Below are 57,671 nucleotides of genomic sequence, written 5' to 3'. Positions count from 1 at the left end.
CGTACGCGAAGGAACGGGAACAGTTCGGCCGGAAGATCGCCGAGCACCAACTCGTGCAGGACCTGCTCGCAAAATGCCTGGGCAACATCACCGCGTCGATGGCCATGTGCGTGCGGGTCTCCCAGATGCTCGATGAAGGCACCCAGCGAGACGAACACTCGGCGCTGGCGAAAGGGTTCTGCACGTCACGGATGCGGGAGACCGTGGCGTGGGCCCGCGAGGCGATGGGCGGGAACGGCATCGTCCTCGACTATGAAGCCGCACGGTTCTTCGCCGACGCCGAAGCACTGTACTCATACGAGGGCACCCGGGAAATGAATTCGCTGATCGTCGGACGGGCCATCACCGGCAAAGCTGCGTTCGTCTAGTCCGAGAAACGCGCCCCGCGCACCGGATGATCACTCCGGTACACCGGCTGCAGCGGAACAGCAAGTCGATCCCAAGCGGATACTGGAGGTGCGAGGATCGTTCCCGTGCCGGCCGGTTGGCCGGCCGTTACCCGGAGGAGGATCACATGCCGCCTGTGCGCCTGCGGCCAGGATGCCACCTCGCCGTGACCTGGGGAATCGACGACAAGTTCGGGGGAATGACCGGGGCGCTTCTGCATCGTTCCCGCGCCTTCGTCCGGCTTGGTGAGGTGCAGGTCGACGTCGTCACCTTCGATTTGCGGCCGGACTACCCGGCCCTCGAGCAGCGGCTGCGCGCATCCGGCGAGCTCACCGACGGCATGACGCTGTTAAACATCTGGGACTGGCTCAGGGAGAAAACGCCGCCGGACGATCCCGATGAGGCGCATGCCGCCAGGAGAGCGACCTTCACGCCGCTTTCCGTGGACCAGGCAGACACGTCGGTGCGACGGGACGGGCGTGAGCTGATGCGCATCCGCCGCGCCGGCGACGGAGGGACCGATCTTCAGGTCGACCATTACCGAAGTGACGGAACACTGGCCGTGTCCGATCGCCGTGACGTGCACGAGCGAGGCACGCCGGGCGGGCGCGTGATCGTCTGGTGCGATGCGGAGGGACAACCACGTCGACGATGGACGAGCGCCAGGTCGCTTTACCGGTGGTGGCTCGACCAGCTGAGGGACGGCCGGCCGACGACCCTCATCGTCGACAGCAAAACGAGTGCGAGGTTCCTCGCCGGCTACCGAAGGCGAGGGCTTCTGACGTTTCATGTCGTCCATGCCTCGCATCGCCAGAGCTCTTCCGACCCGCTTCAGGTTCGCGCGTCGCGCGCCGATGTCTTCCGGTCGCCCGAAGGATTCGACCGATTCGTGTTCCTCACCGAACGTCAACTCGCAGACGCCCGGCTCGTCCTGGGCACGCACGCACGCCTGACGGTGATTCCCAACGGCAGGGATGTCTCCCGTGACGCGCTCGATTCGCTGGCATCGGACCGGGACCCGTATCGCGGCATCGTCCTGGCGTCGCTTGATTCGCGGAAACGCGTGGAACACGCTGTGCAGGCGGTATCTTCCGTCCCCCACGCGATCCGCCTCGATGTTTTCGGCGAGGGGCCAGGCCGTCCGAAAGTGGAACGCGCCGTCGCGAAAGCGGCGGGCAGCCAGGCGAGAATCACCCTCCACGGTTACCGGGCGGGCGCAAGCCGGGAACTTGCCGAAGCGTCATTCCTGCTGCTCACGTCGAAGAGCGAGGGTCTGCCGCTCGTGCTCGTCGAGGCCATGGCGAACGGATGCGTGCCGATCGCGTACGACGTCCCCTACGGCCCCGCCGACATCATCCGGTCAGGGCACAACGGATTCCTCGTTCCCGCGGGAGACGTCCCCGCCCTGACCGCGGCCATCGAAAATCTTCTCGCCCTTCCGGCCGAGCGGGTGGCAACCCTCAGGAGGAACGCGGTGCGCACCGCTGAGCAGTACTCAGACGACGCCGTCACACGGATGTGGGCACGGGAGATCGAACGGGCTGCGACCGAACGCGGACTCCCACCGACCGCGCCAGCGCGTGCGCTGGTCTTTCGACTGCGGCGTGGAATAGCACGGCGATGGCGAAACTTGCCGGGACTGCGACGGCTGAAACCAGCCACCACCGGTCGTCACCGATGAGAAACGCTGCGGCGGCCAGCACCGGGACGTGCACCAGGTAGAGGCTGAACGACATCCGTCCCAGCCAGCGCGGCACCGACGACTCCAGCAGACGCTTGGCCAGCGGAGAGAGCAGAGCAACGACGATCAGGCCGCCGGCGCCGAGGCCGGCAAGACCCCACAGCACTGCGCTTCCAGTTGAGCTGGCGGGTACCACGGGTCGCGCCAGCCAGCCGAGGATGAGCAGGCAGGCGGAGGCGACTCCGATGCCGAACCAGACTCCACCCCCGCTGCGGGTATTGACCATCCGGCCCCAGGCGTGCAGCCGGTCCAGGTTCGCCGCCATCAGCGTTCCGAGGAAGAACGTCGGCAGGTAGACGAGGGCATCCACTCCGACGACGCGGCCGAGAACCATGGCGAGGGAACTGACCACGACGGCCGGCCAGACGTGGGATGCCACAGCGCGGGCGACGACGACGAAAAGAGGGAGCAGCAGGGAGAAGAGCACTTCCCAGCGCAGCGACCAGAGCACGTTGTTGAGTGTGTACGTCGCAGGCAGGAGCGTTGCTTCATCCAACAGGAGCGACAGCGGCGCGCTGTCTGCGTTTCGCTCGATCAACCAGCTACCGGCGGCGGCCTTCCCGCCCGAGTGAGGAACAAGCGCGACAAAGACCGCGGCGAGGAGAAGGGAAGCCCCAACAGGCAGATACAGGCGCAGCAGCCGGCTGGGGTAGTACGACAGCCAGTGCAGCCGTCCCTGCAGTGCCGGGAGAGCGACGACGAGACCGCTCAGCACGAAAAAGACGAGCACGGCTTCCGAGCCTGCGATGAGCAGTTTTGCGGGCGACTGCGTCAGCCACTCCCAGACGCCAGACTGCTGTTCGAGGGCGGGGCGAGCCACGAGCGAATGGTGGTAGAGAACGACGACAACCGCCGCGATTCCCCGAACGCCGTCGAGCGACGGGATCCGCCCTCGCGGTCGGGGAACAACAGGCACTGAGGAACGCATCGGTCCACTCTAGGCAGACCATATTGAGCAAAAGCTGGGTCGCTGTCGTTGCTTTCTCGGCGCAATCGGCGGAGCGTCGAGCGCCTGAAGGCACGGCGCGATAGCCTGACTGCATGACCTCGTCGACCGTCGCGCCGCCCACCGCGCTCTCGACGCCGAGGCTGTGGGCATCGGGCATCGCGACACTCGCCTTGTTCATCGCGCTTGCCGGCGACGGCATCCGCCACCTCCTCGGGCTGTGGGGCTTCGTGGCGGTCAGCATCCTGACAGCGGCGACTTGCCTGGTCCTCCTGATCGTTCTCCGACCGGCATACAACCGTCGCAGGACGCCGAAGGCGCTCCTCGCCTTCACGGCGTTCGCCGTGCTGTCGGTGGCCTGGTCCGCGTACCCGGGTGCGAGCCTGTTCACCCTTACCGGGATGCTGCTCTGCATCATCGTTGGAGTCTTCCTCGCCCTCTGCTTCGAGTGGGCGGAGGTCGTGCGGTTGTTCGCGAACGCGATCAAATGGGTGCTCGCACTCTCGATCCTGTTCGAACTCTGGGTCGCTGTCGTCGTACGCGACAGGGTGCTGCCGTTATGGGTGGACTTCGGCAGCGAACCTCCCCTCCTCGCATACTGGTCGCGGAATCTCCTCTTCGAGGGAGGGAAGATCCAGGGCATCCTCGGAAACTCCAACCTGCTGGGCATCATCGCCCTCTTCGGCCTGATCGTGTTCGCGCTGCAATGGGCTGCGGGGACCGTCCGCCGGGTGTCGGCGATCACCTGGCTGTCGCTCGCCGCGGCCGAGTTCCTTCTCACCCGCTCGAGCACGATGATCGTCGCCGCCGTGGTCGTCGCGGTGGTGCTCGCTGGCGCGCTGCTCGTGCGAAATGCCCCGAGCCCCGCGCGCCGGACACCGGTGTACCTCGGTGGGCTCGGACTGTTTCTCGCTGCATTTGCCGCGGTCTCGCTCTTCAATCAACATTTGCTGGCGCTGCTGGGCAAGAGCGAAGACCTGACCGGGCGGCTCGACATCTGGGACACCGTCATCGGGACCGCAAGCCAGCGGCCCTGGTTCGGCTGGGGTTATGCGAGCCCGTGGGTGCCGTGGGTCGAGCCCTTTGACGACCTCGTCGTCCGTCGCGGGGTGCTCCAGTTGCACGCCCACAACGCCTGGCTCGACGTCTGGCTGCAGCTCGGCGTGATCGGCGTTGTCCTCTTCGCCGCCGTGATCGCCTCCACGCTGTGGCGCAGTTGGTTCGCGGCCGTCGACCGGCCACGGTTCGACCTCCGCGACGACCGGCAGTACTCGGTGCTGTCGTTGTTTCCTGTCCTCGTCATGGTGGTGCTCCTTGTGCAGTCGGTCGCCGAGAGCAGGATCCTCATCGAGTCGGGCTGGGTTCTCGTCGTGCTCCTGTGCCTCAAGACGAAACAGCATCCGACGATCGGTGCCGGTGCGCCAGACGCGTCCCCTCGGCTCACCGAACCGGGCCGATGACGGCTCCCCGGCCCGCCCAGAACCATCCTGCGCTGGCGGCGTTGTTCCGCGGGCTGGGCAGCCCACACGCCGCTGCGGCGCTGAGCCTCACCATCTTCGGTGTCGCGTTCGCCACGCCGCTGATCCGTTCGGTCCTCGGTTGGAGTGGACTGATCGGGGTGGTCGCCGCTCTCGTGCCGTTGGCTGCGCTCGTCGTGATTGCCCGGTGGGACACCATCGAATGGCACGGCCTCCTGCCGATCTCCATCCTGGTGTTCGTCGGCTGGTGCCTCCTCTCGACGTTCTGGACCGATCACCAGTGGATCACGCTCTCCAGTGCGCTGTACCAGATCGCCTTCGCGTTCCTGGGGCTCACGATCGCCCTGACCAGGGACATGATCCAGATCGTGCGCTCCGTAGGATCAGTGTTGCGTGCCCTCCTGACTCTGTCGCTCGCCGTCGAAGTCCTGTCCGGGCTGATCCTCGACGTGCCATTCGGTTTCATGGGGGTCGAGGGCAACATCGCTTTGGGCGGGCCGATCCAGGGGATCTTCGAAACACGCAACACCCTCGGCTTCATGGCGCTCCTCGGTATTCTCACTTTCGTCATCGAGTGGCGAACCCGCTCGGCGACCAGAGGCGTCGTGGTGTATTCGCTCACGATCGGCGCGGCGTCCCTCGCGCTCAGCCAGTCCCCGGTCGTTCTCCTTGTCGCCATCGTCCTCGGCCTCGCTGCGCTGGCCCTCTACGGCCTGCGCCAGGCGCCAGCAGACTTGCGGAGGGCGTTGCAGTGGGCACTGGCCGCCCTCACGGCCATTGCACTGTTCTCGACCTGGCTCGCACGGACGAGGGTCATCGCGCTGCTCAACGCGGGCAGCGAGTTCGAGTACCGTTATCTGCTCTGGTTCCAGGCCTTGACCCTTGCGCCGATCCGCGGCTTGGAAGGATGGGGCTGGTCGGGATTGTGGCAGGACGTCCCGCCGTACACCTACATCAACAATGTCCTTGTCCGTTCGCACGAGTCGAGCCTGAACGCGTTCATCGATGTCTACCTGCAGGTCGGAATCGTGGGGCTCGTCGCCTTCATCGTGTTGCTCGTCCTGGCGTTCGTGCGCTCATGGCTGCTTGCCTCGAATCGCCGAACCGTCACATACACCTGGCCGGCTCTTGTTCTCGTCGCCCTGATCGCGACGAGTGCTGCCGAAAGCTCGATCCTTGTCGAGGGCGGCTGGCTCCTTCTCGTCGTATGCGCGGTAAAAGCATCGCAGAACATGAGCTGGCGTACCCGGTTGCGCAGCGGCAGCGAGCCGGTTCCGCCGGTTCCCGTCGAGTAGCCCAGCGACTCGCTATCGGGGCTGGAAGAGATCGCGAAGAATCTCCGTGCTGCCCTGGCTGGTGAAGCGCGCATAGTCTCCGCTGCGTGCTTCGCTGAGGACAGGCAGGATTCTGGCCATCCGGTTCGCCGGCAGGTCTGCGCGCATCCGTTCGATCCGAAGCTTGCCGCGGGCAGCGGTGAGATCAGCAGGTTTAACCGCTCCGCCTAGCGACGCAAGCTTCTCAACGAGGATGCCGGTGCGCACGGCGAGATCCCGGTTGCGGTTCCCGCGCGGTTCGAGAACCCGGCGAATCTTGTGGCCGAGGCTCGGCTCGCGGGCGCCGATCTGGTTTGCCCCGTGCTGCCGGTAGTCGATGAGCGGCTCCTCGAGGAGGTCGATCTGCCCGACCGCCGCTGCGAGGATCGCCAGCCATTCGTCGTGCACCCACTCGACGGGGAATGGAGCCGCGACCTCGAGCAGAGAGCGTCGAAAAGCCATCGTCGCTCCGGTGGCGACGTTGCGGCGCAGAAGAGTTGGGAACCCGCTCCCCGCGTGAATGGCCTTGCGGTCCGCCGCACTGATCTCCAGGGCGTCGAACAGAACGTAGCCGAGCGAAGCCCCCGTGGCGTCCACCATCCTGGCGTCGGAGAAGAGCACGGTCAGGTCCGGGCGGGCGTCGAACTCGGCGCACGCCCGCTCGAGCCGCTGCGGATGCCAGATGTCGTCCTGGTCAGACAACACTACGATGTCGCCTGTTGTCGCGAGCACGGCGTGCTCGAAGTTCTTGCTCACGCCGAGCGCTGTCGCGTTCTCAAGGATGCGGTGGCGGACGCCCGAGTTCTCGAGCAGTCCGGTGACCAGCGCCACAGTGTTGTCGGTCGAGCCGTCGTCCGAGACCACGATTTCGGTCGGCTGGCGCGACTGGCTGAGAATGGTGCGCAACTGCTCTTCGACGTATGCGGCGCCGTTATAGGTGCAGATCGCGACCGACAGGTCGAGCAATTAACGAATCCCCGCTCGATGCAGCTCGTGGGCCTGCCAGGCAGATTCGACGATCTCCTGCAGGCCGAGTCGCGATGTCCACCCGACGGCGGATGCTATGCGGTCGGGCGACGCGACTACCCAGGCCGGGTCCCCCTCGCGCCGTGGCGAAATCTGCGGTTCGAGAGATGAGTTCGACACCGAAAGGATGGCCGACACCATGTCTTTGACGCTCGTTCCCTTTCCGGTTCCCACGTTGAACACCTGATGTCCGGTGTCGGCGTTCTTTGCGAGGTGATCGAGGACAGCGATGTGTGCCTCGGCGAGGTCTTGAACGTGAATGTAGTCCCGAATGCAGGTTCCGTCTGGCGTCGAGTAGTCGTCGCCGAAGATGATGGGTCGTTCGCCCTGGTCGATCTTCTCGAAAACCATCGGCACGAGGTTGAGCACCGCGCGGTCTCCGAGTTCGGGGGTACCGGCCCCCGCGACGTTGAAGTACCGCAGGCTGACCGCGTCGAGCGGAAAGGCGGCGGCGGCCCTGGCGATCAGCTGCTCGCCGATGAGCTTGGTTTCACCGTACGGGTTGATGGGAGCAGCGCGGTCGTCCTCGGTGATCGCTTCGCCCTCTGTCGCCCCGTACACCGCGGCGGAGGAGGAGAAGACCAGGCGCTTGACCTTGGCCGTTTCCATCGCGATCAGGAGGTTGGCCAGCCCGCCGACGTTCTGCTGGTAGTACCAGGCGGGCCGGTGTACGGATTCGAGTACTTGTTTGCGTCCCGCGAAGTGGATGACGGAGTCGATTTCATGCGACTCGAGCAACGCAGCCACTTTCGAAACAGACGAGGGGTCATGCAAATCAAGTTCTTCGACCGGCGTTCCTGGTACGCGGTTGCGGTCCCCGGTCAGGACGTCATCCACGATGACGACATCGTCACCGCGGTCTGAGAGGAGCTTGACGACGTGCGACCCGATGTAACCGGTACCGCCTGTAACAAGTGTTTTCACCCTCCGAGTGTACGAGAAGCGGGTCGGATCGGGCGCGCACGAGCGCGCTGGCCTCGCGTGGCGGGCAACTCCCGTAATCTGGAAGGGTTGTCCGCCCAGGCGAGAGGCCTCTATACGTGTCCACTACACAGCAGACCATGCGGGCTGCCCGCCTTTCGAGTGCTGCGTCGATCCTTCGACGTATCTGGGTACCGCTCCTTCTCGTCTTTGCGTCCTTCGCCATGTCATGGACGGTCACGGGGCTTCACACTGACGCCATGTCTCCCGTCGACGAGTGGGTGTACGTCGACTACCTCGAGAAGATTCCGGAACAGGGGATCGTCCACCAGGGTGAGGAGATCGGCGAAGAGGCTCTCGAGCGGATGGCGTGCGACGGCGTCAAACCGTATGGACCGATGGGGGCACCGTGCGGGGGGAACTACGACGACGTCGAGAACTTCCCGTTCGAGGGAATCACCTCGGCGGATGCCTACACACCGATGTACTTCGCGCTCACGCGAATCGTTGGCGATGCCATCCACGAGGTGACCGGGATAGACCAGCTGGATGGCTGGCGGATAACCGGCTCGCTCTGGCTCGGCGCAACCATGATTCTCTTCTACTGGCTCTTCCGGCTCTGGTCCGTGCCCAGACTCCTGACCCTGGCCCTCGGGCTCACGGTGATTGGATCGCCGTTCGCGTGGTGGACATACACGTACGTGAGCACGGATGCTCCATCGATGGCGTTCGGCATCCTCATACTCATTGCTGCAATGAAACTGGTGCGAGGGCAGTGGTCCGGGTGGTGGCTGGTCGCGATCTCGGCGATCGCTGTTCTCGTAAAGATCACCAACATCCTCGGAGTGTGCCTCGCCGCCCTCTATCTGCTCATCACCTGGATCGCTGAATGGAGGCGAACCGATTGGGCGGGGGTTCGAACGATGCGCCCAGACCTCGCATCACGTTCATCGTTGGCGCTCCCAGGATTCGGCGTCGCCGCGCTCGTGGGCGCCGGGCTCGCCGAGGGGATCTGGCTCGTCATCCGGAGCCTTCAGTCGACAGGCGAAGTGGCTGAGCAGGGCGTCTCCATCCCGCTGACCAAGATCGAGTTGATCTCTCAGGTCGCCAACTTCCTTCCTGGCACGTTGACGTCAAACGTGAACATCGCCGGCTCGGATGCATACGCTTACGACATCCCGTCGTTTATCATCGCCCCGCTGAGCTGGATCTGCGTCGCCGGAGTCATCGGCGCGTTCTGGAGCATGTGGAAGCGGGAGGATCGCAGCAACCTGATACTTGCGGTCTCACTGGCGGCGTTCTTCTTTGCGCCGATGCTCGCGTTTGTGCTGTATCTCGCCACGGGAAGTTACTTCCCGCTCCCCCCTCGCTACGGAGCGCCCATCCTTGCTGGGATATTGCTCGTCGCTGCCCTCAGCATCCGGAACCGATGGGCCACGTGGATCATCCTCGCCTACTCTGTCGTCCTGATCGGGACAGTCTTCAGCCTCGCGCCAGCCATGGCGCCATAGCAGCCGCGCGCCCATCGGATTCCTGATCCGGCCGAGCTCAGTCCTGGTGAGAACCCGGCTTGGGCGCTTCTGCAAGCGCGAGAGCTCGGGCGAGGTTTGTTACTTCACGCTCCGTGTGCCGGTATCTCCGCGAAGCCGCGAGCGAATTACCGATGAAGACCACAATGAGACCGTAGAGCAGCAGATCAGTACCGCGGCCAACCCCGACGGCATTGGCGACGTCGTTGATGAGTTGCGGGAACACGACGGCGACGACGGCGATCGCGAAAAGGCCGATCATCGACAGCCGCCGGAGGGCCAGGTGGCGAGCGCCGCTGCCCGGCAGCATCAGGAAGACCGCGAACACCGCGAGCGCCGCGATCAGTACGATCTTGATGATTATCTGATTGTCCATGACGTGGCCCTACTTGAAAATGAGATCGTTGAGGATGTTGACGAGGTTCCATACCGACTGGCCCTTGGCGCGCGAGTAGTCGGTGTAGATGATGTGGACAGGGTGTTCGGCATAGCGAAGCTTGTTCTGGCCGATTTTTGCCACGATCTCCGACGCATGTGCCATCCGGTTCTGTTCGATCCGGATCACGCTCACCGCCCTCCGGTTCAATGCGCGAAGACCGTTGTGAGCGTCTGTCAACCGCACGCCCGTGCTGACGTTCTCGAAGATGACGGCCAGTTTGAGGACGACTTTCTTGATTCTTCCCGGCTTCGTGCGCCCATCGAGAAAACGGGAGCCGATGATCACGTCCACCGGTTCTTCGGACAGTCGCGTCACCATGGCGAGGGCGTCGTCGAGGCCATGTTGTCCGTCGGAGTCGAAGGTCACAAAGAACTCCGCAGACGGATCGCTCATTGCGTAGTCGAGACCGGTCTGGAGTGCAGCGCCTTGACCGAGGTTGATCGGATGCTTCACGACGACAGCCCCGGCTGCGGCTGCCTCGTCGGCGGAGTTGTCGCTGCTTCCGTCATCGACGCAGACGATGTTAGGAAAAACCGCTCTCGCTTGAAGAATGACCTCCCGCACCACCTGGCCCTCGTTGTACAGCGGCACCACCAGCCACGTTCGACGAGCAATTGATCCTTGAATGGTGCACTCCTGGGGTTGGAAAGGGCGGGGCTCTGGCCAGTTTACGCGAGCCCCGTCATCGGTTCCCGGATCTGAGGCCAGCGACGACGCGGAGATACTCACGGCCTCGCTCGTCCCACGACCACTTGGTGAGGATGGATGGATCGAGAACGGGCCGGGGTCGAAGGGCTACCGCCTCCATGGCGATGGCCAGAGCAGCCGTGTCTCCTGCCCGAACTTTCCGCACGGGCACGCCGTCCGCGATGAGCTGATCAATTCCCGGCACCGGGTAGGAGACAATCTGTCCTCCAACGGCGATGGCCTCAAGCAGTGTTGTCTGAAATCCTTCAGACAGGACTGTCGGGTTGACAAGGACTCCACCGGACAAAAGATCCCTCACCTCCTGTGGCGGTACTTGGCCGTGGACCCGTACGACGTCGTCCAGCCCGAGTGACGCCACCCTGCTCTCGAGCCGTAACCGATCGGGGCCATCCCCCATAATGTCGATCCGGAACCTGTCAAGATTTTTCCGTTGACGGATCTGAGTGGCAGCTTCAAGCAGGTCGTCCCATCCTTTCCCGGCGACCAGCCGGCCAAGAAAACAGAAGCGAGGCACCTCGTTCGTCGTTGGATCGACCGTGACGTTCGACCATTTAGTGATGTCGATGGCGTTGTAGAACACCTTCGCGCGAACGCCGGCAAGCTTTCCGACGAAAGCGACGACCTGTTCGGAGACGCCGAGAACCACATCTGCGTTTCGAAGGACCCAGCGCCCGACCGTGAGGTCGACGAAGCGGCTGGCGATGCTCACCATCGGGGAAGACGACCGCACGAAGTCCGAGCCATGCTCCGTGTGGATCACCGGTGCGGCGATCCGCTTGGCAACCCGGGCACCGACCGCAGACATGGGGAAAAACCTGGTGTGTGTGGATACCGTGGTGACCTGATCGTTCCCGAAGGCCTTGGCGATTCTCTTCGACGCGCCGGGAGCGGGAAACGAAATGACGCCCGCCACAGGGAAGTGCCGTCGCAGCCGGACCACCCGGACGTTCCCCTCCACACGATCACTGGCCGCCTCGGCCAACGTCACAATCGTCGCGCGAGAACCTGAGGCTGCTATCTCACTGGCGAGGTGAAGCACGTGGGTCTCCACACCGCCGACGCTTGGCGGGTAGTTGTTCACGACGAAGAGCACGTGGGCAGGCGTGACAACCTGATCGTTCGGGTTCATCGGAATACCGACCTATCTTGGGTTGGACAGAAACACAGCGCGATTGGCGCCGTTTCGGCGGACCGTCGATTCTATCCGGTTCACCCGCGCCAGCCGGATCAGGAAGCCTTGGTAAGATCACCCGTTGGACGTCGCTGGCACTCGGGCGCGGCACGTAGACCATCCAGGGAGCAAACGACAGATGTCCGGCGTCAGCGTTATCATTCCGACCGCGCAGGTGAACGGCTGGCTCGACGATGCAGTTCACTCCGTGCTGACCGGCGACGAGTTCTCGGTCCAGGTGATCGTCGTGCACGACGGAGTGCTGCCCGATGCCACAAGGGACTGGATGAGCGATTCGCGGGTGACGGTCGCGCACCACGCAGACAGGATGGGTCCGTCGGCTGGGATGAAGACGGGAGTCGGACTCGCGAACTACCCGTACATTGCCCGGCTGGACGCAGACGATCTGGCGGCCGGCGACAGGCTGTCGAAGCAAGCCCGATTTCTCGACGAGCATCCGGACACTGTCGCGGTGGGGGCGAGGGTGCGACGCATCGATGAGACCGGCGCACCGACCGGTGACGTCAGGGGGCCAGCCGGCGATGACATCCGCCGACACTTCCTCCTGAGCAACGTCCTCGCCCATTCGTCACTGATGTTTCGCCGGGAGGCCTACAACCTGATCGGCGGTTACGACCTGTCGCTGCGGCAGATGGAGGATTACCTCTTCCTGCTTCAGCTTTCCCAACGGGGCCCAGTCGCCATCCTCCCCGATTTCCTAACCAAGTACCGTGTACACGGAACACAGGCGAGCCGTGGCGCGAAACCGTACGGTCGCCACATCCGGCTCGTCACGGGCGAGCGTCTGGCCCTCGCTCGGGTCCTGGGTCAGAACTCGCTCCTTGCCCACGTAAAGAACGTTGCCTGGGTGGCGCTTCAGTACGCCAGGTATTTCGGTCCCATGCGTCCGGGACATGAGCTGTAGAGAATCGAGAACACCCGTCGGCCGCGACGGGTCACTCCACGCCTGCGACCGGGACAGGTAGGGTTCCGACGCCGCTTTTGGCGCTCCGGCGACGAGCGAGGAGGAAGCCGATGTGCAGCACGACCCCGACCATCGGGCCAAGCGTGAGCGCAAGGACCGCGCGCTCACTCAAGCCACCACCCGGGACGCTCATCACGAGCAGTGCGCAGAAGACTGCACCAAGCCAGCCGAGGGCATAGCCGGCGTGGGCTCCGCTGGCCAGGACGGCCGGTCCGGTGATGTACAAACACGCGATCGCAGCCGCAGCCGCGACGAGAAGAGCCAGCAGTTCGCCGCCGAGAACGTACTCGGATCCGAAGAAGAGCTCCAGGATTGCCGGCCCGGTCAGCCTCGCGAGAACCGCCGCGAGTGCTCCGAAAACGGCAAGGCCAGCCGTCAGCCTCAGGAGCAGTCTCCACTGCCCGTCTGGTTTCTTCGCGAACTGCACGACGAGGAAGCCCTGAAAAGCGCTCAACGGCATCAGCAATGGCGCCCGGGTCAAGGTGATCGCCAGAATCAGTGGGGCCAGCTCGTTTTGCTGGCTCCGATCGGAGACCAGCGCCAAAAGGAGAGGAAATCCGGTGATGAGGATCGCCGACCCAGCAGCGGCGGTCATCGTCCTGACGATGTTCCACAACAGCGTCCGATAGCCGTCGGTAAGAACCATCGCCTGTCCGAGCGGGCGCCTGAACAGGACAATCGCCGTTCCCAGCGTGATCGGAAGCGGCGCGACCACCATCCAGGCCAGGAGCGCCGGGTCATCCGTGAACAGCAGAGAAACCGCTACGGTGACGAGGCGCAGGACGCCGTCCATGCCGATGATGAAGGAGACCCCTGCCCAGGAGCCGGTCCCCGCCAGGCTTCCGCTCACGGTCGCCATGAAAACGAAGATCCCGATGCCCAACAGCAATGGCAAAGCGAGAGCAAGGTATGGGTTGCCGAAACTGGACGGCGCCCACAACGGGAGACTGGCGGCCACGAGCACGACGATGCCGAGCGACACTCCGGTCGCGAAACGCCACCCCGAGGTGTGCAACGAGCGATCCGTCCGTACCGACACGGCGACCGACCGCGTCACTTCCTGCTGGACGCCGGCCAGGCAGCCGATCACGAGGTACATGGCCGACCAGAACACCGCGAAGACCGCGTACGCCTCAGGACCAGACACGCGCGCGACAGCCCAGGTCACGACGAGCCCAGAGAGGCCGGCAATAACCGACGCGCCGGCCAGTTGCGCCGCACTCGATGGTCGCTTCATGTGACGCACCTTCCCGTGGGTGCTAGCTGCGAACGAACAACTTGGTCAGCGTGGCGCGGAACCTGGCGTACCGGCGCTGGATGCGCCGCGTCCTGCTGTTCTCGAACAGATCGATCTCTGCTTGCCTCGTCCGAACCTCGTCCTCGAGGATCTCGATCGTCCTCCGAGCGTCGTCCAAACGGTGTTCGGAGAACGCCAGAACCAGATCTCTGTCGCCGAGTACCTGCTGGGCCTGCTGAAGGAGGATGCGGTCCTTGGGATGCGAACCGGTCTCTGCCAGCGAGTCAGCCGGGTCGTCGGCGTCAGAGGCGTCGGTGTGTGAAGCGCCCAGGATGTCACGATACTTCTCGAAAGCGCTGCTGATCTTCACCCGGTCTTCGGCGACCCGCTCGGTGAAGTCGAATTCCTCATGCTCGAGACGCTCGATGAGCGTCGCCAGCTGCGACTCGTTCGACACCATGTGGTCGGCGAGCTGCCTGTCGTCGAAGTAGTAATGCGCTTTCTTCTGGTAGACCGACGCGAACGGGACGTTCTGGCTGTACGCAAAGATGGAGGCGTGGAGTGAGGAAACCACGACGTACTTCATCTGGCCGATCACCGAGTGAAGCTCAAGCGGCTGCAATTCGTCGAGAACGACGGAGTTCGACCAGTCGAATGGCAACGACGTCATGAACGACCGGTCACCGTTGTAATGGGTGAACGGGATGAAGACCTTCTTGTGCGGTATCGCGTTGATGATCGGCGCGAGACGATCGATGAGCCGCAGAGCATGCGGCACCAGGTGAATGCCGACGACGGGCTCGGACTCCTCGACTCCCGGAATCTCGAATCGGGGGCTTTCGAGCGCCGTTGTGGCGCATGGCAGGAGTTCAGCGTCCTTCACGTACCGGTGCAGGACTTCGACCTCTCGGCTTGATCGGGCAGACACGAACTCATACTCGTTCAGGTAGTCGAGATCCGTCGCGGTCGTCCACACTCCTGCGGCGTTGAGGATGTGTCTCCCTCTCCGTCGAAACCTGTCGTAGAAGGGGTCGCCTGTTTCGCGGATGAGTTCTCCACCACCGATCACGAGAGGCGCACGAGGCGCGTCCGAGAACGGGTCGACAATGGAGGAAGACACCCCCAGCTTGTCGAAGATCTGCTGGCTCGCAATGCCGATGGCGATATCGCCGGTGTTCGGACTGATGGAGTCGTACAGTAATCTCGCTTGCTCAGCCATGCATTCCTTCGGTTATCTGAAAGCGTGGGCTCAAACGAATGAGACCATGCCCTACATCATCGCGCGGTGACTCAAACGATGTCGCCCCTGCGACTCTGTGGAAGGTCCTCCCCGCCTGATCGCCCAGTCCAACGTTGATCAGGTACTGCCCTGCCCCCAGCCGGATGTCGGGGACGACAACGGTGAGGTTGTGAACGCCAGGCGTATTCGGCAGCTGAACGGCCCCATCGAAGGTGGTCATGCTGTACAGCTTCATACCGAGGGATGTTTCGATTGATAGGCCGATACCCCAGCTGGGCTGAGGATCGTTGATCTCGATCTCGAGGCGGATCGTCAACTCATCGCTCACCGTGGAACTCACCTGGGTCTCAGCAGACCGCAGGAAGTACGGTGCGACTGCGGGGACTTTCGTCTCGGTTTCCACGGTCACGGCATGCTGCCGATCTGCCTCGTAGCCGGCGCGCAGGATGCGTAACCCCTTGGCCGGGTCGCCATCGTGCTGGATTTCACCGGCGTGCAGAACCACGACACGGTCACAGAGTGCGCCGACCTGCTCAGCCGAGTGGCTCACAAGGACGATGGTCCGGCCCTCGCTCTGGAACTCGGCAATCTTGTCCATGCACTTGCGCTGGAACGGCTCGTCGCCGACCGCGAGGACCTCGTCGACGAGAAGCAGATCCGGGTCGACGTGCACGGCGACAGAGAACGCGAGACGCACATACATACCCGAGCTGTAGAACTTCACTTGCGTGTCGATGAAGTCTTCGATGCCTGAGAACTCGACGATGGCATCGAAGTGTCTTTCGGTCTCCGCCCGCGAGAGCCCCAGAATCGCTGCGTTGAGATAGACGTTCTCACGCCCGGTGAGGTCGGGGTGGAACCCGGCGCCGAGTTCGAGGAGGGCCGCCATGCGACCCCGTCGGAGCACCTGGCCCTGGGTGGGCTGGATGATGCCGCCGACCACCTTCAGCAGGGTGCTCTTGCCTGAGCCGTTGTGGCCGACGAGACCCACAGTCGAACCGGCAAGGACGTCGATGTCGATGTTGCGCAGAGCCCAGAAGTCGTCGGCGGGTCGTGACCTGGCCACGTTCACAAGGCGCTCTTTCACCGACTTGTCCTTGTGCATGACGAATCGCTTGGACACGCCTTGAACGCTGACGACGGTGGGGTTTGAAGAAATCATGGTCTACAGCTCCTGTGCGAAGTCGCCCTGGACACGGGAGAAGATTCGCTGGCACAGCCACACGAAGACCACTCCGGCCAGAACCGCGATCCAGAGACGAAGATCGAGATCCGGGGGCCAGTTCATAGCCGTGGACTCGACAGAACCAGAGAGCCAGAACGCCTTCTGCATGCCGAGGATTCCAAGGGTTATCGGGTTGAGCAGGTAGACCTGCTCGAGAAGCCCTCCCTGGAGGAAGTTGTGAACATACGAGAACGAGTACACGATTGGCGACGCCCAGAAGAGAACGACGAGGGCCACCTCCGTAAGGTGCTCCAGGTCGCGGAAGTAGACGTTGAGGCCGCCAAGGAGAATGCCCAGGCCTGTCCCGAACAGCAGGATGACGATGAACGCAGGCACAGCCGTCGCCAGGTTCGCACTCCACGGGAACTGCCCGAGGACGATTGTTGCACCGATCAGAATGACGAATTGCACGCCAAAGCTGAACAGGGCGCCACCGACGCTGCTCAGAGGGAAGATCTCGCGCGGGAGGTACACCTTCTTGACGAGGCCAGAATTGGAGACGATCGAGGTCGTACCGTTTGAGACGATTTCGGTGAAGAGGGTCCACGCGGTCAATCCGACGAAAACAAAAATAGCGAAGTTCGGAATACTTCGGGCAACGCCCAGGATCTGACCGATTGCGAAGTAGTAGATCAGTAGTTGAGCCAGTGGACGCACCAGGCTCCACAAAATGCCCAGAGCGCTGTTCTTGTAACGCGCCCGGAGCTCTCTCTTCACCAGGAGGAAGAGCAGGTCCCGGTGGGCCCAAATAGCCCGATATGACTGGGCCGTGCCTCGAACGAATCCCTCAGACAGTCCAAACGCTTCTAGCGGCTGGGCCGCGAGACTCCGGGCACGCTCACTTGCACTCGAACCGGTCATACCTTGCTTTCCGTTGTGAATAGAACTCACCAATTGTAGGCGATCGGTCCTGCATAAAAGCCGCGCCTCCTCGCCAACCGGCTCTTCGCCGGTAGTATTCATGAAGGTCAACGCCTGAGGGAGGGCGAGGTCTGCAGTCGTGGAGCGATAGCAGACCCGGCATGACCGCATGAACTGAGGGAAAAATGCGCGTTCGAACTACCCGCTGTGTTGCATTGCTTGTGACGACGCTACTCCTGTGCGTCGGATTTGTGGCATCGCCGTTCTCATCTGACGCGCAGGGCGCTCATGCCGCGACTGCCTCCGATTTCGACCCAGCCAACATCATCAGTGACGCCGTCTTCTTCAACGGGGCCGACATGGGAGCCGCCGCGGTTCAGGACTTCCTCAACAAGCAGCATCAAGGATGCAAGGCTGGCTACACGTGTCTGAGGGACTATAAGCAGTCCACCCCCGACCGCGGGGCGGACGCCATGTGCGATAGCTACCGTGGTGCCGCGAACGAAACAGCTGCAACGATCGTTTTCAAAGTAGGGCGTGCCTGCGGGATAAACCCAAAGGTCCTGCTGGTGACCCTCGAGAAAGAGCAGTCTCTGCTCTCGCACACGAGCCCGTCGCAAGCTCGATACAACATCGCGATGGGCTACGCCTGCCCAGACACTGCCGTGTGCGACTCCCAATATTTCGGATTCTTCAATCAGGTGTACAAGGCCGCGTGGCAGCTGAAACGCTACGGGAACCCGGCGGGCACATCTGAGTACTTCACTTGGTTTCCGGTGGGCAAATCCGCCCCGGTACGTTTTCACCCGAACGCGGCCTGCGGCTCCGCCTCGATTACGATCAAGAACAAGGCGACAGCCGCCCTCTACTACTACACCCCATACCAGCCCAACACGGCGGCCCTGAACAACCTCTACGGGACAGGCGATTCCTGCTCTGCCTATGGCAACCGTAACTTCTGGCGAATGTTCACGGACTGGTTCGGAGACCCGAGTGCGGCGTCGAATCTCGTTCGCACTGGCGACAACCCGGCCGTGTATCTCGTATCGGGAAACGCGAAGTATCCGGTGCGTGACTACTCAATGCTTGACGCGCTTTACCCGCTCGGCTCAGTTGGATACGTGTCACAGCAGTTCCTCGATTCGAAGACCACCGGCGCAGACATGAAGCGGATCGTGCGCTCACCGTCTGGAAAGGTGTTCTTCCTCGATGTGGGAGCGAAATTCCAGTTCATGACGTGTGAAGATGTTTCTGCCTACGGCGTCGACTGTGGAGCATCCATCCTGCTCACCGATAGTCAGCTCTCCGCGTTCCGAGATTCACAATCCATGACCAGACTCTACGAAACGACGAACGGGAAGACCTTCTTCATCGAAGCGGGCAAGAAGCGTGAGGTCGCCGACAAGTCGTCGCTCGCAGCGGTGAATGCCCCGTCCCGCAGCATGGTCCTGTTCGAGAGCGCTATCTCCTACCTTCCGTATGGAGTGCCGGTCGTTCGGGACTCTGTCTTCGCGCAGAAGCGCGGATCGACGTGGCAGGGGTTCATCAGCGGGAGTGGCACGACGATCTCTCCCATGTCGGCGACCGTCGCCGGACAGACCGGGCTCGCCAGCTCGTTCCCCCAGGTACCGCTCGATGAACAGAGCATAGGGGCGCTCAACCGCGCCGGGACGATCTCCGGCTTCGTTCGCGACAGCTCACACCAGACCTTCGTCCTGACCCAGGGCGGTCGGCTAAAGGTCACGAACACCTCGTACCCGGGAATCGAATTCGTCGGAGCGCCGGCCAAGATGCTCGAGACGCTTCCGGTTGTCGCCACGGCGGGCAAGAAACACTTCCTCAAGGGTGTCTCATCCCCCTCGGTGTTCCTGATCGACGATGGCGTCAAGCGCAAGGCCTGGAGCTGGGAAGCCATCATGTCGGCGGAGAAGTCCCCTGACGTCACCCCCGGAATCTGGACCGTTCCTGACGAGACCGTCGGCGTGCTGCCAGACGGCCGCCCGTTGCTGGATGCCGGAAGCCTCGTCAAGCGAAGCTCATCACCGCGCGTCTATCTCGTGGACGGTACAACCCGACTGCTCACGGTCATGTCGTTCGACGTGACCATGGCGCTGGGACTCGGCGCTTCGGTGACGACGATGCCAGACGGCGCCCTGGACAGCTTCGAGCAGTCGAAGTCCCTTCCATCCCCTGCGGTGACGTGCAACGGCCGATCGCTGGTCGGTCTGGACGGCAAGCTGCTCCCGGCCGACGCCGGTACCCTCGCGTCGTACGGCTGGACTGCAACGCCACTCGACCCAGCCACGTGTGCGGCGATGTCGATCACGGAGCAGACGCTCACGAAGTTCCTTCGCGGGCCGGACGGCAAGATCTACTGGATAGACGCCGGGAAGCGTCACCCGCTCAACAGCTGGGCAGCACTTGTCGAGCTCGGTGGAGTGGACAAGTGGATTCAGGCGAGCCCCAGTGCGCTGAACCTTCTCCCGCTCGGAGAACCTCGCTCCTAGGAGTCCCAGTACCCGGTCGCCTGACCTCTGGTTCCAGGCGACCGGGGACCGGGACGTCCGTGTGGGCGCGACGCGCCCACACGGACGTCAGGCTCGATCTCTACCGCTTGCGGGAGTGCTCGAGCGACCCAGCCCGCAGGCTGTCCTGGTCAAGCAGATCGACGGTCGTTGACTTCCGGTAGCTGTGCCACTTCGTCACCTGAAATGCAGGGTTGACGGCGAGCCAGTACAGCTTCCTCTTCCAGCTGAACTGGCCGTCCCGCAGGATGCGGGCAGTATCACCCAGAACCCCTCGCATCGTCAGCCGCCATTGGGTTCGAACGGTCATTTCAGGGATAGGTGTGCCGATGCCACGCAGCCCGACTGTCTCGTCGAAGATGCGTTTGCGAAACTCAGCCAGGGTGAGGTCGTTGGAGTGCTCGACCGCTCCCCTGGGCGCGTACGCCTTGATGTATCCGGCGGTCACGAGATCCCGCCCGAAGAGCTGGTCCTCGGCATACGGCACGTCCCGGTATGGGATCGTCTCCACCAGGAAGTCCCGGCGCGCGACGGAGTTCACATCCGAGTAGAAACTCACAGCACTCAGGACGCCCTCGTCCTGGATGAACTCATCGTGGTAGAAAACCGACGTGCCGAAGTCAGGTCCGAAACCGGAGAACATCCCATTGATCTCATACTTCATCAAGGGGAAGGATCCGGTGCGGGGCACCTGCTTTCCCATCACGGCAACGATCTTTGGAGAGATCGCGAATGGCGCGAGCATCTCGCGGGCCCACGTGTGCGTCAAAGGGATCGCGTCGTGTGTCAGGAACGCGACGAACTCCCCCCGAGCCAATTGAGCCGCAAGGTTTCGAGTCCTCCCGTGGCCGAACTCGGCATTGGGGATCTGATGCAACCGGACCTCTGGGAACTTCTTCACGATCGCAAGCGTGTCATCGGTCGATCCGGAGTCGACGACGAGGATCTCGATGCCGCCGTCCAGGAGCTGCGCCCGCAACTGGCTGAGGATCCGTTCCAGGTAGGTCTCGCCGTTGTAGGTCAGCACAGCGACCGTCAACAATGGGCGTGTTCCTTCAGATGATTCAGTCACTACGGGTTCTCCAGAATCTCCGACCAGGTTGCCGCGACACCTTCATCGAGACGAGTGAGCTCAGGGGTACCGAATTCCTCGGTCATCCGTGACGTGTCCAAAACGACCTTGTCCACAAATGTGCTTGGCGTGGCTCGCACTTCGACGGCGAAGCTCACTCCGGTCACCCGGCGCAGCGACTCGAGGATGTCAGCGATGCTCTGTCCGCCACCGCTGCCGAGGTTGTAGAGCCGATGGCGCGTGTCGCGTTCCACCATCGGAACGATCATGTGCACGAGGTCCTCGACGAAGACATAGTCGCGGACCATCGAACCGTCGCCGTACTGGAGAACAGGCTGACCGGCAGCAATCTGCCGTAGTGCAATCGGTATGAGCCCTTGCCTCCGGTTGGGGTGCTGTCGCGTCCCGTATGGGTTGGAGATACGCAGGATCGTCGACTGTAGGCCGTAGCGGGCCTCGAAGTAACTCAGGTAGTGCTCGATGGCGAGCTTGCCGATTCCGTATGGCGAGATGGGCAGGGCGCGGTCCTCTTCCGAATACCGTTCCTTACCTTGCGGGCCGTAGATCGCGCCCCCTGTTGAGGCGAAGTAGAAGTGTTGGATCTTCGCGGCGGCGCACGCCTCAAGCAACTCGACCGTTTGCGCTATGTTCGTCCGAATGTCGAGGGTGGGATCGCTCTCAGCGGTAGCAGGCGACGTCGTCGACAGGAAGTGGAAAACGATGTCCTGGCCGGCGACGGCTTCTTCGAGGTCTGAGCGACTCAGAAACTCCCCTCGAAACAGCCTGACGCCCACTGCGTCGAATGTCGGTTCCTGGGAACTGAACCGGTCGAACGCCGTCACCTCGTGCCCCGCAGACACGAGCGCGTCGACGAGATGGGAACCGATGAAGCCGTTTGCTCCAATGACGAGCGCCTTAGCCACGCATTGCCCTTCGGAGTGCGTCGTTGAATTGAGCGCCTGAGTCTTCCCAGTTCACGTTGAGCACAGAGGCCGACATCGCGACCGAACGGTCAACCGCGTCCGGCCGGTCCATGACCTCTGCCATCCTCCTGGCGAGCGCCTTCGGCGCCGGCTGCACGTATTCGATGTATGGGTTGTCGGACACCATGCGATTGTTGGGGCCGTCGTTGACGACAGGCGCGACGCCGCTCGACATCAATTCGAGGGGAAGGAGCGACATATTGGTCAGAGAGAGGACGAGCCCGGCCGCGCAGCGGTTGTAGACGGAGTTGAGTTGCTTCAGATCCAGGCTGGCCAGGTTTCGGTATTTGAACGGGATGTCCCAATTGGAGACGTCCCACCCCGCGAGGTTGATCGTCACGTCAGGCCGCATCTGGGCGAAATCGGTGAGTGCGATGACACCCAACTCGAACGCGCGCCTGGCCGTCACCGGTCGCGCGTAGAAGAATACCTCGTTGCGCTTCCGCAGATTCGTCACCGAATAGTGCGTCTTGTCGACACCGAATTCGAATGAATCGCATGTCATCCCGTAGTCCCTGCTCAACTTGTGAGACAGCCAGCCCCCTGCGGTGATGCCGTGGAAACCGAATTTGTACGTGTTCTCGGCGAGGATCGCCTCAGAACCGAGCGGGTAGAAGCTGGGCTCGTAGTCCTGCACGAAATAGAACCGACGGGCGTTCGATGCGTCGAGGAAGGCCGGATACGCGGTCTCCCAGCCGGTCGCGAACAGGGCGTCGGTGTCGGCCGGGACGCCGACGGCCCGATCGTAGTTGTGCATCGACGCTGACACGTTGGCGTACGCGGTCGACTCGGCCACCATCGCTTTCGTCTCGCGGACGCTCGGGACGAGGCTCTGCGTCGAGTAGAAATAGATCGAGCACTTGTGGCCCGCGTTTTCCGCGTACTTGATGAACCGGAAGAGGTTTTGGTGCCCACCGCTCTCGCGGCCCGGCGGGGACATGATCCAGGCGATGTTCAGAGGCCGGTCTGTGACGGTGACCGGGTTCAGCAGCCGCTCAGCGGGTTCCGTCCAGTCGACCAGCGCGGCATCCTTGGTGTCGACGAGCATGCCACCGACTGACCCGTTGTTCTCGACAGTCTGGCGGATGAGCATCGACGACAATTTCGCGAACACCCGTCCCGCAAAGGTGACAATCCCCTCATCGCGGACCAAACGCCATGATCGTCGAGCCGTCTGCAGAATTTTGACCACTGTCTTGGATGTCCTAACTGATCGAGGGCGATGATGCACGAAAGGTCGCGCTGACCGGATCACCCAACGGCACAGTTTAGCAAGGCTGGGAAGATCGATTCTGAGGGGTCGCCCGACACAGCCGCCAGCATGCCGCGCGACTAGACTTGTGCCGATGTCCAACACGCCCCTCGAATCCACGGCAATCGTGACCGTGACCTTTAATTCGGCCAACCAGCTTTCGGCGTTTCTGGGCTCAGTGGGCGACTCGGAACAGGTCGACATTCCGGTGTGTGTCGTTGAGAATGCTTCGCCTGAGGGAGAGGCGACGGAGCGCATCGCCAGCGAGCACAACGCCGAATTCCTGAGCCTCGAAACCAACCTGGGTTATGGAGGAGCGGTGAACGCTGCCGTCCGGCGGCTGGACCCGTCGATCGACACAATCCTGATTTCGAACCCGGATGTCGCCTTCGGGCGCGGGCTGGTGAGCGAATTGGCGATCTGGCTCCGTGACCACCCCGAGACCGCGGCTGTCGGCCCTCGGATCCTCAATGCCGACGGCACGACGTATCCGTCGGCGCGGGCTCTTCCCTCCCTGAGGACAGGGATCGGCCATGCCATCTTCTCGCGGGTGTGGCCAGAGAACCCGTGGTCGCGTCGGTACCGGGCAGAAGCGATCACGAATGATGAGGCTCGACACGCCGGTTGGCTCTCCGGCTCCTGCATGATGGTTCGCAGGTCCGCCTTCGAACAGGTGGGCGGATTCGACGAAAGCTACTTCATGTATTTCGAAGATGTGGATCTCGGCTACCGGCTTGCCAAAGCGGGCTGGACGAATGACTACCTTCCACGAGCCTCAGCGACGCACTACGGCGCTCAGTCGACCTCGTCTGACCCCTCGAGAATGCTCCGTGCCCATCACGACAGCGCACTCCGCTACCTCGATCGGAAGTACTCCGCGAGATGGCTGGCGCCCGTGAGGGCAGCGATCCATTTGGGGCTCAACCTCCGGCTGCGACTCGTGTTGAGACGTTCCCGCCTCTAGAACCGCCGCTTGGTCGCCGTAAGGAGGGTGCCCAGGTACGATCCGTACCCGCTTTTCACCAGCGGAGCGGCCAGAAGAGCCAGCTGCCCGTCGTCGATCCAGCCCGCGCGCCAGGCGATCTCTTCGATGCAGCCAACCTTGAAGCCCTGCCGGTCTTCGATCACGCGCACGTATTCGGAAGCCTGCATCATGGATTCGAATGTTCCCGTGTCGAGCCACGCCGTTCCGCGATCCAGCACCTGGACCTGGAGTTTGCCCGACTGGAGGTAGCGCTCGTTGATCGTCGAGATCTCGAGTTCCCCACGGGCGCTCGGCTCGATGGTCTTGGCGACCTCGACGACGGAATTGTCGTAGAAGTACAAGCCGGGCACCGCATAGTTGCTTTTCGGCGTCACCGGCTTCTCCTCGATGGAGAGCGCGGTGAAGTTGTCGTCGAACTCGACAACACCGTATGAGGTCGGATTGGAGACGTGGTACGCGAAAATGAGCGCGCCGTCGATCTGCCCGTGGTCGCGAAGAGCGGACCCAAGACCGGTTCCGTGGAAGATGTTGTCGCCGAGGACGAGCGCGACGCTTTCGTCTCCGATGAATTCCTCGCCGATGATGAAGGCCTGCGCGAGCCCATCAGGTGAGGGCTGCACCGCGTACTCGAGCGTGATCCCGAGTTCGCTTCCGTCTCCGAGCAACGCCCTGAACTGCTCGTTGTACTCGGGCGTCGTGATGATCAGAATCTCTTTAATTCCCGCCATCATGAGCGTCGACAACGGGTAGTAGATCATCGGCTTGTCGTAGATCGGCATCAGTTGCTTCGAAATGCCCTTGGTGATCGGCCACAAACGTGTGCCGGACCCGCCGGCGAGAATAATTCCGCGCATAGTATTCCCCAGTGTACCGTCGAGGCCCGGACCGGATTCTGCAGCCCGAGTCGCCACGTCCGGGCACTCTGCGAGGGCGATGCACGACGAGCAATTAGAATCGAGCAGCACCTCACAAAGGAAATACATTGCGGGATCTCATCGCTTGGCCGTTCGTATGCCTCGAATTGGGCGACCCGCTTCGACTCAGCAAGAGCGAGGACTAGTGACAACAACGCTGAGGGTCATCGTCGATCAGATGGTCACACCGCTGCCGAGCGGCATCGCCCGCTACACCGAGGAGCTCGCGAGGGCTCTGATCCAGACCGCTCCTAAGGGGTGCGCCGTTGAGGGGATCGTCTCGGCGCTCCCACCCGACAAGATCGCCGCCGTTGAGGAAGCCCTTCCGGGCCTCGCAGCGCTGCACAGGACCACACTTCCCCGCCGTGAGCTTGCCGGGGCCTGGCAGCTTGGCATCGTACCGACGCTCGGTTCGGGGATGATCCACTCCCCCACGCTCCTGGCTCCGTTGCGCAGGCATGAACGCGAGTTCGACGGGACGCAGATGATCGTGACCATCCACGACACCCTTCCGTGGACGCATTCGAAGTCCCTCACCCCGACGAACGTCGCTTGGCACAAAACGATGATGAAGCGGGCGAAGAAGCACGCGGATGCCATCGTGGTGCCGACTCACGCTGTCGCCGAACAGCTCGCTGACATCGTCGACTTCGGCGATCGAGTTCGCGTCATCCCCGGTGCTGTCGCATCAGGTCTCACCCTTCCGGCGGACGCCGACTGGCGGGCGAGCAAACTCGACCTGCCAGACGAGTACATCGTCACCGTGGGGTCGCTGGATCCGCGCCGGGGCATCACCCAGCTCATCAGCGGGCTCGGCGAACCCGGCGCACCGGACCTTCCGGTCCTCGTGCTTGGACCGGACACCTGGGGCGAGCTGTCCCTCGCCGTCGTCGCCGACGAAGCCGGCCTTCCTGAGGGCCGCATTCGCGCGCTCGGTTACCTCTCCGACGCCGACCTCGCGGTCGTGCTCTCCCGGGCCAGCGTCTTCGTCTACCCGAGCCTGCAGGAGGGGTTCGGGCTCCCGATGGTCGAGGCGTTCTCCTTTGGCATCCCCGTCGTGCACTCCGATGATCCCGCCCTCATGGAGGTGTCCGGCGGCGCAGGCGTTGCCGTGGAGCGGGGCAAGAACGGGTACGCCGAACGGCTGGCGGATGCCGTGGCATCCGTTCTCGGCGACCCCCAGAAAGCCGCTCGGATGCGCATCGTCGGACACGACAGGGCGCGGGCGTTCAGTTGGCGAGACTCCGCCGAGCGGGTCTGGGCGCTCCACGCGGACCTGTAAGTCCGGGCCGGTCAACGCTGAGGAGGCTCAGCGGCGACCGGGCCGTCCGGCTAGCCCTCAGGGGCCGGTGTGGGGGTCGGCGGGTTGAGGTCCGCCTGGATCAGCGCGCGGATGTCATCGAAATCGGGGGCATCCTGGTCGATGTTGTTCGCGGGCGTCAGCTCGACTGAGCTGATCGGCTGTTCCTTGGATTTCATCGCGAGGTTCGTGAAGTAGCCGAGCATGTCCTGGGGGACATCGGTTTTCACCACCTGGGTTCCGGCCTGCGCGATCGCCTGGAACTTCGTGAGCACGTTCGCCGGTGTGAACTGCTGAAGAATTGCGGCCTGCAGCTCGCGCTGCCGTTCCATCCGGTCGAAGTCATTCGTCGAGTGCCGCGAACGGGCATACCACTGCGCGTGGTAACCATCGAGGGTCTGGGGTCCGGGCTGGATCCACTCCACCACGCCGACCAGATTCTCGTCACCACCGATCGGCAGTCGTTCCTTCACCGTCACCTTCACACCGCCGAGGGCGTCGATGAGGTCGGCGAAACCCTGCATATCGACGAGGGCGTAGTACTGGATCTCCAGCCCCGTGATACCCTCGGCCGCTTCCTTCGTCGCTTCGATCCCCGGCGTCGACCCCGTCGATGCGGCATCCGAATAGAGATCCTGGTGGCGCAACTCGGCTTCGGTGTACACAGCGTTGAGTTTGCACGCACTGACGTCGCAGTTGCGGAATCCGTTCGGATACAGCTCGGCCATCGGCGAGTCCGCGGAGAACGGCACCTTGCGCATGTCCCTCGGCAGCCCGATCATCGTGACCCGGCCGGTTTCTGCGTCGATCGACACGACGGAGATGCTGTCCGGGCGGAGCCCCTCGCGGTCGGGGCCGGCGTCACCGCCGAGAAGCAGGACGTTGTACCGGCCGTCGACCGGCGGCACCGATGCCGCGCCCGAACCGAAGATCGACTGCAGGGTTCCCCTGGTCACCCCGGCGTAGTACGCCCCGATGGTCGGGGTGCCCACGGATGCCACCAGGAGGAACACCGCGAATGCAGCGATCCAGAACCGCGAACCGGGCGCCGCCCGAACCAGCCGCACGAGTCGCAACGTGTCGACGGTCAGCACGAACCACAGCACGGCATACGCCGCCAGAAGGGCCTGTGCGGCGGTGAGGGCGAACGAGTTCGTGAGGACGGACAGGATGGCGGAACGCCAGAGCAGGTACGCCACGATCGCGAACGCAGCAAGAACCCACATCGTGAGCGTCGCGGCGAGACCGATCCGTCCTAGTTTGCGGTTGCCGGCGAGCACCTGGGCGGAGCCGGGAATGAGAAAGTTCAGCGCGACCAGCCACCAGGCTCGACGCGTCATCAGTTGGGGGGCGCCCACATCCGGGTAGCGGATCGGACTCTCGAGGGATGCGCTCATAGCTGGAGCTTGAGCGCCCGGTTCTTCGCTTCAACCTGCTCGGCGAGGTCTGTCGAATAGGCGGCAAGCTTCGCGGAGAGCTCCTCATCGGCCGTCGCGAGGATCCGCACCGCAAGCAGTCCGGCGTTCTTCGCGCCGCCGATCGAGACGGTCGCCACGGGGATGCCACCGGGCATCTGCACGATCGAGAGCAAGGAGTCGAGACCATCGAGTTTCGCGAGCGGAACGGGAACGCCGATCACGGGAAGCGTCGTGACGGATGCCAGCATGCCAGGCAGGTGCGCTGCGCCGCCCGCGCCCGCGATGATTACTTTAAGGCCGCGGGAGACTGCATCCCGTCCGTAGGCGATCATCTTCTCGGGCGTGCGGTGGGCGCTCACGACCTCGACCTCGTGGTCGACTCCGAACGCGGAGAGGACCTCGCTCGCTGCAGCCATAACCGACCAGTCGGAATCGCTGCCCATGACAACGCCGACACGGGGACGCACTGAATCGTGGAATGGCATGAGGTCCATGCTAAATGTCAGTCCTGAAGAAACGCCGCTGCGGCGCGCGCTTCATAGGCGACGACGTCGAGTTCCGTACCGCTCGCGTTGACGTGGCCCACTTTGCGGCCGGGACGGGGGTCCTTGCCGTAGTTGTGGATCTTCGCGGTGGGGTGGGCGCTCATCGCTCCGGGGTACCGGTCGGACAGCGCGCCTTCTCTGGGTCCGCCGAGGATGTTCACCATGACGGTGTGCGGTTCGGTGCATCCGGTCGCGCCGAGCGGGAGGTCGAGCACAGCGCGGAGGTGTTGTTCGAACTGGCTCGTGGTCGAACCATCCTGCGTCCAGTGCCCCGAGTTGTGCGGGCGCATGGCGAGTTCGTTCACCAGTAGCCGATCGTCCGCGGTTTCGAAGAGCTCCACCGCGAAGACACCGGTGACGCCGAGCCCGGTGGCAACGTCCGTCGCGATCTGGGCGGCGACATCCGCGATCCGGATGGCGAATCCCGGCGCGGGCGCGATCACTTCGGCGCACACGCCGTCGCGCTGGATGGACTCGACGACGGGCCAGAGCACGAGCTCACCCGACGGGCGGCGGGCGGACAGTTGGGCCAGTTCCCTGCGGAAGTCGACGAGCTCTTCGACGAGGAGGGCATCGCCTGCGCCATGCTCCGCCAGGACGGTGAACCAGTCGCTCGCTTCGTGGGCGGCGGAGACGACCCGGACACCTTTGCCGTCGTACCCGCCGCGGGGGGTCTTCACGACGGCGTGACCGCCGTTCGCGTCGAGGAACGCCTGCAGGTCGGCCTCGGTTTCCACCCGGGCCCACACCGGCACAGGGAGGCCGAGGTCGCTGAGCTTCTGCCTCATCAGCAGTTTGTCCTGAGCGTAAAGCAGAGCGTCCGGACCCGGGTGCACCGGGATGCCCGCGTCGACGAGCGCCCGGAGCACATCCTGGGGAACGTGTTCGTGATCGAAGGTGACCACGTCGACCTCTTTGGCGAAGGCGAGGACGACATCCACGTCGTGGTAGTCCCCCACAGCCGTTGCGGCGAGCTGTGCGGACATCCCATCGGCTTCGGCGAGTACGCGAAGGTCGATGCCGAGGTTCACTGCCGCGGGGATCATCATCCGGGCAAGCTGTCCGCCGCCAATTACACCAACACGAACCACGGCCGTCGCCTCCCAGCGGGTAAATTTTTGCTTGCGTGAGCAGGGACCTCCCAGCGGTCCCCGGTGGGAGGTCGCATAAACTGCTTACCCAGCCTATCTTCGCGCATGGTGCCTTGCTCGAAGTACGACATCAACCGGCCCTTGTCGAAAACGGAGCAGGACATGACCGCAGCAGCGCCGCCCGGCCGGGTGCGTCGGCTCCTGGTGCAGGTGTCGCAATTCGGGCTCGTCGGAGCGGCCGGCCTGCTCGTGGACCTCACGGTGTTCAACGCGCTCCGGCTCACGCTCCTCGCGCCGGAGAACCTTGACGCGGGCCCGCTTCTCGCCAAGGCCATCTCCACCCTGCTCGCGATCGTCACCAACTGGCTGGGCAACCGCTACTGGACCTTCGCGAGCGACCGCCGCTCGGACACCGCCCGCGAGGGCATGGAATTCTTCGCCGTGTCGCTCGCCGGCATGGGCATCGGCCTCGGCTGCCTCTGGGTGTCGCACTATGTGCTCGGGTTCACCTCGGTGCTCGCCGACAACATCTCGGCGAACGTCGTCGGTCTCGCCCTCGGCGCCGTGTTCCGTTTCACCCTCTACCGTTACTGGGTGTTCTCGCCGAACCGCGGAGCATCCGTCGTTCGCCCGGATGCCGTTCCGGCAGGTCAGAACGCGGCGGTCGCCGTCCCTGGCGAACCGGCATGACTGGTCAGGACGATCTGGTTGCGCTCGATCAGTTCGTGCAGCGTCTCCAGAACCTCGGCAGCGCCGGGAACATCGCGGAGGACGAGCGACTTCTCGACACCTGAGCTGATGTGGATGTCTCCTGAGCCCAATGCGCTCTGCAACCAGCTCTGCTTGAGCGTGACATGGTAGCCACGGCTGTGGAAGATCTCCCTGCGTTCACGGACGAAGAACCCGCGGCGGGCGATCACCCGCCGCGTCGTAATGGTGCACCGGTGGTTGAGCCAGGCGATGTACGGGAACAGGACGAGCAGCACAAAGAGCAGGATGGCGGCGACCACGAACAGGACGTGCTGCCACAGTTCGGGAAACAGAGCGACCGCGTAGATCGTCGCGCCGGGCAGTGCGATCAGCACCAGGGCCGGCCAGAACAGGGAGCGCGCGTGAGGGCGGAGCCGGGCGATGACGCGTTCCGTGGGGACAACGGGTCGAGAGGCGTCTGGGGGCAGGCTCGCTGCGGCGCTCGGATACTCTGCCATGCTTCATTCCTATCACCGGCCGGGCTGCTGCCCCGACTGCACCGCCGCTGCCCGGCCGTTTCCCGGCTCCGGTTCTTCTGCGGCTCGGTCACTATTGGCTGGACGGTTTGCTGCTCGGTCGCTGACGGTCGAAAAACGAGCCCGACTTCAGCCAATGTCGACCGAGGTGCGGCCGCCGCAGCGATCAGCGAGCGCGCAGGTGGGTGACGTCGCCGGCGGACACCGGGGTGAGGTCGGGAGAACCGTCCGCCTGCACGAGGATGCGCCCGGACGCATCGATTCCCCTGGCAATCCCCGCGAGGATGTTCCCGCCGGGCAGTTCGACGTTCACCCGGGAACCGACGGTGCCGCAGGCCTCGGTCACCGCGGCCTGGAGGCCGCTCGCCTGCGCATCCCCACCGGCCGCGCGGAACGAATCAACCAGCCCGCGGAACTCGCGAAGGTAGGCCGAGAGCACAGCGTCGGGATCCGGATGCTCCGCCCCGGCGAGGACGAGGGAGGTTGCGGTCGGAACCGGCAGCTGCTCCTCGGTCATGGTCAGGTTTACGCCGGCGCCGACGACGACGCTCGGCACCGCTCCAACGACGAGCTCCGAGAGGACGCCGCTGATCTTCCTGCCCCCGACAAGGACGTCGTTCGGCCATTTCAACGACACGTCGTCGCGGCCGGGGAGCGCTTCCCGGACGGCGCGGGTCATCGCGAGCCCTGCGGCGAGCGGCAACCAGCCGAGCGCGTCGATGCGGAGTGACGCGTCGGCGCGCACGAGGACGGACACGGCGAGGGTGGTGCCGGGTGGGCTGACCCAGACCCGTCCGAGGCGCCCGCGCCCATGCGTCTGCGTGTCGGTGACGACGACCGAGAAGTCGGGCCAGCCGTCGGCATCCGCAGCGGCTGAGACGAGAACGTCGTTCGTCGACGGGGTCTCCTCGAGGATCTCGAGGCGGGTTGAGACGGCGGCTGAACGGGGCAAGCTGGATGTCATGGCACCACGATACGCGCCGCTAATCTCCAAGACCGGGCGAGGCTCGTTGTAGGCATCCGCCAACGGTATGGCGATATCCCTGCACACTAGAGTGAAGAGGTGACCGAGAACGCAGCTACTCAATCCGATGCGCCCGACCTGTACACGACGGCCGGGAAACTCGCCGATCTGAAGCAGCGCTACCACGAAGCCGTCACGGCGTCCGGTGAGGCTGCGGTCGCCAAGCAGCACGCCAAGGGCAAGATGACCGCCCGCGAGCGGATCACGGAGCTCCTCGACCCGGGCAGCTTCGTCGAACTGGACGAGTTCGTCCGGCACCGCACCCACGCCTTCGGCATGGAGAAGTCGCGCCCGTACGGTGACGCGGTCGTCACTGGCACCGGAACGATCCATGGACGCCAGGTCGCCGTGTACTCCCAGGACTTCACCATCTTCGGCGGGTCGCTCGGCGAGGTCGCGGGCGAGAAGATCATCAAGATCATGGACCACGCCCTCAAGACCGGCGTTCCGATCATCGGGATGCTCGACTCCGGCGGTGCCCGGATCCAGGAGGGCGTCGTCGCCCTCGGCAAGTACGGCGAGATCTTCCGCCGCAACACCGCGGCATCCGGCGTCATCCCGCAGATCTCGATCATCATGGGCCCGGCAGCGGGCGGCGCCGTCTACTCGCCCGCCCTCACCGACTTCGTCATCATGGTCGACAAGACCAGCCAGATGTTCGTCACCGGCCCCGACGTGATCAAGACCGTCACCGGCGAAGACGTCGGCATGGAGGAGCTCGGTGGAGCGCTCACGCACAACACCCGCTCCGGTGTCGCACACTACCTCGCCAGCGACGAGTCGGATGCCCTCGACTACGCCCGCACCCTGGTCGGCTTCCTGCCGGACAACAACCTCGCCGAGCTTCCCGTCTACGAGAGCGACGTCGAGCTGGAGACGACGGATGCCGACCGCAAGCTGAACACGATCATCCCCGACTCCCCCAACCAGCCGTACGACGTGACAACGGTCATCGAGCACGTCGTCGACTCGGGTGACTTCCTCGAGGTACAGCCGTTGTTCGCCCCGAATATTGTCATCGGTTTTGCCCGGGTCGAGGGACGCACGGTCGGCATCATCGCGAACCAGCCGAACGCGATGGCCGGCACCCTCAACATCGAAGCCGGCGAGAAGGCGTCCCGTTTCGTGCGTTTCTGCGACGCCTTCAGCATCCCGATCCTCACCCTCGTCGACGTTCCCGGCTACCTGCCGGGCACCGACCAGGAGTGGACGGGTGTCATCCGCCGTGGCGCGAAACTGCTCTACGCCTACGCCGAAGCCACTGTCCCGCTCGTCACCGTGATCCTCCGTAAGGCGTACGGCGGCGCGTACATCGTGATGGGGTCGAAGCAGCTCGGTGCTGACATCAACCTGGCCTGGCCGACAGCGGAGATCGCGGTCATGGGCGGGCAGGGCGCGGTCAACATCCTCTACCGCGGTGAGATCAAGCGCGCCGAGGCAGCAGGCGAAGACGTCGCAGCCGTGCGCACGAAGCTCGCAAACGAGTACACCTACAACGTGGCGAGCCCGTTCCTCGCGGCCGAACGCGGCGAACTCGACGGCGTCATCGAACCGGCCGCAACACGCGTCGCTGTGATCAAGGCGCTGCGCTCGCTCAAGGGCAAGCGGGCGAGCCTCCCGCCAAAGAAGCATGGGAACATCCCGCTGTGACCGGGCAGGAATCGATCGAGCGGCGTCCGAAGCGCGGCGTGCCGGCGCGGCCGGGCCCGTTCGTCACCGAGGAATCAGACGACGGCGTCAACGTCAGGGTTCTGCGCGGTTCGCCGACACCTGCGGAGATAGCGGCGGTCACCGCCGTCCTGACCGCCGCTGTCGTCGAGGAATCTGCCGGCGCTGACGCCGTCCTGTCGCACGGCCCCTCCGCTTGGCAGCGCAGCACCCGTATCCTGCGCACGCCCCTCATGGCCGGCCCAGGACAGTGGCGGAACTTCTCCGCCTGACGGTCCCCCAAAGAGCCGACTAGCGGCCACAAGTACTTCCCCTCCAGAATGAGAGCGCAAGGTGTCTCTCTTAGAGGGTTGCACCACCAGACGATTCGCTCGAATTAGGGTAGTAGCGGCGTTTGGGGGCGGGTCAGAGCATTATTCGGGTTAGTGCCCTGACCCGGGGATTCAGAAGGGCCGGCTGACAAAGCCGGCCCTTCTGCCGTTAACCCGTCGGCGTGGATTCCGTCACCACGGATACTGTCGGCACGGATGCCATCAGCGCGGGTGCCGTCAGCCGGCGTCCACCGACATCGAACGCGGAATCTCAAGCCACAGCCGCACGGAGTCGCCGGGTTCCTCGGGATCCGTGGATGTGCTGAGCGCCACGACGGTGACGGCGACGTCGGAATCGGCCGGCGCTGTGCGGACGATCAGGCGATCCGCCTCCGTGCGGTCGATGGCGTCGGCAACAGCGCCGAGGATCGCATCGAGTTCGGCATCCCGGACGAAGTCAAGGGTGCCCTCGTCGAGCATGCTCACCGTGGTTCCGCGCCTGCGGGCGGCGAGCACGCTGCTCCGTACCCGGTCGTTGAGAAGCCGCCTGCCCCTGATCTCGTCACGCAGCCCGGCTTCGAGGACCCGGGATTCGATCCGCTGCGACTCGCTCAGTTCGCCGCCGGCGAGGATGATGTCACGGAGGATCGGGAGGGCCCGCCTGCCTGTCTGCTCCAGCCTCGCCCGTCGCTCCTGCTCGTGGGCGTCCTGGGCAGCCTGCCATTTCGCGGCCTCCTGCTCGGCGACGGTGAGGGTCTCGGCGTCATGCCCGACCTTCGCGAGCGAACGGGTCAGGACGCCGGCGACGAACACCCACGTCAGGCTGCCGGTCACCCCGATCTCCATGGATGTGCTGATCCCGCACCACAGGATCGACTGGACGGTGAGGAAACCTACGCCGATCCAGCCGAACAGTTCCCGTCGCCGTACGACCGTGATCGTCATGAGCGTGCCGATCGCCGACACGTGCCAGGTCGCGTACCCGTTGTTGGCTGTCGGGTCGAGCTGGCTGGTGACGAGAAGCGGAACGGAGACGGCCGTCGCTAGGCAGAAAGCGGCGAGCCACAGGGGCATTGTCGTCGGACTCGACGGCCACAGCGCGAGGAGGGTGGCCACCAGGTAGAGCACCATCGCCACGATGCTCGGCCACGGCGAATCCGCCTGGGGCAGCGTAAGCATGCCGCGAACGACGTGGTAGAAGGAGAACGCGGCCGCGAGTGCGATCATCGTGTACCGGTCGAGAGAGATCATGACGCCGTTCCCCCGCCCGACGCCTCGAGCACGGCGATGTCTTTTGCCGCGTCTTTCTCGCACCAGCGGATGCTGACGCTCGTGCCAGCCCCAGGGCGCGAACGAAGCTCGACGGTGCCGCCGACCGCCACGACACGTTCGATGATCGACACCCGCAGGCCGAGCCGGTCGGTGTGCACCGCTGCCGGGTCGAATCCCGCCCCGTCGTCGCGCACGCACACATGGACGATCCTGTCGTCTCCGACCTCGACGGCGACGCTGCGCCAACCCGTCTCCCCGGCATGCTGGATGCTGTTCGTCATCGCCTGCGCAGTGGCCAGGTACAGGCTCTCAGCGACACGGAACGGGATGCTGTGCCCGACGGGGCCGCGGACGGTGACCTCGAACGGCGTGTCGAGGTGCACGGCATGCTGCCGGAGCAGGTCGATGAGCCACTCAATAGTGATCATCTGGGAGGAGTTCCCGGCCGGTGGGTCCAGGGCAGCGAGGCGGCTGATCGCATCGCTGGCCATGGCGACGGCGGCCATGGCCTGTTCGGGAGTCGACGCACGCTCGGCCGCCTGCAGCGAGGCCAGCACGGTGTCGTGGACGAGGCCGTCGACTTCGATTCGTTCGACTTCGAGGGCGTGCTGCCTCACCGCCTCGTCATAGCGGGCAAACGCGGCGGATCGCGCCTCGTCGACAGCTCGCGCCGCCCGGCGGAACGTGATGATGAGCACCATGATGACGAGCCCGATCATCGTGCCGTAGAGGGCATCCTGGACGGCGATATCGAGGTGCTCGATCGCCCCGTTCGTGTCGACGACACGCGCAAAGCCGTATACCGCCGGTGTCACCACGATGTAGACGGTGGCAAGCCACGGCCGGACCGCTTGCGAGATGCAGCCGCAGGCTATCGCGCACAGGTACCAGGTCCACGGTTCCACCCGGGATGCCGCCGATGCGCCATCCGTCGCGATCGGCCAGTAGGCGACCGCAACCAGGTACGAGACCGCGAATGCGATGTTCGCCACCCGTTGGAGCCTCGCATCTACGCCGGCGATGATGACGATGAGGAGAAGGCCGTGAAGGCCGACGAGGTACACCAGGCCGAGCGGCCCCGGCACGATGACGCCGGCGCCGAGGGCGATGCTGAGGGTTTGGGCCCCGAAAACGAGCGCGATGAGGCTGATGGAGCGGGCTATCAGCCGTTCGATCCGCGCCACGCTGAAGCGAGGTTGGGTGTGGGCCGCGTCTTTCGCGACCCGGTCGAGGTGGTCGAGAACGGGACCACGCGGAATGGGCGAGAAGATCGCCCCTGACCGCTGCCGGTCAGTGGTCATCACCGGAGCCAGGGTTGAGCTCGGGCAGGATGCCGTCCTCGACGGCGCGGCGCAGAAGGTCGACCTTCGTCGGCGCCGGGCGGCCGATCTCCACGTACTTGCCGCGGATCCGGTCGAGGTATTCCTTCACCGTCGAAGGCGCGATACCGAGCTGCACGGCGACATCCTTCATCGGGAGGCCTGAGGCGTACAGGTGCAGGACGTCGCGTTCACGGCGTCCGAGCTGGGCGCGGCTAAAGTCACCGTCTGCGTCGATGGCGCTCGCCCACTCGAGGTTGTTGAGTGCCTCACCGCTCGCGACGGTCTCGATCGCCGCCACGACGGCATCCGTCGGCGCCGACTTCGGGATGACACCTGCCGCCCCGGCGGCGAGCGCCTCGCGGACCGACGCGACCCGATCGGCGATGGAGTGGATCAGAACGGCCGAGCCGGAGCTGTGCACGGCACGGACGTTGTCGGTGATGTTGCTGCCGTCGCCGAGGTTGAGGTCGAGCACGACGACGTCGCAGGGAACCCCGCCCGCTTCGGTGACGAATTCATGCACCGTTGACACGCTGTGCACAACAGAGTGCCCAGCGGACTCGCAGACGGCCGTCAGGCCCATCCGCACGGACTCATGATCATCGATAACCGCTATTCGCACCACAAGGCCAATCGTATGGGGCCAGCGGCCGCTTTCGGACGAGATGACGCGTTCATCGGGTGAGGAGCGCAATCGATTCGAGGTGGTGCGTGTGCGGGAACAGGTCGAAGGCGCGCAGCGACGTCAGCTGGTACCCCTCCGCGGCGAACAGTCCGATGTCGCGAGACAACGCGACCGGGTCGCAGGCCACGTAGACGAGTTGGGCTGGCCGCAGTTCGGCGAGGCTCGCGACGACCTCTTTTCCTGCGCCGGAGCGGGGCGGGTCGAGAACGACGGTTCCGGCGGCGAGCCGCGCGCGCTCTGCTGCACTCGACGTCGCGACGAGGCCGCGCAGGTACGCGTCGACCCGTGCGGTGATGCTCTGCGCGCCGATCCAGTCGGAGAGGTTCTCCGCGGCGTGGTCCGTTGCGCGCGCCGACGACTCGACGCTCGTGATGCGTGTGGTGCTGCCGAACTTGTCGCCGACCGCCGCGGCGAGAAGGCCCACCCCGCCGTAGAGGTCGAGGTTCGCGGCGCGCGGGTCGAAAAGTGCCTCGTCGATGGTCGACTGGACGACGCCGGTGAGCAGTTCAGCCGCCGACCGGTGCACCTGCCAGAACCCGCCCTCATCGAGGAAGAAGTCACGGTCACCGACACGTTCGATGATGGTCTGCTCCCGTCGGTTCGCCGGGCTCACGCCTTTCTTCACCGGCTCCCGCACGACGATCCGTGCGCTCTGGGTGCTGCTCGGCGCCACGATGTCGACCGATTCCGCACCGCGGAACTGCTGGTCGAGAGGGGCGGCGGATGCCACCTCGTCGGTCGCGAGGGGAAGGTCGCCGACCCGGATCACCCGGTGGCTGCGGGCGGCATAAGGCCCGACGTTGCCTTCCTTATCGACGTGCAGGCTCACGCGCGTGCGCCAGGCCAGTCCGTCACGCTCGTCGTCTCCTGGCACCGCTTCGACCTGGACGTCGCTCTCGACCCCCGCGAACCGCTGCAGCGAGTCGGCGAGCACCTGCCGCTTGAGTTCCCGCTGGTGCGACAGCTCGATGTGACCGAATTCGGCCCCGCCAGCACGGTCGGCCGGGGTGACGTCGACCGACGCCGATGCCCAGACGTGGGACTGGCGGTGCGGGGAGGCATCCAGTACCTCGACCGTCTCCGCGCGCCAGAAACTCTTCTTCGACGACTCGGTGATCCTGGCGCGAACCCGCTCCCCCGGCACCGTGTCGGCGACGAAGACCACGCGGCCCTCGAGCCGCGCGACGAAGACACCGCCGTGGGCTACGTTGGTTATCTCGAGCTCGACATCTGCTGGGTTGTTCGGTTGCGCATTCACACTGAAATCGTCCCACGAATGGCAGAGACCTGCTCACGCAGCAGCCGAAGGGACCTCATGCAGCTCTACCTCGCCTCGATCTCACCTGCACGCCTCACGCTGCTGAGATCGAGCGGAATCGAACCGGTCATCGTGCCGTCACACGTCGACGAGGATGCCGCTGTGGCGGCCGCCGAGTCCGCCGCGGGGATCGCACTCGGCCCTGAAGACACCGTCGCCCTCCTCGCCAGGGCGAAAGCCGAATCGGTGTGGCGTGACCTCGACGGGACCAACGGGCTGATTCTCGGCGGGGACTCCGTCTTCGTCCTCGACGGGATGATCTACGGCAAACCGCACACACCGGAGGCCGCGCTCGAACGCTGGCGGCTTCAGCGCGGGAGGACCGGCCGGCTCTACTCGGGCCACTGGCTGATCGACCACCGCTCCGACGGCAGCGCGCCAGGTGCCGTCGGCGCCGTGGCATCCGCTGACGTCACCTTCGCAAGCGACATCACCGACGAGGAGATTTCGGCCTACATCGCAACGGGCGAACCGCTCAAAGTGGCGGGGGCTTTCACGATCGACAGCCTCGGCGCGCCGTTCATCGAACGCATCTCGGGCGACCCGTCCACCGTCGTCGGACTCTCGCTGCCGACGCTCCGCTCCCTCGTGCGCCAACTGGGCTACGACTGGACCTCGCTGTGGAACCGGAGCGGCGATTTGTAGGCAACCGCAGTGCTTTTCGGGCGATTTCTGTGGGCACCAACCAAAAAGCGGGGGGCCGAGGGCAATAGGCTAAGGAACTGTGTCGCGTATATCCAAGGTCCTCATAGCCAATCGGGGCGAAATCGCCGTCCGAGTGATCCGCGCAGCGCGCGACAGCGGAATCGGGTCGGTCGCGGTGTACGCCGACCAGGATCGTGACTCCCTCCACACCAAGCTCGCGGATGAGGCGTACGCCCTCGACGGTTCGACCAGCGCTGACACCTACCTCGTCATCGACAAGATCCTCTCGGTCGCACGTCGCTCCGGTGCCGACGCCATCCACCCCGGCTACGGCTTCCTCGCCGAGAACGCGGACTTCGCCCGCGCCGTCATCGGCGCCGGACTGATCTGGATCGGCCCATCACCTGAGGCTATAGAGCAGCTCGGAGACAAGGTCTCCGCCAGACACGTCGCCCAGAAGGTCGGCGCTCCGCTTGCGCCCGGCACACTCAACCCGGTCTCAGGCGCAGACGAGGTACTCGACTTCGTGGACACGCACGGGCTTCCCGTCGCGATCAAAGCCGCTTTCGGCGGAGGAGGCCGCGGACTGAAGATCGCCCGCGAACGGGACGAGGTCGCCGAGGCTTTCGACTCGGCCACCCGTGAAGCCATCGCGGCGTTCGGCCGTGGCGAGTGCTTCGTCGAGAAGTACCTCGACCAGCCCCGCCACGTCGAGACGCAGTGCCTCGCGGATGCCCACGGCAACGTCGTCGTCGTATCCACCCGCGACTGCTCACTCCAGCGCCGCCACCAGAAGCTCGTCGAGGAAGCCCCTGCGCCATTCCTCACCGATGAGCAGAACGACCTGCTCTACAGCGCGTCCAAGGCGATCCTCAAAGAGGTCGGCTACGTCGGCGCCGGCACCTGCGAGTTCCTCATCGGCAAGGACGGCACCGTCTCGTTCCTCGAGGTGAACACCCGCCTGCAGGTCGAGCACCCGGTCTCAGAGGAGATCACCGGGATAGACCTCGTCCGTGAACAGTTCCGCCTCGCCGAGGGCGGCGTCCTCGACTACGAAGACCCGATCCCCCAGGGCCACTCGATCGAGTTCCGTATCAACGGAGAGGACCCGGGGCGTGGCTTCCTTCCGCAGCCGGGACCGATTCACGTCTTCAAGACCTTCGGAGGCCCCGGCATCCGCCTCGACTCCGGCGTCACAGCCGGCGATGAGATCTCCGGCGCATTCGACTCGCTGCTCGGCAAGATCATCGTCACCGGTGCCGACCGTGAGCAGGCGCTCGAGCGGTCACGGCGAGCTCTCGACGAGTTCGAGGTCTCCGGCCTGCCCACCGTGATCCCGTTCCACCGCAAGATCGTGCGCGACCCGGCCTTCACCGCCGAGGACGGCCGCTTCGGGGTATACACCAGGTGGATCGAGACCGAGTTTGTCAACGACATCGAACCGTGGGACGGCGAACTCGACGGGCCGAAGAGCTCGAAAACCCGCCACAGTGTGGTCGTCGAGGTCGAGGGCAAGCGGATCGAAGTAAGCCTGCCGACGAGCCTCGTGCCCGGCACCGGCGGCAACAGCAGGGCTCTCGGGCCAGCCCCGAAGCGCCGCGGCGGCTCCGGCACCGTGAGCTCGGCCACCGGCAACTCCGTCGCCTCCCCGATGCAGGCGACGATCGTGAAGCTCGCCGTCGAAGACGGCCAGCACGTCGTCAAGGGTGACCTCGTCATCGTGCTCGAGGCCATGAAGATGGAGCAGCCGATCACCGCCCACAAAGACGGCACCATCGGCGACATCAACGTCGAGGTCGGCGCGACCGTGTCGAGCGGGCACCAGCTGCTCACCATCACCTCGGTGTAGGCAGGCCCTTCCCGAGCGAATCCTTTCGGCGGCACGCCGCCTCCCGCACGTCCTCTCGGGCGTGGCGCAGCATCCGTCCGCGCCCGCACGGGCCCTCAGCCGTCCGTCACTTGACGATGTGCATCGCCTTCGCCGCGTCGGTGATGCTTCCGGTGAGCGACGGGTACACGGCGAACGCACGCGCGATCTCGTCGACGTTGAGTCGGTGTTCCACGGCGATCGCGAGCGGGAAGATGAGCTCGCTGGCCTTGGGGGCGACGATGACGCCGCCGATGACCGTGCCGGAGCCGGTCCTGGCGAACAGTTTCACGAAGCCGTCCTTTATGCCGAGCATCTTCGCGCGCGGGTTTGACTTGAGCGGCAGCTTGTAGATCTCGCCCTGGGCGATGCCCTCTTCGATCTGCTTCTGGGTCCAGCCGACCGTTGCGATCTCCGGCTGAGTGAAGATATTCGCGGCCACGTTGCGCAGCTCCGTCGGATTCACCGCGTCGCCCATGGCGTGGAAGATCGCCGCACGGCCCTGCATCGACGCGACGGATGCCAGCGGCATGAAGGTCGTGCAGTCGCCGGCCGCGTAAATGTTCGGGATCGACGTGCGCGCCACCCTGTTGACCCGGATGAGGCCACCCTCGGTCATCTGCACGCCGGCGTCTTCGAGTCCGATCCCCGCGGTGTTCGGCACGGCGCCGACGGCCATGAGGCAGTGGCTGCCTTCGACGGTCCGGCCATCCGTCAGCGTGGCGAGAACTCCGTTCTCGGTCCGGGTGACGCTCGACGCCCGGGACTTCGACAGCACGGTCATTCCGCTGCGCTTGAACACTCCCTCGATCACTGCAGCAGCGTCGGCATCCTCACCTGGAAGGACCTGGTCACGGCTGGAGATGAGGGTGACCTCCGAGCCCAGGGCGCGGTACGCGGACGCGAACTCGGCGCCGGTCACACCCGAGCCGACGACGATGAGGTGCTCGGGAACGGCGGTGAGGCTGTAGAGCTGGGTCCAGTCGAGGATGCGTTCGCCGTCGGGCATCGCGGACGGCAGCCGGCGGGGGCTGCCGCCGACTGAGACGACGATCGTGTCGGCTTCGACCCGGTCGAAGTCGGTTCCACGGCCACCGGACTCGGTCGACACGATGACGGCGTCACGCCCGTCGAGGCGTCCGTCGCCGTTCACGATCCGCACTCCCGCCTGCTCCAGGCTCGCCCGCATGTCTTCGGACTGGTGCCGCGCGAGGCTCAGGAGCCGCTTGTTCACCGCGGCAAGGTTGACGGTGACCTCCGGTTTGACCGGCTTGCCGCTGTCGGTGCGGCTGAAGAACTGCACGCCGAGTTCGCTCGCACCGCGGACGGCGTTCGTCGCTTCGGCGGTGGAAATGAGACTCTTCGACGGCACGACGTCGGTGATGACGGCAGCGCCGCCCACCCCGGTGCGTTCGATCAGTGTGACGTCGGCGCCGAGCTGTGCACCCGCGAGGGCGGCCTCATAGCCGCCAGGGCCTCCTCCGAGTACAGCGATCCGTTGTTTGCGCTCGAACTCGTAGGTCATTCCTCCATTGTCGCAGCCTGCAAGACGGTCGCCAAAACGGCGATGGATGCCAGGAACCGCGATGTCGAGGGATCCGGCCGCAACCCTTGCCGCACTGCTCGGATGCGTCAGAACGCGGCATCGAAAGTCAAATGGGGGCGGGAACCGTGACCGCCTGAATAGAATGACGGAATGTCTGACGCACCCCGTAATCTGCTCGATGACCCCACCGCCGATCCCTTCGATGTCGCGCTCCGCGCAGCGAACCAGATCGCAGAGAGGACCGGCGTCGAGCGACACGAGATCGCGCTGACGCTCGGCTCCGGCTGGGGCAAGGCAGCCGAGCTCATCGGGGAGACGACAGCGACGATTCCGGCGCACGAGATCGAAGGGTTCTCCCGGCCCGCCCTCGAGGGGCACGTCGGCACGCTCCGGTCCGTGCTGCTGCCGAACGGCAAACGCGCGCTCGTGATCGGCGCCCGCACCCATTACTACGAGGGCCACGGCGTCCGCCGGGTTGTGCACAGCGTCCGGACCGCCGCCGCTGCGGGCGCGGAGGTCATGATCCTCACCAACGGGGCGGGCGGCATCCGCGAGTCCTGGTCACCAGGCACCCCCGTCCTCATCAGCGACCACATCAACCTCACCGGCGATTCCCCGCTCGAGGGCGCCACATTCGTCGACCTCACCGACCTCTACTCGGCACGGCTCCGCGCCATCGCCCACAGCATCGAGACGGACCTCGACGAGGGCGTGTACTGCCAGTTCCGCGGGCCGCACTACGAGACGCCGGCTGAGGTGCAGATGGCGAAAACCATCGGCGGCCACATCGTCGGCATGTCCACAGCGCTCGAGGCGATCGCCGCGCGCCAGGCCGGCATGGAGATCCTCGGGCTCTCCCTCATCACCAACCTCGCTGCCGGCATCCAGTCGACGCCGCTCAGCCACCTCGAAGTCCTCGAGGCCGGGCGTGATGCCGAACCGGTGATCAGCGCCCTGCTCGCCCGGATCGTGGGTGCCCTGTGATGACCGACGCCGGAACCAACCACGTCCTCACCCAGGCGGCGGCGTGGCTTGCCCAGGACCCGGATGCCGAGACGCGGGCTGAGCTGGAGATGCTGCTCCGCGACGCCGAAGGCGGCAGTGAGCCGGCGCTCGACGAACTGCACAGCCGGTTCGACACCCGGCTGGAGTTCGGCACCGCCGGGCTTCGCGGCCGCATCGAGGCCGGGTCTGCCCGCATGAACCGGGTCCTTGTCGCGCAGGCTGCCGCCGGGATCGCCTCGTACCTGCTCGAGCGCGAACCCGACGCGACGCCGAGCGTCGTCATCGGCTACGACGGCCGCCGCAACTCCCGCGTCTTCGCGACGGACACCGCCGAGCTGATGGCGGGCGCAGGCATCCGTGCGATCCTCCTCCCGCGGCTGCTGCCGACGCCGGTCCTGGCCTTCGCCGTGCGGCACCTCGACGTGTCCGCCGGCATCATGGTCACGGCGAGCCACAACCCGCCCGCCGACAACGGCTACAAGGTGTACCTCGGCGGCGAGGACCTCGGGTCGCAGATCGTGTCGCCGTCCGATGCGGAGATCCAGGCGCACATTCTCCGGGTGGCCGCATCCGCCAACGTGCTCGAGCTGCCGAGGAGCGACGGTTACGAGGTCGCAGGGGAGGACGTCGTCGACGCCTATGTCGACGCGACCGTCGCCGGAATCCCCGTCCACCCGGTCGATCTGAACGTCGTCTACACGGCGATGCACGGCGTCGGCTGGGAAACCTTTTCCCGGGTCGCGCAGAAAGCCGGGCTCACCCTGCCGCATTCCGTCGCGGAGCAGCAGGAGCCGGATCCTGCGTTCCCCACCGTCGCGTTCCCCAACCCCGAGGAGCCCGGCGCCCTCGACCTGGCCTATGCCCTCGCCCGCGAGCACGGCGCTGAACTGATCGTCGCAAACGACCCGGACGCCGACCGGCTCTCGATCGCCATCCCTGATGTGAACCGTCCTGAAGGGTACCGGCAGCTCAGCGGAAACGAGGTCGGCGCCCTCCTCGGCTGGCGCGCCGCGGTGCTCAACGCCGAACAGGAGACACCGGGCGGCGTGCTCGCCTGCTCGATCGTGTCTTCCCCAGCGCTCGCCGCCGTCGCCCGCGAATACGACCTGGACTTCGTCGAAACCCTCACCGGGTTCAAATGGGTGTCGCGTGTGCCTGGCCTGATTTTCGGCTACGAAGAGGCACTCGGCTACCTCGTCAACCCGAACACCGTGCGAGACAAGGACGGCATCTCGGCCGCGATCGACTTCCTCGCCATGACCGCCTTCTTCAAGACGCAGAACCTCACCATCGAGCGGGTGCTCGACGCGTTCGCCGAGAAGTTCGGGTACTTCGCGAGCGACCAGCTGTCGCTGCGGGTCACGAACCTCTCGGACATCGCCGACATCATGGCGTATCTCCGCGCCGAGCCGCCCACAACGCTCGGCGGCATCACGGTCGAGGGGATCGACGATCTCCGCGACGGTTCGGACGACCTCCCGCCGACGGATGCTCTCCGGTTCCGGCTCGCCGACGGCTCCCGCGTCATGGCGCGCCCGAGCGGCACGGAACCGAAGATCAAGTTCTATCTCGACGTGTCCCGTCCGAACGACCGCCGCGATGAGGCATCCTGCGTTCTCACCGCGGTGAAGGAAGACCTCGCCCGGATCGCGAAGACGGCGACGGCGTAGGTCTCAGCCGAGGGCCTTCTCGATCTTCCGGGTGAGCTCTTCGAGGTCGAAGTAGTTGTCGATGACGACGATGTCGGCGAAGGTTTTGCCGATCTTGTCGACGAGCTCAGGTGAGGTGAGGATGACCTGGGCGTCGGCTGCGGCGACGCCGACGCCTGCGACATCCGATGCGGTCACCTCCGCTTCGATGTCCAGGTTCTTGAGCACCCGCTCGGTGTTCACCTTGAGGATGCCGGATGTTCCGACACCGGCACCGCAGATTGCGACGATTTTCATGGCAGCCTCCCTGGCTGGAATCTCAGTGCTCGGCGAAAAGCACCCGGCGGACATCGTCCGGCGTTGCGGCTGACGCGATAGCGGGGATAGCGGACGCGTCGTTGAAAACGTTTGCGAGTTCGGCGACCGACGTGACGTGGGTCTCCGGGTTCGCGACGGCGAGCCCGAGAACGACGCTGACCGGGTCATTGTGCGGGTGTCCGAAAGCAATCGGTTCGGCGAGGGTGATCACGGCGAGTCCCTCGTGGAGCACGTCGTCACCGGGGCGGGCGTGTGCGAGCGCGAGTCCGGGAGCAATGACGATGTAAGCGCCGAACTCGTCGATGACCTCGATCATCCGTTCGGTGTACGACTCCTCCGTCGCTCCGCTACGGACCAGTGCCGCCCCGGCGAGCCGCACGGCGTCCCGCCAGTCCCCCGCGATTGCACCGAGTTCGATGGCGGGATCCGGGAGTTGCGGCAGGGACATCGTGGAACTCGATTCAGGTGTGTCGGGGGCGATCTCAGAGTATCGGCTCATCTCGTCGCCCCGGGTAAACCGGGTGTCACGCGCGGTACCTCTCGGCATCTTCGAAGCCGGCCGAAATCGCCTCAGCCAGTTCCTCACGGTCTTCCAACGGCAGGAAGGCCGCGCTTGCCGCGTTCTGCTGGAACACTTCGAGGTCGTCGAGGTCGTACGCGAAAGCATCCGACAGCAGGCTCAGTTCGCGGGTCAGCGACGTGCCGCTCATGGTGCGGTTGTCGACGTTGACCGTCGTCTTGAAGCCGAGCTGGTAGAGCAGGTCGAACGGGTGGTCGGCGAGGTCGGTGCCCCACGCGGCGATGGCGCCGGTCTGCAGGTTCGACGACGGGCTGAGTTCGAGGGCGATCTCCCGGTCTTTCACCCACTGGGCAGTCGGGCCGAGCGAGACATAGGTTCCCTGGTCGTCGCTTCGCTCCACGGTGATGTCTTCGGCGATCCGCACGCCGTGCCCGAGGCGGAGGGCGCGTCCGTCGAACAGCGCGCTCTTGATCGAGTCGAGCCCGTCGGCCTCGCCCGCGTGCACGGTGACCGGGACATGCTCCTGGGCGAGGAAGTCAAAGGCGACCCGGTGACGGCTGGCAGGGAACCCGGCTTCTGCCCCGGCGATGTCGAAGCCGACGACACCGTTGCCGAGGTGGCGCACGGCGAGTTCGGCGATCTCCAGCGCGCGGTCGGCGTGGCGCATGGCGGTGACCAGCTGGCCGATCTGGATGCTGCGGCCGGCGCGTTCCGCGTCGTCGATGCCCTGCTCGATGCCGACCTGGACGGCTTCGACCGTCTGGTCGAGGGTGAGGCCCCTGGCGAGATGCTGCTCGGGTGCCCAACGCACCTCGCCGTAGAGGACACCGTCGGCGGCGAGGTCCTGCACGAACTCACGGGCGACCCGGGTCAGACCCTCCTCGGTCTGCATCACGGCGGTGGTGAGGTCGAACGTTTTGAGGTAGTCGACGAGGTTCCCCGCGTCGCACTGGGTGAGGAACCACTGCCCGAGCCGATCGGCATCCGTTTCGGGGACCTCGACGCCGACGGCATCCGCCAGTTCGAGAATCGTCTGCGGACGAAGCGCCCCGTCGAGGTGGTCGTGCAGCGAAATCTTCGGCAGGGCCGCGATGTCGACGCCGTTGGGGAGCAGGAACTGGTTCTCAAAAGTCACCCGCTCAGACTACCGCTCGCACCCTTCCGTCGCACCGGCTCCTTCGCACTGTGACGGTAGGCCTGCGGTCGGCCCCCGGCGCCTTGGGCGGGCTTTCCCTGCTCATAGAATCTGGCAATGCGCCGCAGAATCCTCCTCGACTGCGATCCGGGGCACGACGACGCGATCGCCCTGCTGCTCGCGCACGGAAACCCCGACATCGAACTGGTCGCCGTGACGACAGTGATGGGCAACCAGACGCTTGAGAAGGTGACCAGGAACGCGTTGTCGGTCGCCCGCGTGGCCGGCATCACCGGCATCCCGTTCGCTGCGGGATCAGCGCGACCGTTCGTGCGTGCGATCGAGACGGCGCCGGCGATCCACGGCGAATCGGGGCTCGACGGCCCCCGGCTGCCGGAGCCGCGGCTTGCCCTCGACCAGCGCCATGCGGTGAACCTCATCATCGAGACGATCATGTCGAACGAGCCGGGGGCGATCACTCTCGTGCCAACCGGCGCGCTCACCAACATCGCGCTTGCGGCGCGGATGGAGCCGCGCATCGTTGAACGGGTGCGTGAGGTGGTGCTCATGGGTGGCGGGACGCATGGCGGCAACTGGTCTGCGACGGCGGAGTTCAACATCGTCGTCGACCCCGAGGCCGCGCACATCGTGTTCAACGAGTCGTGGCCGCTGACCCAGATCCCGATCGATGTCACCCACCAGGCGCTCGCAACTCCGGATGTCGTCGAGCGGTTCGCTGCACTCGGGACCACGCCGGCGCGGTTCGTCGTCGAACTGCTGGACTTCTTCGGGGCGGCGTATCGCACGGCGCAGGGCTTCGATGCGCCTCCGGTGCACGACCCGTGTGCCGTCGCCTATGTGATCGACCCGAGCATCTTCACGGTGCGGCGGGCGCCGATCAGTGTCGAGCTCGTCGGTGCGCTGACCACCGGGATGACGGTGGCGGACTTCCGTTCGCCCGCGCCGGACGGGTGCACCACCCAGGTCGCGGTCGGCATCGATACGGCGCGGTTCTGGGACCTCGTCGTCGACGCTGTGAAGCGCATCGGCGAGCCCGGGTAACGGCGGCGGCCGAGGGATCGAGCGGGCCCAAAGGGTTCTTCACGTCATCGATTGGGCACTAAGGGCGATTGTCTCCGATTCGAGCGACTCTTTCGGACCGATCGACGTTTTCTGCACAGCGCCCGGCCGTGCGACGGTTGTCCACAGAACGGGGTCCGGCGTCCCATGCCGCATCGACGAACGGCATCCTCGGGGCATGGACTTCCGACGACCGCTCCCCGTCGCTCTGCCGCGTGCCTTCTCCGTGCGCGAGGCTTATCTGAACGGGATGTCGCGAAGCCAACTCCGGAACGCCGCGCTTGTCCGGCCATTCCACGGCGCCCGCTTCGCGCCGAGGATCGATCCGGAACTGATCGACCAGTGTCACGCGTTCTCAGCCCGGATGCCGCGGGGTGCGATCTTCAGTCATGTCACCGCCGCCCGCCTGCACGGTATGCCCCTGCCCATCGAATTCGACGACGGCCCGCTTCATGTGATGTCACCGGCGGGTGTGCGCGCGACCAAGGCCCGCGGCACGGTCGGGCACTGCGCGACGCTGGGCGCCAGCGACGTCACCGAGCGGCAAGGCATCCGTTTGACGACTCCGGAACGGACGTGGTGCGATCTGGCTGCCATCCTGAATTTCAGCGATCTTGTCGCCGCTGGCGACAGCCTCTTGTGGTGGGAGCAGCCGCTCACCACGATGGAACGTTTGCTCGAAGCAGCACAGCGCTACCCGTCGCAACGCGGGCGGTCGCGAATGCAGTTGGCGCTCGGCTCCCTGAGCCCTCGCTCACGCTCGCGACCCGAGTCGATCGTTCGCCTCGCCCTCACGGCGAGTGTTCTACCCGAACCTGTTCCCAACTTCGAGGTGTACCTCCCACTCAGCCGCCGGGAAATCGCAATTGACCTGGCCTACCCGAAATACAAAGTGGGGCTCGAGTACCAGGGCGACCATCACCGCCTCGATCGCCGGCAGTGGCGGCGAGATGTGCGGCGGGGTAACGATGCCGTCGATGCGGGGTGGAGCATGATCTACTTCACCGGCGACGATCTGGTTGACCTGCCCGATATTGTCGCCCGCACGGAGCGTCGACTGCGCTCGCGCGGATGGCCGGTCGCATAGCCCGATGACGCGGCGCGCGCCGCGGATCGATGAGTCGTCCCACCCCCGAGGGGGAGCCCGACTCGATCGGGCCCAAAGGGTCGCTCCCTGAATCGATTAGTCCCGAAAGGTCGTTCCCCGGCCCATGAACAACCCTTCGGGACCGATCGGGATCCCCGGACAACGCCTCGCGGGCATCCGCGACCCGACGCTACGCCCGAGGGGACGTTCCCTCGATCGGGCCCAGGGTCATTGGCCGAATCGATTAGTCCCAAACGGTCGTTCCCGCACTAGTGGACAACGCTTTGGGACCGATCGGGAGCCCCGACGACCCTCGCTAGTCCCGCTTCGGAACGATCGGTCCGGAGGGACACTCGGGGCGTTCTGAACCGCCCTTGGAACCAATCGGAACCCGCATGCGCCGCCGCAACCACACGGGACCCGCGACGCAACTACTCGATGCGGGCGCGCACCAGGGGCTCAGGCTCGAACGGGGTACCGGGGGCAGCGAGCTCCCACGCGCCCTCCACAGCCTCGAGCGCCCGCGTGAACTTGCCGGCGTCATCCGCCGACAGGGTGAACAGCGGCTGACCAGCGCGCACCACATCGCCGGGCTTCGCGTGCAGGTCCACCCCGGATGCGTGCAGTACCGGGTCCTGCGCCCGCGCCCTCCCGGCACCCAACCGCCACGCCGCGATACCGAAAGGCAGCGCATCCTGGCGCACAAGCACGCCATCCGCTGGCGCGGTCACCGTGTGGGTCTCCCGCGCGACAGGCAAGGCCGCATCCGGGTCGCCACCCTGGGCCGCGATCGACCGGCGCCAGGTGTCCATCGCGCGACCGTCCCTGAGCGCCTCCTCGACGTCGGCATCGGGCTGGCCGGCGAGCGTGAGCATCTCACGGGCGAGCGCGCCGGTGAGTTCGACGATGTCGGCCGGTCCGCCACCGGCGAGCACCTCAACCGACTCACGTACTTCGTTCGCGTTTCCGATCGCGAGGCCAAGCGGCACGCTCATGTTCGTGAGCAGCGCAGACGTGCGAACACCCGCGTCCTGCCCGAGCGACACCATCGTGCGGGCAAGCTCTTCGGCCTTCGCGTAGTCCTGCATGAACGCGCCCGAGCCGAACTTCACATCGAGCACGAGCGCACTCGTGCCCTCGGCGATCTTCTTGGACATGATCGACGACGCAATGAGCGGAATCGCCTCCACCGTGCCCGTGATGTCGCGCAGGGCATAGAGCCGCTTGTCCGCAGGAGCGAGCCCGGCGCCGGCGGCACAGATCACCCCGCCGACGTCCCGGAGGATCGAGAACATCTCATCGTTCGAGAGGTCGGCACGCCAGCCGGGGATCGACTCGAGCTTGTCGAGGGTCCCGCCGGTGTGGCCGAGTCCCCGGCCGGAGAGCTGCGGCACCGCGACACCGAAGGATGCCACGAGCGGCATCAGCGGAAGGGTGATCTTGTCGCCCACCCCACCGGTCGAGTGCTTGTCGACCGTGGTCTTGCCGAGGGTGGAGAAGTCCATGGTCTCGCCGGACGCGATCATGGCGAGCGTCAGGTCGCGGATCTCGCGGCGCGTCATCCCGTTCAGCAGGATGGCCATCGCCAGCGCGGCCATCTGCTCATTGCCCACATACTCCCGCGTGTACGCGTCGACGAGCCATTTGATCTCATCGGTGGAGAGTTCGCCACGGTCACGCTTGGTGCGGATCAGGTCGACGGCGTCGAACGCCTCGAGCACGGTCTCAGATGCGGTCATCGGTCGGTACCCCGGCGTATTCGTTGAGTGTGCGTGGGCCGAACGCATCCGGCAGGACTTCGTCGATGGTGCGGATGCCCGACACGGTCTCCAGAAGCATCCCCGGTACGGCGTGTTCGAACAGCAGCTGCCGGCACCGGCCGCACGGCATGAGCGTGTTGCCCTCGCCGTCGACGCAGGTGAACGCGACGAGCTGGCCACCGCCGGTGAGGTGCAGCGTCGACACGAGAGCGCACTCGGCGCAGAGGGTCAGGCCGTAACTGGCGTTCTCGACGTTGCAGCCGGTGATAATCCGACCGTCGGTGACGATCGCCGCCACCCCGACGGGGAATTTCGAATATGGCACGTATGCCTTCGCCATGGCATCCGTCGCCGCTTCGCGGAGCACGCCCCAGTCGATTGAATCACTCATCGTTCGTCACGCCTTTATATATGGTTTGCCGGATGCCGCCGGGCCGCGGACGTATCCCACCAGGCCGGCGACGGCGAAGATGGTCACGACGTACGGAAGCATCAGGAGGAATTCGCTCGGCACACCCGAACCGATCGCGCCGAGCACGTTCTGCAGGTTCGTGGCGAAACCGAACAGCAGCGCTGCGAGCGTCGCCCGGATCGGGTCCCAGCGTCCGAAGATCACCGCCGCGAGGGCGATGAAGCCAGCCCCTGCCGTCATCTCCTTGGTGAAACCGCCGACCGAACCCAGGGTGAAGTACGCGCCACCGAACCCGGCGATGGCACCGGCGATCGCGACGTTCCAGAACCGGGTGGGGTTCACCCGGATGCCGACGGTGTCAGCCGCCTGTGGGTGTTCGCCGACCGCGCGAAGGCGGAGCCCCCACTTGGTGCGGAACAGCCCCCACCAGACGACGAACACGGCGATGTACATGATGTAGATGATGACCGTCTGCCGGAACAGCACAGGCCCGAGGATCGGGATCTCGCTGAGGATCGGGATGCTGATGCGCGGGAACCGCGGCGGCGAGTTGAACAGCGGCGTGTTGCTGGTCAGCACCGTGGAGTACAGGAAGCTGGTGAGCCCCGCAACGAGAACGTTCAGCACGACACCGACGATGACCTGGTCGACGATGTACCGGATCGAGAACACGGCGAGCATGAAGCTGACGAGCACCCCGGCCACCATCGCAGCGACCAGCCCGGCCCAGGGGTTCCCGGTCACGGATGCCACGAACGCCGACAGGAACGCGCCGGCGAGCAGCTGGCCTTCGATGGCCACGTTGACGACGCCGACACGCTCGGAGATCACGCCGCCGAGCGAACCGAAGATGAGCGGCGCGCTCAGCGCGACGGTGCCGAGCAGGAGGCCGGTGATCGGGATGGTCTCGCCCGCCGCAGCCCAGGTGAGGAACGCCCACATGAACGCGACCGCGAAGAGAATCGTGAGCCAGAGCGGCACCCGCTTGGCGCGGCTGGACAGCCAGGTGGCGTACACCGTGATGGCGATGAGGAGAACGACAAGCAGAATGCAGGTCAGCCGGGTCGGGTTGTCGATCGGCGCCAGCTGGATGACATCCGCTTCGTTCGACAGCCGGAATCTGCTCACCCCGTCGCGTCCGTTGACGACGAACAGGAGGATGGCGATGAGTGTGAAGATCGCGTAGGCGATCGGGGCCTTCCAGCTCTTGATGGTCGCGGACTCGAGGCTCGCGGAGATGGACTCGGGGGCGGTCGTGGTGGTCATTTCGCCGTCACCTCCTTCGAGACGCTGGGCACCGTTCGGCGACGGACACCCTGCTTGGGCAGGAAGAAGACCGCCCGGATGAGCGGCGGGGCTGCGATGAAGAGCACGATCAGCGACTGCACCACGGTGACGATGTCGATCGGGATGCCTTCAGCCGCCTGCATGGCGAACCCGCCGGCCTTGAACGCCCCGAAGAGGACGCCGGCGGCGAAGATGCCCCATGGCTTACTCCGGCCGAGCAGGGCGACGGTGATGGCGTCGAACCCGATGCCCGCGTCGATCCCGGCGGAGAATCCGGTGGTGACCGTCCCGAGCACCTGCATCACACCGGCGAGGCCGACGAGGCCACCGGAGATGAGCATCGCGTAGACGTAGGTGTTCTTCACGTTGATGCCGGCGACGCGTGCGGCGTTCGGGTTCTCCCCCACGGCACGGAACGTGAAGCCGAGGCTTGACCGGTTGAGCAGCCACCAGGCGAAGATCGTTGCCGCGATGACGAGAAGGAAGCCGAGGTGGAGGTTGTACTTGGGGCCGAGGATCTCGGGCATCACCGCGGTCTCGAGCATGGCGGGCGACTTCGGGTTGACCGAGCCGGGCGCCTGCAGCAGCCCGGGCGTCCGCAACATCCACGAGATGAGGTAGAACGCCACATAGTTGAGCATGATCGTGAGGATGACCTCGTGCGCGCCGGTGCGCGCCTTGAGCAACCCGACCAAGCCTCCCCACAGGGCGCCCCCGACGACTCCGGCGAGGAGCGCGAGGGCGAGGTGGACGCCCCAGGGCAGTTCGAACGAGAAGCCCACCCAGCCGGCGCAGGCTGCGGCGATGAGCATCTGCCCTCGGCCACCGATGTTGAACAGTCCCACCCGGAACGCGATGCCGATACCGAGCGCGGCCGCGATCAGCGGCGTCGCGAAGGTGAGCGTGTCGGTCAACGGTTTGATCCCGTCAAGGAAACCGTCGCGACGGAAGTTGTAGATCGACCCCTGGAACAGCGCACCATAGGCGCCAGACACGGCATTCCAGATCGCGCCGAGCGTGTCGCCGGGAGCAGCGAAGAAGTATCCGGATGCCGTCTGCACGTCTTCGTTCGTCACCGCGATCAGGATGGCGCCGATCACGAGGGCGAATAGCACTGCGAGGATCGAGATGACGAAGTTCCCGTTGAGGATGTCGGAGAGGACCTCGTTGCTCCGGGAGCGTTCCTCGTACTCCGGGGCACGTTTCGGCTCGTTGGCGGACGGAGCCGTCGTCGCTGTGGCCTCGCTCACGCCGCAACTCCGCTGGGAACTTCGCCGGCCATCATGAGGCCGAGAACGTCCCTCGGGGTGTTCCCCGGGACGATTCCGACGATGGATCCTCTGTACATCACTGCAATCCTGTCTGCGAGGGCGACGACCTCGTCGAGTTCGGTCGATACGACCACGACGGGGATGCCGGCATCCCTGGTCGCCACCATTCTCTTGTGCACGAATTCGATCGATCCGACGTCGATGCCGCGGGTGGGCTGGGACGCCACGAAAAGTTTGAGATCGCGGCTCAGCTCACGCGCGAGGACGACTTTCTGCTGGTTACCGCCGGAGAGCTGGCCCGCCCGTGAGTAGATCGATTCGCACCGGATGTCGAACTCGTCCTTTTTTTCCTGCGCGAATTCGGCGAGGAAGCCGAGCTGAAGGTTGCCGTTCTTGACGAAGGGCGGCCGGTCCGACCGGTCGAGCATGAGGTTCTCGGCGATCGTGAATTGACCGACGAGTCCGTCCTCGGTGCGGTCTTCGGGCACGAACCCGACGCCGGCGTTGAGGATCTTGCGAACGCTGAGGCCGGTGAGCGATGTCCCGTTCAGGCTGATTTCGCCGGTGACGCGGGGCTGCAGTCCGAGAATCGCTTCGGTGAGCTCGGTCTGCCCGTTGCCCTGCACCCCGGCGATCGCGAGGATCTCGCCGGCGCGCACGTCGAAGCTGACGTTGTTGACGACCTTGAGGCCCAGGTGGTCGATCACGTCAAGGTTCCGGACGATGAGACCGGCCGGGCCGGGCTGTGCCGGTTCCTTCTGGACGGTGAGCTCGACGGAGCGGCCGACCATGAGCGCGGCCAGTTCCGAGTTGGATGCGGTCGGGGATGCTTCGCCGACGACTTTTCCGAGGCGGATGACGGTGATACGGTCGGCGACTTCGCGGACCTCACGCAGTTTGTGGGTGATGAAGACGATCGACGTGCCTTCGGATTTGAGCTGGCGCATGATCGTCATCAGCTCGTCGGTCTCCTGCGGGGTCAGCACAGCGGTCGGCTCGTCGAAGACGAGGACCTTGGCGTCGCGCGAAAGGGCTTTGATGATTTCGACGCGCTGCTGGACTCCGACGGGGAGGTCGCCGACGAGGGCGTCCGGGTCGACGTGGAAGCCGAACCGAGCCGAGATCTCGCGCACCTTCGCACGAGCGGCGTCAAGGTTGAGCCGTCCACCGAATCCGGTTTCCTCGTGGCCGAGCATGACATTCTCTGCCACGCTGAAAACCGGGATGAGCATGAAATGCTGGTGCACCATCCCGATGCCGGCGCGCATGGCGTCACCGGGGCCTGCGAAGCGCTGGACGACGTCGTCGAGCAGAACCTCTCCCTCCTCCGCCTGGTACAGGCCGTAGAGGACGTTCATCAGCGTCGACTTGCCCGCCCCGTTCTCACCGAGGAGGCAATGGATCTCGCCCGGTTCGATGGTGAGGTCGATGTCGTCGTTGGCGACCAGGGATCCGAATCGTTTGGTGATGCCGCGAAGTTCGAGCTTCATGGGGAAATCCTACGTTCCAACAGATCGGGGAGACCAGCAGGAGCTGGTCTCCCCGATCGTTTGCGGGTGTGACGTGCGGGTGGCGCTACTTGGCGACCGGTGATGACGGCGAGACGACCTCGATGGATCCGTCGATGATGCCTGCCTTGATGTCGTCGAGCTCACCCTGCAGTGTGTCGCTGACCTTGCCCTCGAAGTCGTGGAACGGCGCGATTCCGACGCCGTCGTTGTCCAGGGTGCCAACGTACGGCGTAGCGTCGAACTCGTCGTTCCCGGCAGCGAGAACGACGTCGTAGACGCCGGACTTCATCTGCTTGAGGATCGAGGTGAGGAACAGCTCCTGGCCGGAGTCAGCGGTCTCGTACAGGTCGGCGTCGACACCGATCATGGCGACCTCTTTGCCGGAGTCCGCGATTGCCTCGATGGCGCTGAGGAAGATCGGTCCACCGACGGGGAGGAGCACGTCTGCATCCTGTCCGATGAGAGTCGTAGCGAGCTGCTTCGCGGTGTCATTCGCTTCGAAGCCACCGGTGAATGAACCGGTCTGGCCTTCGACATCCCAGCCGACGACCTTGACGTCCTTGCCCTTGGCCTCGTTGTAGTAGGCGACGCCGTCGGCGAAGCCGTCCATGAAGATGGTGACCGTGGGGAACTGCATGCCGCCGAAGGTGCCGACGACGCCGGTCTTCGAGTAGTCAGCCGCGGCGTAGCCGGCGAGGAAGGCAGCCTGCGCGGTGTCGTAGATGATCGGCTTGACGTTCTCGGCGTCGATCGATCCGTCGTCGAGCATGATGAATTTCACGTCGGGGTTCTCCTCGGCGGCCGCCGAGGTTGCCTCGGCGAGCGCGAAGCCGATCGTGGCAATGAGGTTGCAGCCCTGGTCGACGAGGCTGGAGATGTTCGGTGCGTAGTCGTCTTCAGTGTCCGACTCGACCTCTTTCATCTCGACGCCGAGTTCGTCGGCGGCCTCAGCCATGCCCTCGTAGCTGGACTGGTTGAACGACTTGTCGTCGAATCCACCCGCGTCGGAGACGATGCATGGCAGGAAGTCGGATGCCGCCTCCGTCGAGTCGCCGTTGCTGGCGGGCGCCTGTCCACAGCCGGCGAGCAGGGCGATGACGCCTGCGCTGGCAAGGCCTGCGAGAGCGACCTTACGGGTCTGAATTGTCAATGGAACCTCCAGGATGCTGCCCGGCGTGACTCGCACGGGTATGGGTACGTTACCGAATGTTACGAGGGCCGCTGCGCTGCGGGGACTCTCGAAACAGAAGCGTTACATAGCTGTTCTCCGCGAGCATATGCGGAACCCGCGAACAGGGGGCGTGCCCGCTCTCATGAGCACCCCCGGCGAAGGTGCCTGCTCGGATGAGCAGGAATGGCTGCGAGAGAGCGCCACAGTGCCCTGCCCTGCCATGCCACAATCAAGCCATGAACGGGCGATTGATGCTTCTCGATACCGCGTCGCTGTACTTCCGGGCGTTCCACGGGCTCCCGGACACGCTGCGCTCTCCCGACGGAACGCCCGTCAACGCGGTCCGCGGTCTCCTCGACTTCATCGCCAAGCTGGTGACGGACTATTCACCGGACGAACTCATCGCCTGCTGGGATGACGACTGGCGGCCGCAGTGGCGGGTCGACCTCATCCCTAGCTACAAAGAGCATCGTGTCGCCACCAGGCGAACCGGGGAGCCGGATGTCGAGCAGGTCCCCGACCTCCTGGTTGCACAGATCCCCCTCATCCGGCAGGTCCTCGATGCGTTCGGCATCGCCGTCGTCGGGGCGTCCGACCACGAAGCGGACGACGTCATCGGCAGCTTCGCTTCGCAGGCGACCGGCCCGGTCGACGTCGTCACCGGCGACCGCGACCTCTTCCAGCTCGTCGATGACGCTCGCGAGATCCGCGTGATTTACACGGCGCGAGGAATGAGCAAACTGGAGGTGCTCACAGAGGACGTCGTCAGGAACAAATACGGCGTGTCCGCTCAGCAATATGCGGACTTCGCCGCCCTCCGCGGCGACACGTCAGACGGACTTCCTGGGGTCGCCGGGGTCGGCGAGAAGACAGCGGCAGGGTTGCTCGACACCTTCGGCGACCTCGACGCGATCGTCGCCGCCGCCCAAGAGCGGGGCAAAGGTATGTCCGAGTCCGTTCGGGCGAAGATCCTCGCCGCTTCGAACTACCTGCTGGTCGCACCGACGGTCGTCGAGGTCGTCCGGACGCTCGACCTGCCGCAGCCGGACTTCCGGATCCGCCCGCTGTCCTCGGAGGCGCTAGACGCTGCCCGCCGGCTGTCCGCGGACCTCGGCCTCGGCGGCGGCGCCGACCGGGCGCTTCGCGCGCTCGGCAACGACCTCGACGCGTCCGCCTGACCCGCCGCGACCTAGATGTACTGCACAGGCAGGTTAGTTAGCCGGCTAATGGGTGGGTGGCCTCCGATGGCGGTGTGGGGTCTGTGGTGATTGTATTCGTGGAGCCAGGCC

51 protein-coding genes and 1 pseudogene (1 of these 52 running past the window's edge) are annotated in these 57,671 nt (G+C 65.0%); 19 read left to right on the top strand and 33 right to left on the bottom strand.

Annotated features, from left to right (window positions below; genetic code table 11):
* Both BM197_RS15710 and BM197_RS16680 read left to right on the top strand, forming a co-directional pair.
* On the top strand, nt 1-368 hold the end of the coding sequence (locus tag BM197_RS15710; RefSeq protein ID WP_090713234.1) for an acyl-CoA dehydrogenase family protein. 811 nt of this gene lie to the left of the window's left edge; only the last 368 of its 1,179 coding nucleotides appear in the window; the start codon falls outside the window, past its left edge; the stop codon is at nt 366-368.
* 26 nt (nt 369-394) lie between these two features.
* A pseudogene (locus BM197_RS16680) lies at nt 395-1,849 on the top strand (glycosyltransferase); the annotation flags it as partial.
* Nucleotides 1,850-1,895: 46 nt separating this feature from the next.
* Here the strand turns inward: BM197_RS16680 and BM197_RS16675 are convergent.
* Nucleotides 1,896-3,056 carry an acyltransferase family protein gene (locus BM197_RS16675; protein WP_090713230.1) on the bottom strand — a complete coding sequence of 387 codons (1,161 nt, stop codon included), beginning with the start codon at nt 3,054-3,056 and terminating at the stop codon, nt 1,896-1,898.
* Between the two features lie 113 nt (nt 3,057-3,169).
* Here BM197_RS16675 and BM197_RS15695 point away from each other — a divergent pair, with 113 nt between their 5' ends.
* Together BM197_RS15695 and BM197_RS15690 are read left to right on the top strand one after the other, a co-directional pair.
* A complete protein-coding gene (locus BM197_RS15695; protein ID WP_090713228.1) occupies nt 3,170-4,534 on the top strand; it encodes an O-antigen ligase family protein in 1,365 nt (454 codons plus the stop codon).
* Entirely contained in the window at nt 4,531-5,847 is a 1,317-nt protein-coding gene (locus BM197_RS15690) for an O-antigen ligase family protein (RefSeq protein ID WP_245762585.1), read from the top strand. The genes BM197_RS15695 and BM197_RS15690 overlap by 4 nt, the downstream gene beginning before the upstream one ends.
* Nucleotides 5,848-5,859: 12 nt before the next feature.
* On the opposite strand, the gene BM197_RS15685 is transcribed toward BM197_RS15690, so the two are convergent.
* Nucleotides 5,860-6,831, bottom strand: coding sequence for a glycosyltransferase family 2 protein (locus tag BM197_RS15685; RefSeq protein ID WP_090713226.1), 972 nt, complete (start codon nt 6,829-6,831; stop codon nt 5,860-5,862).
* Complete coding sequence (galE, locus tag BM197_RS15680) at nt 6,832-7,815, bottom strand: UDP-glucose 4-epimerase GalE (RefSeq protein ID WP_090713224.1); 984 nt, start codon at nt 7,813-7,815, stop codon at nt 6,832-6,834.
* A 116-nt stretch (nt 7,816-7,931) separates the two neighbouring features.
* On the opposite strand from galE, the gene BM197_RS15675 reads away from it, so the two are divergent.
* Nucleotides 7,932-9,323, top strand: coding sequence for a hypothetical protein (locus BM197_RS15675; RefSeq protein WP_143095096.1), 1,392 nt, complete (start codon nt 7,932-7,934; stop codon nt 9,321-9,323).
* A 37-nt stretch (nt 9,324-9,360) separates the two neighbouring features.
* Here the strand turns inward: BM197_RS15675 and BM197_RS15670 are convergent, their stop codons facing one another.
* The 3 genes from BM197_RS15670 to BM197_RS15660 form a co-directional block, all read right to left on the bottom strand.
* The gene (locus BM197_RS15670) at nt 9,361-9,717 is read right to left on the bottom strand and encodes a DUF2304 domain-containing protein (protein WP_090713220.1); all 357 of its coding nucleotides are present in this window, start codon (nt 9,715-9,717) and stop codon (nt 9,361-9,363) included.
* A 9-nt stretch (nt 9,718-9,726) separates the two neighbouring features.
* Nucleotides 9,727-10,371, bottom strand: a complete 645-nt coding sequence (locus BM197_RS15665) for a glycosyltransferase family 2 protein (RefSeq protein ID WP_342714593.1) — start codon at nt 10,369-10,371, stop codon at nt 9,727-9,729.
* Nucleotides 10,372-10,462: 91 nt separating this feature from the next.
* Nucleotides 10,463-11,617, bottom strand: coding sequence for a glycosyltransferase family 4 protein (locus BM197_RS15660; RefSeq protein ID WP_090713218.1), 1,155 nt, complete (start codon nt 11,615-11,617; stop codon nt 10,463-10,465).
* A gap of 181 nt (nt 11,618-11,798) precedes the next feature.
* Here BM197_RS15660 and BM197_RS15655 point away from each other — a divergent pair, with 181 nt between their 5' ends.
* Nucleotides 11,799-12,584, top strand: a complete 786-nt coding sequence (locus BM197_RS15655) for a glycosyltransferase (protein ID WP_090713216.1) — start codon at nt 11,799-11,801, stop codon at nt 12,582-12,584.
* Between the two features lie 31 nt (nt 12,585-12,615).
* Here BM197_RS15655 and BM197_RS15650 read toward each other — a convergent pair whose 3' ends face one another.
* Genes BM197_RS15650 through BM197_RS15635 form a run of 4 tightly spaced genes read right to left on the bottom strand, consistent with a single transcriptional unit; the run spans nt 12,616 to nt 17,063 of the window.
* Nucleotides 12,616-13,881 carry a polysaccharide biosynthesis protein gene (locus BM197_RS15650; RefSeq protein ID WP_090713214.1) on the bottom strand — a complete coding sequence of 422 codons (1,266 nt, stop codon included), beginning with the start codon at nt 13,879-13,881 and terminating at the stop codon, nt 12,616-12,618.
* A 22-nt stretch (nt 13,882-13,903) separates the two neighbouring features.
* Complete coding sequence (locus tag BM197_RS15645) at nt 13,904-15,100, bottom strand: polysaccharide pyruvyl transferase family protein (RefSeq protein ID WP_090713212.1); 1,197 nt, start codon at nt 15,098-15,100, stop codon at nt 13,904-13,906.
* Nucleotides 15,093-16,283, bottom strand: coding sequence for an ABC transporter ATP-binding protein (locus BM197_RS15640; protein WP_090713210.1), 1,191 nt, complete (start codon nt 16,281-16,283; stop codon nt 15,093-15,095). Before BM197_RS15640 ends, BM197_RS15645 begins: the two co-directional genes overlap by 8 nt.
* 3 nt (nt 16,284-16,286) lie before the next feature.
* Nucleotides 16,287-17,063: an ABC transporter permease gene (locus tag BM197_RS15635; protein WP_245762584.1), complete on the bottom strand. Its 777-nt coding sequence runs from the start codon at nt 17,061-17,063 to the stop codon at nt 16,287-16,289.
* A 365-nt stretch (nt 17,064-17,428) separates the two neighbouring features.
* Between BM197_RS15635 and BM197_RS15630 the strand changes: the two genes are divergently transcribed.
* On the top strand, nt 17,429-19,714 hold the full coding sequence (locus tag BM197_RS15630) for a hypothetical protein (RefSeq protein WP_143095095.1): 2,286 nt from the start codon (nt 17,429-17,431) through the stop codon (nt 19,712-19,714).
* 100 nt (nt 19,715-19,814) lie between these two features.
* Here the strand turns inward: BM197_RS15630 and BM197_RS15625 are convergent, their stop codons facing one another.
* The 3 genes from BM197_RS15625 to BM197_RS15615 are packed head-to-tail and all read right to left on the bottom strand — an operon-like array spanning nt 19,815 to nt 22,880.
* Entirely contained in the window at nt 19,815-20,804 is a 990-nt protein-coding gene (locus BM197_RS15625) for a glycosyltransferase family 2 protein (protein WP_245762583.1), read from the bottom strand.
* Nucleotides 20,804-21,727 carry an NAD-dependent epimerase/dehydratase family protein gene (locus tag BM197_RS15620; protein ID WP_090713203.1) on the bottom strand — a complete coding sequence of 308 codons (924 nt, stop codon included), beginning with the start codon at nt 21,725-21,727 and terminating at the stop codon, nt 20,804-20,806. The genes BM197_RS15625 and BM197_RS15620 overlap by 1 nt, the downstream gene beginning before the upstream one ends.
* Nucleotides 21,720-22,880: a rhamnosyltransferase WsaF family glycosyltransferase gene (locus BM197_RS15615; protein WP_090713202.1), complete on the bottom strand. Its 1,161-nt coding sequence runs from the start codon at nt 22,878-22,880 to the stop codon at nt 21,720-21,722. Before BM197_RS15615 ends, BM197_RS15620 begins: the two co-directional genes overlap by 8 nt.
* A 253-nt stretch (nt 22,881-23,133) precedes the next feature.
* Here BM197_RS15615 and BM197_RS15610 point away from each other — a divergent pair, with 253 nt between their 5' ends.
* On the top strand, nt 23,134-24,003 hold the full coding sequence (locus tag BM197_RS15610; RefSeq protein WP_245762582.1) for a glycosyltransferase family 2 protein: 870 nt from the start codon (nt 23,134-23,136) through the stop codon (nt 24,001-24,003).
* On the opposite strand, the gene rfbA is transcribed toward BM197_RS15610, so the two are convergent.
* Nucleotides 24,000-24,878: a glucose-1-phosphate thymidylyltransferase RfbA gene (gene rfbA, locus BM197_RS15605; protein ID WP_090713198.1), complete on the bottom strand. Its 879-nt coding sequence runs from the start codon at nt 24,876-24,878 to the stop codon at nt 24,000-24,002. The genes BM197_RS15610 and rfbA overlap by 4 nt on opposite strands.
* Before the next feature lie 205 nt (nt 24,879-25,083).
* Between rfbA and BM197_RS15600 the strand changes: the two genes are divergently transcribed.
* On the top strand, nt 25,084-26,220 hold the full coding sequence (locus BM197_RS15600; RefSeq protein WP_245762581.1) for a glycosyltransferase family 4 protein: 1,137 nt from the start codon (nt 25,084-25,086) through the stop codon (nt 26,218-26,220).
* Between the two features lie 50 nt (nt 26,221-26,270).
* Here BM197_RS15600 and BM197_RS15595 read toward each other — a convergent pair whose 3' ends face one another.
* Genes BM197_RS15595 through BM197_RS15585 form a run of 3 tightly spaced genes read right to left on the bottom strand, consistent with a single transcriptional unit; the run spans nt 26,271 to nt 29,292 of the window.
* Nucleotides 26,271-27,635, bottom strand: coding sequence for an LCP family protein (locus BM197_RS15595; protein WP_090713194.1), 1,365 nt, complete (start codon nt 27,633-27,635; stop codon nt 26,271-26,273).
* Nucleotides 27,632-28,141 (bottom strand): 5-(carboxyamino)imidazole ribonucleotide mutase, encoded by a 510-nt coding sequence (gene purE, locus BM197_RS15590; RefSeq protein WP_090713265.1) that lies wholly within the window; start codon nt 28,139-28,141, stop codon nt 27,632-27,634. Before purE ends, BM197_RS15595 begins: the two co-directional genes overlap by 4 nt.
* Nucleotides 28,142-28,158: 17 nt before the next feature.
* Complete coding sequence (locus BM197_RS15585; RefSeq protein WP_090713192.1) at nt 28,159-29,292, bottom strand: 5-(carboxyamino)imidazole ribonucleotide synthase; 1,134 nt, start codon at nt 29,290-29,292, stop codon at nt 28,159-28,161.
* 162 nt (nt 29,293-29,454) lie between these two features.
* Between BM197_RS15585 and BM197_RS15580 the strand changes: the two genes are divergently transcribed.
* A complete protein-coding gene (locus tag BM197_RS15580) occupies nt 29,455-29,982 on the top strand; it encodes a GtrA family protein (RefSeq protein ID WP_090713190.1) in 528 nt (175 codons plus the stop codon).
* Here the strand turns inward: BM197_RS15580 and BM197_RS15575 are convergent.
* Together BM197_RS15575 and BM197_RS15570 are read right to left on the bottom strand one after the other, a co-directional pair.
* Nucleotides 29,943-30,500: a PH domain-containing protein gene (locus tag BM197_RS15575; protein ID WP_090713188.1), complete on the bottom strand. Its 558-nt coding sequence runs from the start codon at nt 30,498-30,500 to the stop codon at nt 29,943-29,945. The two genes, BM197_RS15580 and BM197_RS15575, sit on opposite strands and share 40 nt — an antisense overlap.
* A 184-nt stretch (nt 30,501-30,684) precedes the next feature.
* Nucleotides 30,685-31,482 (bottom strand): biotin--[acetyl-CoA-carboxylase] ligase, encoded by a 798-nt coding sequence (locus BM197_RS15570; protein WP_090713186.1) that lies wholly within the window; start codon nt 31,480-31,482, stop codon nt 30,685-30,687.
* Nucleotides 31,483-31,581: 99 nt separating this feature from the next.
* Between BM197_RS15570 and BM197_RS15565 the strand changes: the two genes are divergently transcribed.
* Nucleotides 31,582-33,192, top strand: coding sequence for an acyl-CoA carboxylase subunit beta (locus BM197_RS15565; RefSeq protein WP_090713184.1), 1,611 nt, complete (start codon nt 31,582-31,584; stop codon nt 33,190-33,192).
* Nucleotides 33,189-33,482, top strand: a complete 294-nt coding sequence (locus BM197_RS15560; protein ID WP_245762579.1) for an acyl-CoA carboxylase epsilon subunit — start codon at nt 33,189-33,191, stop codon at nt 33,480-33,482. The genes BM197_RS15565 and BM197_RS15560 overlap by 4 nt, the downstream gene beginning before the upstream one ends.
* 276 nt (nt 33,483-33,758) lie before the next feature.
* Here BM197_RS15560 and BM197_RS15555 read toward each other — a convergent pair whose 3' ends face one another.
* The 4 genes from BM197_RS15555 to BM197_RS15540 are packed head-to-tail and all read right to left on the bottom strand — an operon-like array spanning nt 33,759 to nt 38,058.
* Nucleotides 33,759-34,772, bottom strand: coding sequence for a hypothetical protein (locus BM197_RS15555; RefSeq protein WP_090713181.1), 1,014 nt, complete (start codon nt 34,770-34,772; stop codon nt 33,759-33,761).
* A complete protein-coding gene (locus tag BM197_RS15550) occupies nt 34,769-36,094 on the bottom strand; it encodes a sensor histidine kinase (RefSeq protein WP_090713179.1) in 1,326 nt (441 codons plus the stop codon). Before BM197_RS15550 ends, BM197_RS15555 begins: the two co-directional genes overlap by 4 nt.
* The gene (locus tag BM197_RS15545) at nt 36,084-36,740 is read right to left on the bottom strand and encodes a response regulator transcription factor (protein WP_090713178.1); all 657 of its coding nucleotides are present in this window, start codon (nt 36,738-36,740) and stop codon (nt 36,084-36,086) included. The genes BM197_RS15550 and BM197_RS15545 overlap by 11 nt, the downstream gene beginning before the upstream one ends.
* Nucleotides 36,741-36,789: 49 nt before the next feature.
* Nucleotides 36,790-38,058: a class I SAM-dependent RNA methyltransferase gene (locus tag BM197_RS15540; RefSeq protein ID WP_090713176.1), complete on the bottom strand. Its 1,269-nt coding sequence runs from the start codon at nt 38,056-38,058 to the stop codon at nt 36,790-36,792.
* Between the two features lie 57 nt (nt 38,059-38,115).
* On the opposite strand from BM197_RS15540, the gene BM197_RS15535 reads away from it, so the two are divergent.
* Nucleotides 38,116-38,763: a Maf family protein gene (locus BM197_RS15535; RefSeq protein ID WP_090713174.1), complete on the top strand. Its 648-nt coding sequence runs from the start codon at nt 38,116-38,118 to the stop codon at nt 38,761-38,763.
* Between the two features lie 79 nt (nt 38,764-38,842).
* Complete coding sequence (locus BM197_RS15530) at nt 38,843-40,612, top strand: acetyl/propionyl/methylcrotonyl-CoA carboxylase subunit alpha (protein WP_090713172.1); 1,770 nt, start codon at nt 38,843-38,845, stop codon at nt 40,610-40,612.
* Between the two features lie 106 nt (nt 40,613-40,718).
* Here BM197_RS15530 and BM197_RS15525 read toward each other — a convergent pair whose 3' ends face one another.
* Entirely contained in the window at nt 40,719-42,155 is a 1,437-nt protein-coding gene (locus BM197_RS15525) for an NAD(P)H-quinone dehydrogenase (RefSeq protein WP_090713171.1), read from the bottom strand.
* A gap of 171 nt (nt 42,156-42,326) precedes the next feature.
* Here BM197_RS15525 and BM197_RS15520 point away from each other — a divergent pair, with 171 nt between their 5' ends.
* Nucleotides 42,327-43,160 (top strand): purine-nucleoside phosphorylase, encoded by an 834-nt coding sequence (locus BM197_RS15520; RefSeq protein WP_090713170.1) that lies wholly within the window; start codon nt 42,327-42,329, stop codon nt 43,158-43,160.
* Nucleotides 43,160-44,851 carry a phospho-sugar mutase gene (locus BM197_RS15515; RefSeq protein WP_090713168.1) on the top strand — a complete coding sequence of 564 codons (1,692 nt, stop codon included), beginning with the start codon at nt 43,160-43,162 and terminating at the stop codon, nt 44,849-44,851. Before BM197_RS15520 ends, BM197_RS15515 begins: the two co-directional genes overlap by 1 nt.
* A gap of 3 nt (nt 44,852-44,854) precedes the next feature.
* Here the strand turns inward: BM197_RS15515 and BM197_RS15510 are convergent, their stop codons facing one another.
* The 3 genes from BM197_RS15510 to BM197_RS15500 form a co-directional block, all read right to left on the bottom strand.
* The gene (locus BM197_RS15510; protein ID WP_090713166.1) at nt 44,855-45,127 is read right to left on the bottom strand and encodes a PTS sugar transporter subunit IIB; all 273 of its coding nucleotides are present in this window, start codon (nt 45,125-45,127) and stop codon (nt 44,855-44,857) included.
* Between the two features lie 22 nt (nt 45,128-45,149).
* Nucleotides 45,150-45,596: a PTS sugar transporter subunit IIA gene (locus tag BM197_RS15505; protein ID WP_090713262.1), complete on the bottom strand. Its 447-nt coding sequence runs from the start codon at nt 45,594-45,596 to the stop codon at nt 45,150-45,152.
* Nucleotides 45,597-45,672: 76 nt separating this feature from the next.
* On the bottom strand, nt 45,673-46,803 hold the full coding sequence (locus BM197_RS15500; protein WP_090713164.1) for an adenosine deaminase: 1,131 nt from the start codon (nt 46,801-46,803) through the stop codon (nt 45,673-45,675).
* 117 nt (nt 46,804-46,920) lie between these two features.
* On the opposite strand from BM197_RS15500, the gene uriH reads away from it, so the two are divergent.
* Together uriH and BM197_RS15490 are read left to right on the top strand one after the other, a co-directional pair.
* Nucleotides 46,921-47,865 (top strand): uridine-preferring nucleoside hydrolase UriH, encoded by a 945-nt coding sequence (gene uriH / locus BM197_RS15495; protein WP_090713162.1) that lies wholly within the window; start codon nt 46,921-46,923, stop codon nt 47,863-47,865.
* A gap of 196 nt (nt 47,866-48,061) precedes the next feature.
* Entirely contained in the window at nt 48,062-48,970 is a 909-nt protein-coding gene (locus BM197_RS15490) for a type IV toxin-antitoxin system AbiEi family antitoxin domain-containing protein (protein ID WP_090713160.1), read from the top strand.
* A gap of 431 nt (nt 48,971-49,401) precedes the next feature.
* Here the strand turns inward: BM197_RS15490 and BM197_RS15485 are convergent, their stop codons facing one another.
* The 6 genes from BM197_RS15485 to BM197_RS15460 form a co-directional block, all read right to left on the bottom strand.
* The gene (locus BM197_RS15485) at nt 49,402-50,709 is read right to left on the bottom strand and encodes a thymidine phosphorylase (RefSeq protein WP_090713158.1); all 1,308 of its coding nucleotides are present in this window, start codon (nt 50,707-50,709) and stop codon (nt 49,402-49,404) included.
* The gene (locus BM197_RS15480; RefSeq protein ID WP_090713156.1) at nt 50,696-51,121 is read right to left on the bottom strand and encodes a cytidine deaminase; all 426 of its coding nucleotides are present in this window, start codon (nt 51,119-51,121) and stop codon (nt 50,696-50,698) included. The genes BM197_RS15485 and BM197_RS15480 overlap by 14 nt, the downstream gene beginning before the upstream one ends.
* 6 nt (nt 51,122-51,127) lie before the next feature.
* Nucleotides 51,128-52,408 carry an ABC transporter permease gene (locus BM197_RS15475; RefSeq protein WP_090713154.1) on the bottom strand — a complete coding sequence of 427 codons (1,281 nt, stop codon included), beginning with the start codon at nt 52,406-52,408 and terminating at the stop codon, nt 51,128-51,130.
* Entirely contained in the window at nt 52,405-53,679 is a 1,275-nt protein-coding gene (locus BM197_RS15470) for an ABC transporter permease (protein WP_090713152.1), read from the bottom strand. Before BM197_RS15470 ends, BM197_RS15475 begins: the two co-directional genes overlap by 4 nt.
* Nucleotides 53,676-55,190: an ABC transporter ATP-binding protein gene (locus BM197_RS15465; protein WP_090713149.1), complete on the bottom strand. Its 1,515-nt coding sequence runs from the start codon at nt 55,188-55,190 to the stop codon at nt 53,676-53,678. Before BM197_RS15465 ends, BM197_RS15470 begins: the two co-directional genes overlap by 4 nt.
* 85 nt (nt 55,191-55,275) lie before the next feature.
* Nucleotides 55,276-56,361, bottom strand: a complete 1,086-nt coding sequence (locus BM197_RS15460; protein WP_090713147.1) for a BMP family lipoprotein — start codon at nt 56,359-56,361, stop codon at nt 55,276-55,278.
* Between the two features lie 257 nt (nt 56,362-56,618).
* Here BM197_RS15460 and BM197_RS15455 point away from each other — a divergent pair, with 257 nt between their 5' ends.
* The gene (locus tag BM197_RS15455; protein ID WP_090713145.1) at nt 56,619-57,560 is read left to right on the top strand and encodes a 5'-3' exonuclease; all 942 of its coding nucleotides are present in this window, start codon (nt 56,619-56,621) and stop codon (nt 57,558-57,560) included.
* Nucleotides 57,561-57,671 lie beyond the last annotated feature (111 nt).

The sequence above is a fragment of the Mycetocola miduiensis genome, from assembly GCF_900115155.1.
Taxonomy (GTDB): Bacteria; Actinomycetota; Actinomycetes; order Actinomycetales; family Microbacteriaceae; genus Mycetocola_A; species Mycetocola_A miduiensis.
The sequence above is the reverse complement of the archived record's forward strand: the minus strand, read 5'-3'. Positions and strand labels throughout refer to the sequence as shown.

Bases quoted from the DNA above. Each gene is read 5' to 3' on its own strand.
- BM197_RS16675 (WP_090713230.1), bottom strand. From the start codon at position 3,056: ATGCGTTCCTCAGTGCCTGTTGTTCCCCGACCGCGAGGGCGGATCCCG.
- BM197_RS15695 (WP_090713228.1), top strand. From the start codon at position 3,170: ATGACCTCGTCGACCGTCGCGCCGCCCACCGCGCTCTCGACGCCGAGG.
- BM197_RS15690 (WP_245762585.1), top strand. From the start codon at position 4,531: ATGACGGCTCCCCGGCCCGCCCAGAACCATCCTGCGCTGGCGGCGTTG.
- BM197_RS15670 (WP_090713220.1), bottom strand. From the start codon at position 9,717: ATGGACAATCAGATAATCATCAAGATCGTACTGATCGCGGCGCTCGCG.
- BM197_RS15660 (WP_090713218.1), bottom strand. From the start codon at position 11,617: ATGAACCCGAACGATCAGGTTGTCACGCCTGCCCACGTGCTCTTCGTC.
- BM197_RS15655 (WP_090713216.1), top strand. From the start codon at position 11,799: ATGTCCGGCGTCAGCGTTATCATTCCGACCGCGCAGGTGAACGGCTGG.
- BM197_RS15650 (WP_090713214.1), bottom strand. From the start codon at position 13,881: ATGAAGCGACCATCGAGTGCGGCGCAACTGGCCGGCGCGTCGGTTATT.
- BM197_RS15645 (WP_090713212.1), bottom strand. From the start codon at position 15,100: ATGGCTGAGCAAGCGAGATTACTGTACGACTCCATCAGTCCGAACACC.
- BM197_RS15640 (WP_090713210.1), bottom strand. From the start codon at position 16,283: ATGATTTCTTCAAACCCCACCGTCGTCAGCGTTCAAGGCGTGTCCAAG.
- BM197_RS15615 (WP_090713202.1), bottom strand. From the start codon at position 22,880: ATGCTCATCCGCCAGACTGTCGAGAACAACGGGTCAGTCGGTGGCATG.
- BM197_RS15610 (WP_245762582.1), top strand. From the start codon at position 23,134: ATGTCCAACACGCCCCTCGAATCCACGGCAATCGTGACCGTGACCTTT.
- rfbA (WP_090713198.1), bottom strand. From the start codon at position 24,878: ATGCGCGGAATTATTCTCGCCGGCGGGTCCGGCACACGTTTGTGGCCG.
- BM197_RS15595 (WP_090713194.1), bottom strand. From the start codon at position 27,635: ATGAGCGCATCCCTCGAGAGTCCGATCCGCTACCCGGATGTGGGCGCC.
- purE (WP_090713265.1), bottom strand. From the start codon at position 28,141: ATGCCATTCCACGATTCAGTGCGTCCCCGTGTCGGCGTTGTCATGGGC.
- BM197_RS15580 (WP_090713190.1), top strand. From the start codon at position 29,455: ATGACCGCAGCAGCGCCGCCCGGCCGGGTGCGTCGGCTCCTGGTGCAG.
- BM197_RS15575 (WP_090713188.1), bottom strand. From the start codon at position 30,500: ATGGCAGAGTATCCGAGCGCCGCAGCGAGCCTGCCCCCAGACGCCTCT.
- BM197_RS15570 (WP_090713186.1), bottom strand. From the start codon at position 31,482: ATGACATCCAGCTTGCCCCGTTCAGCCGCCGTCTCAACCCGCCTCGAG.
- BM197_RS15555 (WP_090713181.1), bottom strand. From the start codon at position 34,772: ATGATCTCTCTCGACCGGTACACGATGATCGCACTCGCGGCCGCGTTC.
- BM197_RS15550 (WP_090713179.1), bottom strand. From the start codon at position 36,094: ATGACCACTGACCGGCAGCGGTCAGGGGCGATCTTCTCGCCCATTCCG.
- BM197_RS15535 (WP_090713174.1), top strand. From the start codon at position 38,116: ATGCAGCTCTACCTCGCCTCGATCTCACCTGCACGCCTCACGCTGCTG.
- BM197_RS15525 (WP_090713171.1), bottom strand. From the start codon at position 42,155: ATGACCTACGAGTTCGAGCGCAAACAACGGATCGCTGTACTCGGAGGA.
- BM197_RS15520 (WP_090713170.1), top strand. From the start codon at position 42,327: ATGTCTGACGCACCCCGTAATCTGCTCGATGACCCCACCGCCGATCCC.
- BM197_RS15515 (WP_090713168.1), top strand. From the start codon at position 43,160: ATGACCGACGCCGGAACCAACCACGTCCTCACCCAGGCGGCGGCGTGG.
- BM197_RS15510 (WP_090713166.1), bottom strand. From the start codon at position 45,127: ATGAAAATCGTCGCAATCTGCGGTGCCGGTGTCGGAACATCCGGCATC.
- BM197_RS15505 (WP_090713262.1), bottom strand. From the start codon at position 45,596: ATGTCCCTGCCGCAACTCCCGGATCCCGCCATCGAACTCGGTGCAATC.
- uriH (WP_090713162.1), top strand. From the start codon at position 46,921: ATGCGCCGCAGAATCCTCCTCGACTGCGATCCGGGGCACGACGACGCG.
- BM197_RS15490 (WP_090713160.1), top strand. From the start codon at position 48,062: ATGGACTTCCGACGACCGCTCCCCGTCGCTCTGCCGCGTGCCTTCTCC.
- BM197_RS15485 (WP_090713158.1), bottom strand. From the start codon at position 50,709: ATGACCGCATCTGAGACCGTGCTCGAGGCGTTCGACGCCGTCGACCTG.
- BM197_RS15480 (WP_090713156.1), bottom strand. From the start codon at position 51,121: ATGAGTGATTCAATCGACTGGGGCGTGCTCCGCGAAGCGGCGACGGAT.
- BM197_RS15475 (WP_090713154.1), bottom strand. From the start codon at position 52,408: ATGACCACCACGACCGCCCCCGAGTCCATCTCCGCGAGCCTCGAGTCC.
- BM197_RS15465 (WP_090713149.1), bottom strand. From the start codon at position 55,190: ATGAAGCTCGAACTTCGCGGCATCACCAAACGATTCGGATCCCTGGTC.
- BM197_RS15455 (WP_090713145.1), top strand. From the start codon at position 56,619: ATGAACGGGCGATTGATGCTTCTCGATACCGCGTCGCTGTACTTCCGG.